The 57,671-nt window shown below is 39.3% G+C and carries 47 protein-coding genes and 1 pseudogene (2 of these 48 cut by a window edge); 30 read left to right on the forward strand and 18 right to left on the reverse strand.

Annotated features, from left to right (window positions below; all coding sequences use genetic code 11):
- Positions 1–236, forward strand: the 3' end of a protein-coding gene (locus tag C509_RS0116010; protein ID WP_018707944.1) for a LysR family transcriptional regulator. The gene continues 661 nt to the left of window position 1, outside the view; only the last 236 of its 897 coding nucleotides appear in the window; its start codon lies beyond the left edge, outside the window; it ends in the stop codon at positions 234–236.
- Between the two features lie 879 nt (positions 237–1,115).
- On the opposite strand, the gene C509_RS0116015 is transcribed toward C509_RS0116010, so the two are convergent.
- A complete protein-coding gene (locus tag C509_RS0116015; RefSeq protein ID WP_026319906.1) occupies positions 1,116–2,495 on the reverse strand; it encodes a sensor histidine kinase in 1,380 nt (459 codons plus the stop codon).
- A gap of 9 nt (positions 2,496–2,504) precedes the next feature.
- Positions 2,505–3,215, reverse strand: coding sequence for a response regulator transcription factor (locus C509_RS0116020; RefSeq protein WP_018707946.1), 711 nt, complete (start codon positions 3,213–3,215; stop codon positions 2,505–2,507).
- Between the two features lie 166 nt (positions 3,216–3,381).
- Here C509_RS0116020 and C509_RS0116025 point away from each other — a divergent pair, with 166 nt between their 5' ends.
- From C509_RS0116025 to C509_RS0116055, 6 genes are all read left to right on the forward strand, one after another.
- A complete protein-coding gene (locus C509_RS0116025) occupies positions 3,382–4,149 on the forward strand; it encodes an ABC transporter ATP-binding protein (RefSeq protein WP_018707947.1) in 768 nt (255 codons plus the stop codon).
- On the forward strand, positions 4,136–5,971 hold the full coding sequence (locus C509_RS0116030; RefSeq protein WP_018707948.1) for an FtsX-like permease family protein: 1,836 nt from the start codon (positions 4,136–4,138) through the stop codon (positions 5,969–5,971). Before C509_RS0116025 ends, C509_RS0116030 begins: the two co-directional genes overlap by 14 nt.
- 22 nt (positions 5,972–5,993) lie before the next feature.
- Positions 5,994–6,347, forward strand: a complete 354-nt coding sequence (locus C509_RS0116035) for a YxeA family protein (RefSeq protein ID WP_018707949.1) — start codon at positions 5,994–5,996, stop codon at positions 6,345–6,347.
- 546 nt (positions 6,348–6,893) lie between these two features.
- Complete coding sequence (locus C509_RS0116045) at positions 6,894–8,234, forward strand: cyclic 2,3-diphosphoglycerate synthase (RefSeq protein WP_018707951.1); 1,341 nt, start codon at positions 6,894–6,896, stop codon at positions 8,232–8,234.
- A gap of 704 nt (positions 8,235–8,938) precedes the next feature.
- A complete protein-coding gene (locus C509_RS0116050; protein ID WP_018707952.1) occupies positions 8,939–9,433 on the forward strand; it encodes an RNA polymerase sigma factor in 495 nt (164 codons plus the stop codon).
- The gene (locus C509_RS0116055; RefSeq protein WP_026319907.1) at positions 9,420–10,079 is read left to right on the forward strand and encodes a zf-HC2 domain-containing protein; all 660 of its coding nucleotides are present in this window, start codon (positions 9,420–9,422) and stop codon (positions 10,077–10,079) included. Before C509_RS0116050 ends, C509_RS0116055 begins: the two co-directional genes overlap by 14 nt.
- A gap of 237 nt (positions 10,080–10,316) precedes the next feature.
- On the opposite strand, the gene C509_RS0116060 is transcribed toward C509_RS0116055, so the two are convergent.
- Complete coding sequence (locus C509_RS0116060; protein ID WP_018707954.1) at positions 10,317–10,781, reverse strand: hypothetical protein; 465 nt, start codon at positions 10,779–10,781, stop codon at positions 10,317–10,319.
- 20 nt (positions 10,782–10,801) lie between these two features.
- Complete coding sequence (locus C509_RS0116065; RefSeq protein WP_018707955.1) at positions 10,802–11,287, reverse strand: GyrI-like domain-containing protein; 486 nt, start codon at positions 11,285–11,287, stop codon at positions 10,802–10,804.
- Between the two features lie 108 nt (positions 11,288–11,395).
- On the opposite strand from C509_RS0116065, the gene C509_RS0116070 reads away from it, so the two are divergent.
- The 4 genes from C509_RS0116070 to C509_RS0116085 all read left to right on the forward strand — a co-directional run bounded on the left by C509_RS0116070 (position 11,396) and on the right by C509_RS0116085 (position 16,147).
- The gene (locus tag C509_RS0116070; RefSeq protein WP_018707956.1) at positions 11,396–12,358 is read left to right on the forward strand and encodes a helix-turn-helix transcriptional regulator; all 963 of its coding nucleotides are present in this window, start codon (positions 11,396–11,398) and stop codon (positions 12,356–12,358) included.
- Between the two features lie 256 nt (positions 12,359–12,614).
- On the forward strand, positions 12,615–13,886 hold the full coding sequence (locus tag C509_RS0116075; protein WP_018707957.1) for a sensor histidine kinase: 1,272 nt from the start codon (positions 12,615–12,617) through the stop codon (positions 13,884–13,886).
- Positions 13,887–13,930: 44 nt separating this feature from the next.
- Positions 13,931–14,761 carry a response regulator gene (locus C509_RS0116080; RefSeq protein ID WP_018707958.1) on the forward strand — a complete coding sequence of 277 codons (831 nt, stop codon included), beginning with the start codon at positions 13,931–13,933 and terminating at the stop codon, positions 14,759–14,761.
- A 99-nt stretch (positions 14,762–14,860) separates the two neighbouring features.
- Entirely contained in the window at positions 14,861–16,147 is a 1,287-nt protein-coding gene (locus C509_RS0116085) for a cation:dicarboxylate symporter family transporter (RefSeq protein WP_018707959.1), read from the forward strand.
- 219 nt (positions 16,148–16,366) lie between these two features.
- Here C509_RS0116085 and C509_RS0116090 read toward each other — a convergent pair whose 3' ends face one another.
- Positions 16,367–17,860 (reverse strand): glycine betaine uptake BCCT transporter, encoded by a 1,494-nt coding sequence (locus tag C509_RS0116090; protein WP_018707960.1) that lies wholly within the window; start codon positions 17,858–17,860, stop codon positions 16,367–16,369.
- A 437-nt stretch (positions 17,861–18,297) separates the two neighbouring features.
- Here C509_RS0116090 and C509_RS0116095 point away from each other — a divergent pair, with 437 nt between their 5' ends.
- The 4 genes from C509_RS0116095 to C509_RS0116110 all read left to right on the forward strand — a co-directional run bounded on the left by C509_RS0116095 (position 18,298) and on the right by C509_RS0116110 (position 23,453).
- Positions 18,298–18,936 (forward strand): TetR/AcrR family transcriptional regulator, encoded by a 639-nt coding sequence (locus C509_RS0116095; RefSeq protein WP_018707961.1) that lies wholly within the window; start codon positions 18,298–18,300, stop codon positions 18,934–18,936.
- Positions 18,933–19,847, forward strand: coding sequence for an ABC transporter ATP-binding protein (locus C509_RS0116100; protein ID WP_018707962.1), 915 nt, complete (start codon positions 18,933–18,935; stop codon positions 19,845–19,847). The genes C509_RS0116095 and C509_RS0116100 overlap by 4 nt, the downstream gene beginning before the upstream one ends.
- The gene (locus tag C509_RS0116105; RefSeq protein ID WP_018707963.1) at positions 19,847–21,448 is read left to right on the forward strand and encodes an ABC transporter permease; all 1,602 of its coding nucleotides are present in this window, start codon (positions 19,847–19,849) and stop codon (positions 21,446–21,448) included. The genes C509_RS0116100 and C509_RS0116105 overlap by 1 nt, the downstream gene beginning before the upstream one ends.
- 469 nt (positions 21,449–21,917) lie before the next feature.
- Positions 21,918–23,453, forward strand: a complete 1,536-nt coding sequence (locus tag C509_RS0116110; RefSeq protein WP_281168083.1) for a malate:quinone oxidoreductase — start codon at positions 21,918–21,920, stop codon at positions 23,451–23,453.
- A 63-nt stretch (positions 23,454–23,516) separates the two neighbouring features.
- Here C509_RS0116110 and C509_RS0116115 read toward each other — a convergent pair whose 3' ends face one another.
- Positions 23,517–24,950, reverse strand: a complete 1,434-nt coding sequence (locus tag C509_RS0116115) for a L,D-transpeptidase family protein (protein ID WP_018707965.1) — start codon at positions 24,948–24,950, stop codon at positions 23,517–23,519.
- 367 nt (positions 24,951–25,317) lie between these two features.
- On the opposite strand from C509_RS0116115, the gene C509_RS0116120 reads away from it, so the two are divergent.
- Complete coding sequence (locus tag C509_RS0116120; RefSeq protein WP_018707966.1) at positions 25,318–26,262, forward strand: hypothetical protein; 945 nt, start codon at positions 25,318–25,320, stop codon at positions 26,260–26,262.
- A 278-nt stretch (positions 26,263–26,540) separates the two neighbouring features.
- Here the strand turns inward: C509_RS0116120 and C509_RS0116130 are convergent, their stop codons facing one another.
- Positions 26,541–27,080: an ECF transporter S component gene (locus tag C509_RS0116130; protein WP_018707968.1), complete on the reverse strand. Its 540-nt coding sequence runs from the start codon at positions 27,078–27,080 to the stop codon at positions 26,541–26,543.
- Positions 27,081–27,363: 283 nt separating this feature from the next.
- Here C509_RS0116130 and C509_RS0116135 point away from each other — a divergent pair, with 283 nt between their 5' ends.
- Entirely contained in the window at positions 27,364–28,389 is a 1,026-nt protein-coding gene (locus C509_RS0116135) for an NADP-dependent oxidoreductase (RefSeq protein WP_018707969.1), read from the forward strand.
- Positions 28,390–28,571: 182 nt separating this feature from the next.
- Here C509_RS0116135 and ahpF read toward each other — a convergent pair whose 3' ends face one another.
- The 4 genes from ahpF to C509_RS25675 all read right to left on the reverse strand — a co-directional run bounded on the left by ahpF (position 28,572) and on the right by C509_RS25675 (position 32,025).
- Complete coding sequence (ahpF, locus tag C509_RS0116140; RefSeq protein ID WP_018707970.1) at positions 28,572–30,101, reverse strand: alkyl hydroperoxide reductase subunit F; 1,530 nt, start codon at positions 30,099–30,101, stop codon at positions 28,572–28,574.
- 12 nt (positions 30,102–30,113) lie between these two features.
- Positions 30,114–30,677 (reverse strand): alkyl hydroperoxide reductase subunit C, encoded by a 564-nt coding sequence (ahpC, locus tag C509_RS0116145; protein ID WP_018707971.1) that lies wholly within the window; start codon positions 30,675–30,677, stop codon positions 30,114–30,116.
- Between the two features lie 708 nt (positions 30,678–31,385).
- A complete protein-coding gene (locus C509_RS0116150) occupies positions 31,386–31,799 on the reverse strand; it encodes a hypothetical protein (protein WP_018707972.1) in 414 nt (137 codons plus the stop codon).
- A 61-nt stretch (positions 31,800–31,860) separates the two neighbouring features.
- On the reverse strand, positions 31,861–32,025 hold the full coding sequence (locus C509_RS25675; protein WP_018707973.1) for a hypothetical protein: 165 nt from the start codon (positions 32,023–32,025) through the stop codon (positions 31,861–31,863).
- Positions 32,026–32,222: 197 nt separating this feature from the next.
- On the opposite strand from C509_RS25675, the gene C509_RS0116160 reads away from it, so the two are divergent.
- Together C509_RS0116160 and C509_RS0116165 are read left to right on the forward strand one after the other, a co-directional pair.
- Positions 32,223–33,383 carry a M20 family metallopeptidase gene (locus C509_RS0116160; protein WP_033370248.1) on the forward strand — a complete coding sequence of 387 codons (1,161 nt, stop codon included), beginning with the start codon at positions 32,223–32,225 and terminating at the stop codon, positions 33,381–33,383.
- 248 nt (positions 33,384–33,631) lie between these two features.
- Positions 33,632–34,807 (forward strand): DUF4317 domain-containing protein, encoded by a 1,176-nt coding sequence (locus C509_RS0116165; protein ID WP_018707975.1) that lies wholly within the window; start codon positions 33,632–33,634, stop codon positions 34,805–34,807.
- Between the two features lie 756 nt (positions 34,808–35,563).
- Here the strand turns inward: C509_RS0116165 and C509_RS0116170 are convergent.
- Positions 35,564–36,253 carry a hypothetical protein gene (locus tag C509_RS0116170; protein ID WP_018707976.1) on the reverse strand — a complete coding sequence of 230 codons (690 nt, stop codon included), beginning with the start codon at positions 36,251–36,253 and terminating at the stop codon, positions 35,564–35,566.
- A gap of 494 nt (positions 36,254–36,747) precedes the next feature.
- On the opposite strand from C509_RS0116170, the pseudogene C509_RS27630 reads away from it, so the two are divergent.
- Positions 36,748–36,885, forward strand: a pseudogene (locus C509_RS27630) (DUF4317 family protein); the annotation flags it as partial.
- A 214-nt stretch (positions 36,886–37,099) separates the two neighbouring features.
- Here the strand turns inward: C509_RS27630 and C509_RS0116175 are convergent.
- Genes C509_RS0116175 through C509_RS0116185 form a run of 3 tightly spaced genes read right to left on the reverse strand, consistent with a single transcriptional unit; the run spans position 37,100 to position 40,161 of the window.
- The gene (locus tag C509_RS0116175; RefSeq protein WP_018707977.1) at positions 37,100–39,298 is read right to left on the reverse strand and encodes a carboxypeptidase-like regulatory domain-containing protein; all 2,199 of its coding nucleotides are present in this window, start codon (positions 39,296–39,298) and stop codon (positions 37,100–37,102) included.
- On the reverse strand, positions 39,288–39,620 hold the full coding sequence (locus tag C509_RS0116180) for a hypothetical protein (protein ID WP_018707978.1): 333 nt from the start codon (positions 39,618–39,620) through the stop codon (positions 39,288–39,290). Before C509_RS0116180 ends, C509_RS0116175 begins: the two co-directional genes overlap by 11 nt.
- Positions 39,580–40,161, reverse strand: coding sequence for a sigma-70 family RNA polymerase sigma factor (locus C509_RS0116185; RefSeq protein WP_018707979.1), 582 nt, complete (start codon positions 40,159–40,161; stop codon positions 39,580–39,582). Before C509_RS0116185 ends, C509_RS0116180 begins: the two co-directional genes overlap by 41 nt.
- A 470-nt stretch (positions 40,162–40,631) precedes the next feature.
- Between C509_RS0116185 and C509_RS0116190 the strand changes: the two genes are divergently transcribed.
- The 5 genes from C509_RS0116190 to C509_RS0116210 all read left to right on the forward strand — a co-directional run bounded on the left by C509_RS0116190 (position 40,632) and on the right by C509_RS0116210 (position 48,303).
- Complete coding sequence (locus tag C509_RS0116190; RefSeq protein WP_018707980.1) at positions 40,632–41,207, forward strand: TetR/AcrR family transcriptional regulator; 576 nt, start codon at positions 40,632–40,634, stop codon at positions 41,205–41,207.
- A 112-nt stretch (positions 41,208–41,319) separates the two neighbouring features.
- On the forward strand, positions 41,320–43,782 hold the full coding sequence (locus tag C509_RS0116195) for a YhgE/Pip domain-containing protein (RefSeq protein ID WP_033370264.1): 2,463 nt from the start codon (positions 41,320–41,322) through the stop codon (positions 43,780–43,782).
- Positions 43,783–43,995: 213 nt separating this feature from the next.
- On the forward strand, positions 43,996–45,315 hold the full coding sequence (gabT, locus tag C509_RS0116200) for a 4-aminobutyrate--2-oxoglutarate transaminase (RefSeq protein WP_018707982.1): 1,320 nt from the start codon (positions 43,996–43,998) through the stop codon (positions 45,313–45,315).
- Between the two features lie 45 nt (positions 45,316–45,360).
- Positions 45,361–47,019 carry a thiamine pyrophosphate-dependent enzyme gene (locus C509_RS0116205; protein ID WP_018707983.1) on the forward strand — a complete coding sequence of 553 codons (1,659 nt, stop codon included), beginning with the start codon at positions 45,361–45,363 and terminating at the stop codon, positions 47,017–47,019.
- Positions 47,020–47,544: 525 nt separating this feature from the next.
- Positions 47,545–48,303: an IclR family transcriptional regulator gene (locus tag C509_RS0116210; protein WP_018707984.1), complete on the forward strand. Its 759-nt coding sequence runs from the start codon at positions 47,545–47,547 to the stop codon at positions 48,301–48,303.
- Between the two features lie 555 nt (positions 48,304–48,858).
- Here the strand turns inward: C509_RS0116210 and C509_RS0116215 are convergent.
- The gene (locus tag C509_RS0116215) at positions 48,859–49,263 is read right to left on the reverse strand and encodes an ectoine synthase (protein WP_018707985.1); all 405 of its coding nucleotides are present in this window, start codon (positions 49,261–49,263) and stop codon (positions 48,859–48,861) included.
- A gap of 131 nt (positions 49,264–49,394) precedes the next feature.
- Here C509_RS0116215 and C509_RS0116220 point away from each other — a divergent pair, with 131 nt between their 5' ends.
- Complete coding sequence (locus C509_RS0116220; RefSeq protein WP_018707986.1) at positions 49,395–50,861, forward strand: sodium/proline symporter; 1,467 nt, start codon at positions 49,395–49,397, stop codon at positions 50,859–50,861.
- Between the two features lie 26 nt (positions 50,862–50,887).
- Entirely contained in the window at positions 50,888–52,276 is a 1,389-nt protein-coding gene (locus C509_RS24100; RefSeq protein ID WP_018707987.1) for an amidase, read from the forward strand.
- Between the two features lie 71 nt (positions 52,277–52,347).
- On the opposite strand, the gene C509_RS0116230 is transcribed toward C509_RS24100, so the two are convergent.
- Positions 52,348–53,136, reverse strand: coding sequence for an HAD family hydrolase (locus C509_RS0116230; RefSeq protein ID WP_018707988.1), 789 nt, complete (start codon positions 53,134–53,136; stop codon positions 52,348–52,350).
- A 489-nt stretch (positions 53,137–53,625) separates the two neighbouring features.
- On the opposite strand from C509_RS0116230, the gene C509_RS0116235 reads away from it, so the two are divergent.
- Together C509_RS0116235 and C509_RS0116240 are read left to right on the forward strand one after the other, a co-directional pair.
- A complete protein-coding gene (locus C509_RS0116235; RefSeq protein ID WP_018707989.1) occupies positions 53,626–54,294 on the forward strand; it encodes an aspartate/glutamate racemase family protein in 669 nt (222 codons plus the stop codon).
- Between the two features lie 119 nt (positions 54,295–54,413).
- On the forward strand, positions 54,414–55,766 hold the full coding sequence (locus tag C509_RS0116240) for a TRAP transporter large permease subunit (protein WP_018707990.1): 1,353 nt from the start codon (positions 54,414–54,416) through the stop codon (positions 55,764–55,766).
- A 194-nt stretch (positions 55,767–55,960) separates the two neighbouring features.
- Here C509_RS0116240 and C509_RS0116245 read toward each other — a convergent pair whose 3' ends face one another.
- On the reverse strand, positions 55,961–57,082 hold the full coding sequence (locus tag C509_RS0116245) for a class II histone deacetylase (RefSeq protein ID WP_018707991.1): 1,122 nt from the start codon (positions 57,080–57,082) through the stop codon (positions 55,961–55,963).
- A gap of 142 nt (positions 57,083–57,224) precedes the next feature.
- Between C509_RS0116245 and C509_RS0116250 the strand changes: the two genes are divergently transcribed.
- Positions 57,225–57,671 carry the 5' portion of a helix-turn-helix transcriptional regulator gene (locus tag C509_RS0116250; protein WP_018707992.1) on the forward strand. Its footprint extends 264 nt past the window's final position, so only the first 447 of its 711 coding nucleotides appear in the window; the start codon lies at positions 57,225–57,227; its stop codon lies off the right edge, out of view.

Here is a 57,671-nt window from a genome sequence, read left to right on the forward strand (position 1 = left end):
AGTTAGGTTCACATGAACTTTTATTAGAATTTGCAAAGATTAATCTTGGCGTTGCTTGCGTTACAAAAGAATTCTCTGAACAGTTTTTGAAAAAAGGCTTGCTTCATGAAGTGATCTTAAAAGAGCCTATACCTAAAAGAAGTATCGGCATTTGTTATATAAAAAATGTTCCTTTAAATAGAGCTGCGGAAAGGTTTGTTGATATTATTGAAAAAAACATACGAAATTTCTTTTAGCAGTAATTGTACTATTAGTTTAGTTAAATTTAGAAGCCAAAAAAATAATATGATTCATCTTGAAAATATCTTAAAAACCACGGACTGAAAGCCGGCGAAAGAATTCTCATTTAGATGCATGACGGTGAACCGTATATTACAAGGTGTCATTTTATGGAATGTTTAGAAGAAATAGCTAGTTTTTAATGGTTGGGAATCAAATAGAAAGTATACAGCAACTCCTGCCAGCTCGTAAACTTAATCCTGAATCCGTGATATAGGTTGTTAAAACAATAGAAATACGCTACTGCCCCATGCTCTTTGAATTTCTTTCTGATAAATGAATGCGAGAACATTAAAAACAGGATACTTCATTTGTTTTCAGCTTTTTAAAATGCTTTTGAAGGGCTATTAGGGCGGGTAAAAACCAAGAAAGCCAAGTAGGCTAACTTATGATGAAACAGCCATTCCGGCGTTCTAAATATCTTTAAAAAAGCTATTCAAGCTGCGTTTGCAGCCATGAATAGCTATTTTTTGGCTATAGATGAATAGCTATTTATAATAAAGCGGACTGAATCAAATAGAATCCTTCCGGAGATGTGACAATGGTGAGACGCCGCAGCAAGATTGTCTCGCCTATCACACGCTCACAAGCGAAGTGTATTCGCCTGCTGATAAATTAGCTGCAAATAGAGCCTTTTAACTTCATTCAGCAGAAATCTCCCACTTCTGTAAGTGGTGAGATGAATGCATATTGGTATTCCATACAGTGGGGGTTCAAACCCTGGCTGAATAAAGTCAAAGCCTCCGGCGGATGCCACAGATTTTCAGGGGAAATTTATCGAGCGGAGCTCGATAAAATCCGGGCGCAAATACGCCAAGGCGCATTTGATGAGAAGGTTATTCATTCAACCGAATCTCCACAGTTGTCCCAATGCCAACCTTGCTTGTTAAGCTTACTTTCCCGCCATGTGCCTCGATAATATCTCTTGAAATGGCCATGCCGAGACCTGTGCCGCGAATGCTGCCGGTATTTGTACCCCGATAGTAGCGTTCGAAGATTTGTTCCAGGTCATCTGCTGGTATGCCTTTTCCGTTATCTTCAATCGTTAGGCTGTCTGTATTGATGCGAATCGTTACGGCAATGTTTTCGTCATTATGGATAAGCGCATTGTATACGAAATTTAAAATCGCGCGTTTCATGAGATGACGGTCGATATTCCACTTTAAATTCGGTGAATCACTAATGAAGGATATCTCGTATTGCCCAAATTGCGGATCATTTAATAAATCAATGACAATTTCGCGCACAAAGCTTTCCAGTCGTGTTTCCTGCAGGGTGAGGGGCATTTCCTGATTGCGGAGACGCATCGTTAAATTAAAATCATCAAGCAGGTCTTTCATATAAATCGATTGACGTTCAATGACTTCGGAATACTCTAAACGTTCCAATTGCGATACATCTTGATCACGAAGCAATTCTGCATATCCTCGTATGGAAGCGAGCGGTGTTTTTAAATCATGAGAGACATTGCTGATCCATTCTTCACGCATCTTTTCCAGTTTTAGACGTTCTTCTTCATGTGCCTGCAGTGTTTGTGATACATCATTTAAATTTGAAAAAACAGGCTTGTAAATACCGGGTTTTTTCGTTTCTTGTACGGTAAAATTCCGTTTTTTGAGCTGCGAAATCCGGTCAATGATATTGGAGACAGGTTTTGTTAGAACGGTACTAAATAATAAACCAACGAGCATCGCAATGAATAAATCGACGATTACAATTGCCAACAAAAACTTGGTCGCATAGGAAAAAACAGTTTTAGGATCCATCATGAATACGAAGCGTTCTTCTTTCGAATGAGGGACACCAATCAAATAGCTGTACGATTTAAATTCTCCAATGAAATAAGTATTTAATTCATCGTCCATATATTTATATTTGTGGATGAGTTCAATTGGGCTATAGTGTGTTGAAAGATTTTCGGGTGCAAGATAAGAAGATTGAACCTGTCCGTTCTGATCTAAAATCTGTATCCATCCCCCGAATACCCGTAGTGCTTCAATGCCTTCTTTGGAAACAACAGGCTCTCCATTTTCAAGCGATATATATTTGTTAAATCCGCGTGTAAAGGTTTCGCCTGAGTTCTCGGTCACTTCATCGATTCCGTGTTTCTGCTGATAAAAAAGCATTCCCATTAAAATAAATGTATTAAGGAAAATAACGATAAAGACAATGCTTAGCACCGAAATCAAGTAGCGGATTGTTAATTTCCATTTCACCTCAATCACCTATTCCACGATAAATCTATAGCCAAGCCCCTTGACTGTTGTGATGAAGGCTGGCTTTGAGGGGTTCTCTTCAATTTTTTCACGGAGCCTTCTAATATGAACCATCAATGTATTGTCTGCCCCATAAAAATCCTCTCCCCAAACTCTTTCAAACAGTGTTTCTTTACTGATGATCCGGTTTGGATTGTGCAAAAAGCACGCCAATAAGCCGACCTCTTTTGCCGTTAGTTCAAGAAGCTCGCCATTTTTCATTACTTCCGTTTCGTCATGATTGATAGTAAACGGACCGACTGTCATCGCTTTGTTCGCATTTGTCTGCCCAGACATTTCCATTGTATATACGCCTGCGCGCCTAAGCTGAGCCTTTACACGAAAAGCCACCTCTTTTGGACTGAATGGTTTTGTTATATAATCGTCGCCGCCAATCGCCAGTCCCAAAATTTTATCGATTTCATCTGATTTAGCAGATAAAAATAACACAGGAATTCGTGAAACCTCGCGGATTTTATTGCATAAATCATAGCCCTCGCCATCTGGCAGCATGATATCTAATATGGCGATATCCGGGTTGAACGAATTAAATTTCTCCCAGCCCTCTTGAACAGAACCCGCCATTTCCACCTCTGAAAATCCTTCCTTCGCAAGCGCCGTTTTTATTAAATGACATAAGTCGCTCTCATCATCCACGATCAAAATACGCGGCTTTTCCAATACTGGCACGTCCTTCCTTTAAAAAATAGAGCCTGTCTATCTTTTTACAGTATAGCAATTTGAGCTAATGAAGCTATTTTAGCATTTAAGGATTTTGTAAGGTAGCCGTGAATTTAGTGTAAGGTTTGCCCGGTATAGTTAAGACATAAGAAAGAGGTGCATATGGATGGAACCATTATTAGTAGTGCGAAGTGTAGAAAAAATTTACGGAAATAGTGCAAATACCTTTAAGGCGCTTGAAAATATATCATTTGAGATTGACCATGGAGAATTTGTAGGTGTCATGGGGCCTTCAGGAGCAGGTAAATCAACATTGCTTAATGTGCTTGCAACAATCGATTCACCGACAAATGGAGATATTTTAATCAGTAATGACAATATTGCCAAGATGAAGGAAGAGGCGCTTGCAGATTTTCGCCGGGATCACCTTGGATTTATATTCCAGGATTATAACCTGCTGGATTCATTAACTGTACGTGAAAATATTCTTCTTCCGCTAGCAATTGCAAAGAAACCGGCTGCTGAAATTCAAGAGCGTGTAGACACAATTGCCCATACATTCGGCATTTCAAATTTACTCGACAAATACCCATACCAGATCTCTGGCGGTCAAAAGCAGCGTACAGCTGCGAGCCGTGCGCTCGTCTCTGATCCAAAGCTTATTTTTGCTGATGAACCTACAGGAGCCTTGGATTCGAAATCAGCCACTGACTTGCTGGAGAGTCTAAGCAAATTGAATGTTGAGCATGAAACAACAATTATGATGGTGACGCATGATGCATACGCTGCAAGCTTCTGCCGGCGAATTTTATTTATAAAGGATGGCCAATTGTCGAAGGAAATATTCCGTGGAACAAACACGCGCAAGGAATTTTTCCAAATGATATTAGATGAACTGGCACAAATAGGCGGTGACGTACATGACGTTATTTGATTTAGCTCTGAAGAATATTCGCCGCAACATGAAAAGCTATTCACTTTATATCGGTTCGACCATTTTTTCAATTGTTATTTACTTCACTTTCGTGACTTTGAAATATAGTGAGGACATTGATGCATTAGCAGAAACATCAAAAAAGATCAGCGGCATCATGAGCGCTTCCTCCTTCGTATTAATGATATTTGTGGCGATTTTCATTGCTTATTCCAATTCTTTCTTTATGAAAAAAAGGAAAAAGGAAGTCGCACTTTATTCGCTTCTAGGTGTGCGCAAACGTTCGATCGGCTTTATGCTGTTTTTTGAAAACATGGTCATCGGGCTACTTTCACTAGTAGTTGGTGTTGCGCTTGGCTTTTTATTGTCGCGTGCATTGCTGACTATTTTAGTGAAATTGATGGGGCTGGATATCGCGATAGGATTCGCATTTTCAATGGATGCGGTTATCAATACATTGATTGTATTTTTCATCATTTTCTTATTTACCTCAATGCAAGGATACCGTGTTATTTATCGATTTAAGCTAATCGATTTATTTCATGCTGAGAAAAAAGGAGAGGAATTGCCAAAGGCACGCATCATTTCAGCTATATTAGGTGTGGTCACTTTGGCAGCGGCTTACTGGCTGGCATTGCAGGATTTAACGACTTCATCCATTTGGCGCATGCTCGGTGCGGCGATGCCAATCGTCATTATTGCCTTAACAGTCATTGGCTCTGCACTCATATTTAATAGCGTGCTTGTCTATGTGTTATCAGTCATGAAAAAAAATAAGCGCTGGGCTTGGAAAGGCCTTAACTTAATGACTTCCTCGCAACTGCTGTATCGCATTAGGGGCAATACGAAAACTTTAACGATCATTGCCACTTTGAGTGCGACAACCATTACAGCAGGCGGATCCGTATTTGGGCTTTACTATAATGCAGATAAAAATGTACAAGCCTATACACCATATACATTTATGTGGGAAGGAGCTCCGCAGGAAATTGATCCAAATATAGTAGAGCACGCTGAAACTGTCCATAGCAAGACGGTTCGGATTGAACAAGGCACGAATGAAATGGAATATGCAGTCATTAATCAATCAACATTTGAAAAACTGGCGAGAAACCTGGATTGGTCAAATATACATGTAGCAAAAGAAGGGGAAGTGTTGTTGATTGATGCATTTTATGATGAACGCTGGTCGCCAAAAGTAGACTCAGTCATGATTGATGGCGCGGAATACGCGGTGGTGAAATTATATGACAAAGCTGTATTCAATACATTCACGGTTGGTGCAAATGCCCTCGTTGTCACAGATCAGCTGTACAGTGAAATCACTGCAGATGAAAAAACATACCAAGCTGTACAAGTAAAGGATTATAAGAACCAATTGGCCTTATCAAAGGAATTAGCAGCTAAAACTGAAAATTTCTCGAGTGCAACAGAAGACTATAAGGCTTCAATTGAAGCATCAGGTGCAATGTTATTCGTCGGCAGCTTTTTAGGACTCGTTTTTCTCGTAGCAACCGGCAGCATCATTTTCTTTAAAATGATGACAGAAGCAGAAGAAGATAAAGGCAAATACGCCGTGCTATATAAAATTGGCGTATCAACACGAGAAATGAAGCGGACAATCCGCAGTCAAGTAGGGATGATATTTGCGGCGCCGCTAGGATTGGGCCTTCTTCACGGAGCGGTGGCATTAACAGCCTTCTCCAATTTATTGATGATGAATTTGCTCATGCCGGTGCTTATATGGATGCTTGCTTATACTTTAATTTACACCATTTATTATTTCATCACAGTACGAAGCTTTAACAAAACAGTTCATTAAGATATGACATGGAGGGTTAAATATGAAAAAAGCTTTAGGAATACTAGGCGTGTTATTAGTGGGTGCCATTGTTATTATTGCAACAGTGGATTTTAACAGATTTGGGAAAGATAAAGCGTATGTGCAAATTACGGACGCAGCTTCAGTGGAAGAAACAAAAATAGATTCTGGCGAAATTATGAAGCGGTACTGGTATAAGCTGCCTGCATATAAAGAAAATGGCGATAGGATAGAAGTTGAATTTTCTGGAGCAAAAGAACTTCGCAAAGATGCATATTTAATGCTGTATATAAAGGACGGAAATGAAGTTACTTCTTATGATGAAGTGCAGCTAAATGATATCCCGCAAAAAGCAAAAGAGAAGTTAGAAGGATAAGCGAAAAGCCCCTGAGCAGCCATTCGTGCGCAAAGGGGCTTATATGCTATCGGAAAGCTAAATAAAAGAAATTTATAAAGTTTTAACTTCATTTAGCAGAAATCTCCACTTCTGTAAGTGGTGAGATGAATGCATATTGGTATTCCATTCAGTGGGGGTTCAAACCCCGGCCGACTAAAGTTAAAGCCTCCGGCAGATACCACAGATTTTCTGAGGAAATTTATCGAGCGGAGTTCGATAAAATCTGTGCGCAAATACGCCAAGGCGAATTTGATTTTGAGAGCAAGTAAAAGAACGCCCGCCTTACGTCATATGAAAGAAGTATAGGCGTTTTTTTATCTATTTATAACGCAGGGACCTCATGTAGATATATCACGGAGAGCCGTTTCACAAATAGATTAAAGTACGCAAAGGGCACCTATCAAATATTTTTTTGAGGGTGCCATTCTTATTTTTTTATTTCTAAATGTTTGAAAGCTCCATTGTATTATTATACATTAAAAGCTATAATTATAATAATTCATTGTACGTATAGGAGAGAGTTCTATGGAAAGAAAAAATATTATTATTATAGGTGCGGCAGGAAGAGATTTTCACAATTTTAATACGTATTATCGCGATAATGAGGCATATAAAGTTGTTGCTTTTACAGCGACACAAATTCCGGATATCGATGGAAGGAAGTATCCAAGTGAATTAGCGGGTGAACTTTACCCAAATGGTATTCCCATTTATTCACAAGATCAATTACCAGAGTTGATTAAAGAATTACAGGTGGATGAATGTGTTTTTGCGTATAGTGATATTAGTTACGAGGATGTTATGCGCGTAGGTGCGATCGTAAATGCAGCGGGTGCTAATTTCACATTGCTAGGTTCAAGCAGCACGATGTTAAAAAGTAATAAGCCGGTCATTTCGGTTTGCGCTGTGCGAACTGGAACCGGAAAAAGTCAAACGTCGCGAAAAATTATTGAAACGCTGTTGGAGCATGATTTAAAAGTCATTGCAGTGAGACACCCGATGCCGTACGGCGATTTAAATGCACAACGTGTTCAGCGCTTTGCGACAGTAGAGGACTTAAAGAAACACAATTGTACCATCGAAGAAATGGAAGAATATGAACCACATGTGGCACGAGGAAATGTTGTGTATGCTGGCGTTGATTATGCAGATATTTTGGCAGCAGCTGAAAATGATCCAGATGGCTGTGACGTTATTTTATGGGATGGGGGAAATAATGACTTCTCTTTCTTTGAGCCTGATTTAGCTGTTACTGTCTTGGACCCGCATCGCCCAGGTCATGAGCTGAAATACTATCCTGGCGAAGTGTGTTTAAGAACAACCGACGTGGCCATCATTAACAAAGTGGATAGTGCATCAGACGAAGCCATTCAAACCGTAGAAAATAATATTAAATTTGCAAGTCCAAATAGCACGATTATTAAAGCTGAATCAAAGATTACCGTCGATCATCCGGAGAGTATTATTGGAAAACGCGTGTTAGTCGTTGAAGATGGTCCGACGTTGACACATGGAGAAATGAAACTAGGTGCAGGTACAGTCGCAGCTGCACGTTTGGGAGCGAAGGAAATCATTGACCCGCGCCCATTTGCTGTAGGTACATTAACCGAAACGTTTAATAAATACAAACATATTGAAAACGTCCTTCCAGCGATGGGATACGGCGAACAGCAATTAAAAGATCTTGAAGAAACGATTAATAAGGCTGACTGTGATGCAGTCATCATTGGGACACCAATCGATTTGACTCGCGTTATTTCAATTAATAAACCATGTACACGTGTACATTATGATTTAGATGAAATTAGTAGTCCGAATTTAAAAGATATCTTAAAAGGTTTTATCCAAGAACATAAACTTGTATGATAAACATCCTGTGACTATCAAATATTCTAAAAAGGCTAGCGATCACATCATTGCTAGTCTTTTTAGATGTGAGCAAAAAAGAAAGCAAATATTGAAAAAGCCAATTCGACTCGGTTTCGTAACCTTATTTAGATATGTCATGGAGAACCTTACCACAAGTAAGCACAAAGTTATTTTTAGTAGAAGCGTCAAAGAACAACTCAATGTCCTTGACGCTTCTTTCCTCAGTGGAGTTACCTGCATATTGTGTGAGTAAGGTCCATTTGCTTTTCTGGTTCAACATGAAGGAGAACAAAATGGCACTAATCAAAAACAGCTTTGTATACCGTTGGGATAAGTACATATAAGAACCATTTTATAAATAATGAACATAAAAATAGTGATATAGCCATCCCTATTAGAATATTCAACGTATGAAACGTAAGAAAATCGTCCCAAACGTATGAACATCCACAAAAAAATACTAGAGAATATTAACAGTTACCGAAAACATAGACTTAAAACGAATCAAACCAAAAAGTCCTCATTATAGAGGATTTTTTTGTGACTATTATTAAGTTCATATAAGTTAAGATTAAGTCGACCCTGAATCATTTGGGATTGACAATAATAAAAAAATTTAATACTCATCGAGTAAAATATTTAAATATCTTTGTAACGAAATGAAATTCTAGGAGTTATATAAGTGAAAGGGGTGAAAAGAGATGGACTTTGAGGAAATCTATCGAGAATACTTTAAGGAAGTTTATTTGTTTATCAAATCATTAAGTCACGATGAGAGTATTGCCGAAGACATTACGCAAGAAGCATTTTTTAAGGCGTTAAAAGCAATTGAGAAATTCGATGGCTCTAAAGATATTCGAGCGTGGCTTTTTACAATAGCAAAAAATACATATTTCTCTCACTACAAAAAAAATAAACGAGAAATAGATTTAGATGTAGTAGAAGAATCAAGTATGGGAGTGCAAATTGTAAATCATTTGATGAATGAGGAACATGCCTTCATAGTTCATCAGTTCCTTCACTCGATGAATGAGCCATATAAGGAGGTCTTTTCACTACGTACGTTTGGTGAATTATCATTTGAGAAAATAGGGCGTCTTTTTGGAAAAAGTGCAGGATGGGCAAGGGTGACCTATTACAGAGCGAGGAAACAAATTATCGAGTATATGGAGGAGATGAATGATGAAAGAGATTAAATGCACAATTATTCAAGATGTATTACCTCTTTATATTGATGAGGTAGTTAGTCAAGATACAAAAGAAATGGTAGACCAGCATTTACAGTATTGTGAAAAATGCCAAAAGGAATACGAAACAATGAAAAGTAAACTGTATATTCCAGCAGAAAATAAAGCCCCTATGATTAAAAAGATTAATAAAAAATGGCGTAAGAAAAAAGTGACAATTTCAATTGTTTCCGTTTTTGCTACGGCTATCATTTTACTTGGGGCGTTTGCATATGTTTTATATTATGAAAAGGTTATTCCATATTCGAAAAACCTAATTAAAATTGAAATGCAAAATGATAATCAATTGGTTTCTCATTATTACGGTAAAAGTTATGCAAGTGTTAATGAGACGCATCCTACGCCACTTGAAATTGATGGAGAGAAAAAGAATGTGAGTTTTATTTATTATACAAAAACTATTGCCGATTCACCTTCAAGAAACCTTATTAATAATGAAAAAAGGCAAAATGAAGAAGAATATATCTTTCCACTTGCCGAAAGTGAAAAAATTGATGCTGTATATTATGTAGATTTTGATGTAGAAAAAATTACTGCTGGAAAAGATTCTTGGGATTCAATTTTAAAACGTGCTGTATTAATTTGGGAGAAATAACAATTATCTTTTGTATGCAACAAACGGATAGCTTTAATTTAAGAACAGGACTGTCAATAGACGGTCTTTTTTGTATTTAAGTATTGAATCTTTATGACCTTGATAGAGTTAATAAAGAGCTCACTACAATGAATTTCATTTTTTCGTTCAATCAGGATTTTCTTCATTTGATAAGAAAATCCTGATTGAACAAATACAAAAAATGGCTGAATTCCTCCACTTGTACTTTTGCTTATTTTAATATTCTCCTTTTATTACAAAAAACGAGCCCCGAATGGTTCCAGCTAGTTTGGACTTTTGCCTGGCAAACTTAAACTTCCCTTCCAGCTCTTGTGGTATCTCCATACCCTCAGAAAGCTTAAAACCAACGGCCCGCTTTTTAGGATCATCAACCGTATACATCACGTTAACCCCAAGACCATCCTCATAAAAGACGTAGGCCATTTTGATATTCTCCACTTGAAAACGCGAAGTTTCTAAAGGTTTGGCCACAAACTCAATATCACGTTCTTCTTTTAATATTCGGTTCACATATTCAAGGGTCTCCCGGCTTTCGCTAGCTGGTACAACCGTAAATTCATGCTTGTATTTGTTCATAAAGTAACGTGCTTCATTAGCACGTAAACCAGCAAGCGCTTCTGCTACAGGTGAAGACTCCAAACCAACCGTAGATACATTTTTAAAATCTACAATAGAGGACATTCCTATTCCACCTTTTTCCTTTAATTTCTAACAACTGGAATCCACATTTCACCATTTAATAGACCGTTTCGCTGCCCCATCACAACTGCTGTATTTGGCCCGCCAACATAGGAAATATTATTTGCTTCTGGTAAAGCTTGACCAAAAGCAATGCCAGTAACTGTATTACTCAATTCATCAACCGTCTTACCTTCCCCTTTAACAACTAGGTATTCTCCCTTAGGAAATTGGATCACTCGAGATTCTCCTAGTTCTGGTACCGTAGCCTCAGTCATAACACCAACATAATGCATCATCTTGTTATTCACTGCTTCATTTACGATAAAAATGTAATCGTTTGTGGCTATGGCTTTTAAAGTTTCGAGTATCCCATCTTGGTTAACGGACTGCCAAAAATCTGCCTTTTCCCTGTTTATCCCTACAAAGTCTGTATAATCGCTCTTAAGTTCGATACCAACACCAAAAACGGTAAAACTGTCTTTTTCTTCTAAAGTATAATCTGCCATATTCAAAATCCTCCTCTTTTAATTTATCAAATGATTTGTTTTTCCACTTGATGAGTCTATAATAGCGTTAAATCATGTCAAAAAATGATACTGTTTTTGGAGGTCCCGATGAAAAAAGTTGAACGGATTAATATCATCATGCGGTATATCAACAACCGTGCCCACTTTACAATTTCTGAAATCATGCGAGAATTTAACATTTCTCGTTCAACAGCTATTAGAGATATCAGAGAAATTGAGGCCATGGGGATGCCACTCGTTTCTGAAGTTGGAAGGGACGGGGGTTATTTTGTCATGAACAACTCTGTTCTGCCTACTGTTCGCTTTACCGATAATGAGATTAAAGCTCTCTTTATTGCCTTTATGGCTACAAAAAATAAACAACTTCCTTATCTAAAGAGTCGTCAGTCTTTAGCTGAAAAATTACTGGGGCTCATTTCAGAAAACCAGCAAGATGACCTTGTCCTTTTAAATCAAACCCTGTTGTTTGAAGGGACCAATCCTAATAACCCCGATCTGCTTGATTTGTCAGACCTCCCTCATCCTATGTTGGAAAAACTTATTCAAACCCTCCTTTTGGATAGCTATTTATTGATTACCATCGAAGAAGAGAGGGCTATAAAGTCTTACTCTATTTATCTCTTGCACCTTTATCATGAAAAAAGCCTATGGCTAATTGAAGGTTTTGACTTAAAGGAAGAAAAGAGGCGGATTGTTCCTGTCGACAATCTCACCGATGTAAAACCATATCCTACGAAAAAAAGAATTAGTAAGAAAAAAATTTTAGAAAAACTAAGTAAGCAGGAAGAAGTAATCAATCTTGTCCTTGAATTAGGTCCAAAGGCGATTGTCCAGTTCAAAAAATACCATCCGTTAAAGGTTTCAATTTCTTATACGAATCCTTATCAAACCACAGCCATTCTAAAGACTTTTATCAATGTTAAAAATGCAGAAGAATTAACCGAGATTACAAATTGGCTACTTTTTCTAGGTGAGGATATCAAGGTCAGAGAAATGCCAGAAGAAGTCCTAGAAGGGTTACAAGAGAGATTATCCTTATACTGTCCATAAACAGTGCCGGTTAAAACGTAAGTAATCTTGAGCTTGGTTAGCTGCCAGCTCTCTTTTAGTAAAAAGGTTAAACCTTATTTAGATACATCACGGAGAACCATACCACAAGTAAATGGGTTTTCTGTGAATGCCACGAAACTGATTTCTTATAAAGGGATCAGTTTTTTTACTGTGGTCTGCAAGTCATGCAATAATATAAGTTGTATTCTCATGCTAGAAGAAACCGCGTTTATCTTTCTAACATAAGGTGATTTCCATGTTCTCTAATAACAAATTTACCATTAGAAATACTGATAGAATAGCCCTTGTACTGACCGCACTTTTAACAGCGGTTATTAGTGAAATTAAAGTAATTCCCTTCGGCGGGGAGGTTTTCCGTTTTGGATTGGGAAGTATTACATTTTTTCTGCTTATACTGATTTGGCACCCAGCATCACTTATACGAACGGGTTTTGTTACGGGGATAGTCGTCATATGTTTTCGCATAGTAGAGGATATCTTTCTATATGACGTTCTTGACTGGACAAGCTTAAAAAGTCACTTGCCCGCTTTTTTATATTATTTTGTATTTGCACTGGGCTTACATGTTATTAAAGTGAAAAGGTACAAGACATTTCCACTTATTTTAGGTGCTTGGGCTGTTTTATTTGAATTTATCGGTAATGTTGCCGAACATTTTACCCGACAATGGCTTATGGGCGATGTAGAATTAAACTTGCAGACTGTGGCCTTATTGGGAGGGGTGGCCATTATCCGCAGCTATTTTGTGGTAGGATTATATAGCTCCATTACCGTTTCGGAACAAAAGAAACGTATGCAGGAAATGCTTGAAGTCGGCTCTGAATTATATGCTGAATCTCTCTACCTCGAGAAATCAATGAATCATATAGAACAAATTACTGCTTCAAGCCACGATTTATATAGGCATTTAAAAAAGAAGGGCCTCCGTCAATTAAGCTTTCAAGCACTGCATATTGCTCAAGAAATTCATGAAGTAAAAAAAGATTCGCAGCGAGTTTTATCAGGGATTACGAAAATAACTAAGCGAAAAAGAGCTAATATTCTTCTACTGTCGGATGTGCTTAACCTCATTGTCTCTGCAAATCAGAAATATAGTGAATTGTTAAAGAAAAATATTGTGTTTCATGTAATTAGTTCAGTTGACTTTGAAACGGACCAGCAAATGCCGCTTCTTGCCCTATTGAATAATCTTACTTCCAATTCCGTCGAGGCTATTGCAAGTAAGGGTGAAATTAGCATTAAAATATTCGAGGAATCAGCGTATACTTGTTTCGTTATAAAAGATTCCGGCAAAGGTGTTCCAAAAGAAGATGCATCTACAATCTTTGAAACAGGATATACTACAAAATATTCCGATCAAGGTGTTGCTGCGACTGGGATTGGTTTATCTCATGTAAAAGAGATTATTCATGCGCTTGAGGGGCAAATTGAATTAGAGTTCCCGGAGAAGGGTGCTATTTTTAGAATCCTTATCCCGACTAAAAATATCCGAAAGCGAGTTGAATAAAACTGCGTTATTTTATTGTAGATGATGATAAAGCAAGTAGGGCAATGTTGAAAAACATTATAACTGAAGGTGATCTTGGCATTGTAATAGGTGAGGCGGAAAGTGGGTCCGATTGTCTATCCTCCATCCTTGCAGTGCATCCTGACATTGTCTTAATTGACTTATTAATGCCTGAACTGGACGGAATTGAAGTGATTGAACAGTTGAGAATAAAGGGATTCCAGGGACAATTTATTATGATCTCTCAAATCGTAAACAAGGAAATGGTTGGGGAAGCTTATGAAAAAGGGGTGGAATTTTTTATTCATAAGCCTATTAATCGAATAGAAGTACGAAGTATTTTAAAAAGAATAACAGATCAAATTCAATTAAAAAATTCATTGCGTGTGATTAAGGAATCTTTGGATCATAGCGAGTCGGCAAAAACGAGACAGCAAAGCGTAAAAGAGATCGTTTTATCGATATTAAATGATATGGGAATCATCGGAGAGTCAGGCAGTGATGATATCATATTGATGATAGAAATCTTGATATATGAAAGTGATGGAGTAATCCAATTGCCGCCATTAAAAAGTTTATATGAGTCCATGGCTGCTAAGACGGGTAATCATAACATGAGCGGCAAAGCAATTGAACAGCGGATTCGCAGAACCATTTTAACAGCAGTCAATAATTTGGCTGCTATGGGGGCGATTGATTATACAAATCCTGTGTTTGAATACTATGCTCCCCGTTATTTCGACTTTCAAGTAGTCAGAGATCAAATGATATCTATTCAGGAAGGCCAAAATGAGTCGAAAAAGGTCAAAGTAAATATAAAGAAATTTCTTCAAGCGCTGTATCATGACACAATAGAAAAATACAACGATAAATAATGTAGGATTTCCTAGGATTCGACAGGTCACTCGTAAAATAGTTACAAAGCTATCTTATTGAAAGCGATTGCTATTTCGAGAAAGGGTGACTTTATATAGATGAAGAGAAAGTTTAAATTTACTTTGGCATCTCAAATTCTTGTCGGATTAATTCTGGGTATTATTGTCGGAGCCATATTTTATGGAAATCCTGCCGTAGAAACGTACTTGCAGCCAATTGGTACTATTTTCATAAACATGATAAAAATGATCGTAGTACCGATTATTATTTCTACTTTAATTCTAGGTGTTGCCGGAACAGGCGATCTAAAAAAATTAGGCAAACTTGGCGGGAAAACACTGATTTATTTTGAAGTTGTAACAACGATTGCGATTATCGTTGGTCTATTATCTGCCAATCTCTTCAAACCGGGCGAAGGTTTGGATATGTCGGCACTTTCCAAAGGCAATATCGATCAATATATCCAGACGACGGAAGAGGTGCAGAGTGAAGGCCATGGTATTTTGGACATTATTGTAAACATTGTTCCAAGTAATGTGATCCAATCGATGGCTGAAGGAGATATGCTTCCCATTATCTTCTTTTCCGTCTTATTTGGTTTAGGAATTGCAGCGATTGGCGAAAAAGGAAAACCTGTGCTTGCCTTCTTTGAAGGCGTAGCAGATGCTATGTTTTGGGTGACAAATTTTATTATGAAGTTTGCCCCATTCGGTGTATTTGCTTTAATTGGTGTATCGGTTTCAAAATTCGGTTTAGAATCATTAATTCCACTTGGAAAACTAATGATTCTTGTCTATGCAACGATGCTCTTTTTTATTGTTGTTGTACTTGGAGGTATTGCGAAGCTTGCTGGAACAAGTGTTTTCCACATCATAAAGTTATTGAAAGATGAGTTGCTTCTGGCTTATTCAACTTCTAGCTCTGAAACAGTATTGCCAAAGGTGATGCAGAAAATGGAAAAGTTCGGATGTCCAAAAGATATTGTTTCTTTTGTAGTTCCGACCGGTTATTCCTTTAACTTGGATGGCTCTACATTGTATCAAGCTCTTGCAGCGCTTTTTATTGCTCAAATTTATGGGATTGATTTAAGTATTTCGGAACAAATTACGCTTGTATTGGTATTGATGGTAACATCCAAAGGAATTGCCGGGGTGCCGGGAGTTTCATTCGTAGTATTACTTGCAACTTTAGGAACGGTAGGAATTCCACTTGAAGGGCTCGCATTTATTGCAGGGATCGATAGACTTCTTGATATGGCGCGTACGGTTGTAAACGTAGTAGGCAATGCATTGGCTACAGTTGTGATGTCTAAGTGGGAAGGTCGATTCGGCAATATAAAGGAAGAGACAAACTACTCATCTATTAAGGAACTTGCGGAAAATTAAAATAGTGATAGAAAAAAGGGCTCATTTTTCAGATACCCCCAAACTAAAGCCTCAACCTTTGTATGCAGCTTGGTTGAGGCTTTGGTTAGAATGAAAGAAGTGCCAGGCTCCTGAATATATATGGCTTCAGGAACCTGGCACCGTTTTTCTTTTCTGTGAGGCAAATGGCAGTGACAGACTTTATTGAAAGCACTTTTTCCTCAAGAAGGAAATGGTACATTATCTTTTTTGTATCAAGCGGGATTCCGACCTTATTCCCTTCATAAAGGATATGCCCATTAAAATAATGACAATGGCAAAAGGGAGCGCTGCAATGATGAGCATATTTTGTAAACCTTGTGTTCCGCCAAAGTAAACGACGACAGCTGCTATCGTTGATTGAATGAGCCCCCATATGATTTTGATGGAGTTTCCGGGATTTAGCAGGCCGTTTGTACTCAGCATGCCAAGTACGAAAGTGGCGGAATCCGCGGAAGTGACAAAGAAAATAACGATAACGAAGATAGTCAAGATAGACAAGAATTTGCCGAGTGGATACTCAGCCAGCACTCCAAACGTTGACGTCTCCAGTGTAAAATCGGAAATGGCTGAAATGCCAAGCTGCTCCACTTGCAATGCGGAAACGCCGAATACCGCAAAAAAGATGAAGCAGACAAGTGATGGCAGCAACAAAACGCCAAACAGGAATTCCTTCACTGTCCGTCCCTTTGAAATCCTAGCAATAAAAATCCCAACGAAAGGAGCCCAAGAGATCCACCATGCCCAATAGAAAATCGTCCAGCTGTTGATCCAACCTCGGTTCTTTTCATCGAGAGGAGCCAGTCTGAGACTCATTTCAAAGAAATCCGAAATATAGGTACCCAGCGTATTGGTAAACATATTAAGGATATACATGGATGGTCCCACAGTAAACAGGAGAATAAGCAGGAATACGGCTAATCCCATATTGAGATTACTCAAGTACTTGATTCCTTTCCCAATTCCAGACCAAGCTGACCAGATAAACAGGACCGTTGCAACTGCGAGCACAATCAGTTGGATAGTAAAACTATTCGGCATCCCAAACAAAAAGGACAGCCCGCCTGTAATCTGTGCAGATCCGAAGCCGAGCGTAGCAGCAACACCTACGATCGTCGCAAACACAGCCAGCACATCAATCCACTTGCCAAGTGGTCCTCTCATGAGTTTCTCTCCGAACAAAGGCGTCAAAGTTGCGCTAATAAGGCCAGGGGCCCCACGGTTGAATTTGAAGTAGGCCAGAACCAATCCGACAATCCCGTAGACTGCCCAAGCGTGTATACCCCAGTGGAAAAAAGAGTATTTCAGGGAATCTTTTATAGCTTCATTAGTCCCTTCTTCACTTAAAGGACTGCTGATAAATGCGTGAGATATCGGTTCAGCGGTCGTCCAAAAGACCAATCCCATCCCCATGCCTGCGCTGAAGAGCATCGCAAACCATGAAGATCGGCTGAACTCAGGCTCGTCATCCTTCTTTCCCAGTTTCATATTACCGTAGCGGGAAAACGCCAAGAAAACACAAAAAAGAAGAATGGCGATAACAAGCAGTAAATAAAACCAGCCAAAATCCATGTAAATTCGATTAGTCAGAGCGGTTGTAAATGAATTTAGGTTTTCTGGAGCAACCGCTCCCCAAATCACAACTATTAATGAAATAGCTATGGAATACCAGAATACCTGTGTTGCTTTTTTCATGCGTCACCTCTTTAAAAATAATACTGTTAAATTTTTTCAACCTATTCATCGTAACATAAATCTGGTTGGTGCTTCCATGAACGTCAAAAATCATTACGTAATTGGGTAAAGGGAAACAATAAAAAGGAGGTAAGCCGGATAGGACAAAAAAGCTCTGGGCATGTCTTTTAAGAGGTCTTATCCAACGGAAATGCAGTTATAACGATATTCAGATCGTACACACATTACCCGCCAATTGATTACCTCACATTGAAACGATGACGATATCAGCCACTTAACAGAAAATCCCCTCAAATCGAGATACACATCATTTTTTCCCAATAAAATAGGCGCTTGCCGCTCTTGACCACACTGGTCTATCTTTGGTAAATTAAAAGCGACCAGTGTGGTCTAATTGGTTAAAAAGAATTATATATTTTACAAAGGGGGAATTGGACATGAATCAATCATTTCATAACCTCAATTCAGATAAACAAAAAAGAATTATCAATGCAGCGTGCAAGGAATTTGCAGAGAATGGTTTTGAAAAAGCATCCACAAATCAAATTGTAAAAAATGCAAGAATTGGGAAGGGGATGCTCTTTTACTATTTCAAAAATAAAGAAGAGCTTTACCATTATTTAATTGATTACTGTTTGAACCATACCATCGAGGAATATCTTCAAAAAATTGGTACGAGTGAACCTGATTTCATTGAGAGGCTTAAGCAGGCAGCACGACTTAAAACTGAATATCATCTAAACAATCCTGATATGGTCAAATTTTTGGCAACTTTATTCCTGAAAGATGAAAATGAAATGCCAGAGAGATTCAGAAAACGTTATAAGGAAATTATGATACTGGCTAATTCAAAGTTGTACGACAATATTGATATAACATTATTCCGAAATGATATTGATACAGAAAAGGCCTTCAAACTGATTCGATGGTCAATAGAAGGATACCAGCAAGAATTAATCAATCAACTTAAAAATCAAAATCTCACTACTTTAAATGTGGATCCATATTGGGATGAGTTTTATGAATATTTGGATGTGCTGAAAACAAGTTTTTACAAAGAGGAGGGGAAAAAATGAGTGTTGTAACCGTTACTGATTTAACGAAAAAATTTGGCAGATTTACGGCGTTAGATGGAGTGAATTTGGAAGTGAATGAAGGAGAAATCTTTGGTTTTATCGGTCCCAACGGTGCAGGGAAGTCGACAACGATCCGTGTGCTGCTTGGTATTTTAAAGGCAACCAAAGGAGAAGCCAAAATCTTTGGCAAGGATGCATGGTCAGATGCAGTGGACATTCATAAGCGGATCGCCTATGTACCGGGAGACGTTAATTTATGGCCTAACCTCACTGGTGGGGAAGTCATTGATTTATTCGTTAAGTTGCGCGGCGGCAATCATAGCAGCAGACGTGAGGAATTGATAAAGCGGTTTAACTTGGATCCATCCAAAAAATGCCGGACCTATTCTAAAGGAAACCGGCAGAAAGTGGCCCTTATTGTTGCATTTTCTTCAGATGCGGATCTGTATATACTGGATGAACCAACTTCTGGTCTCGATCCATTAATGGAACAGGTATTTCAACAGTGTGTCATGGAAGCAAAGCAGGCAGGAAAAAGTGTACTGCTGTCCAGCCATATTTTATCCGAAGTGGAGAGGTTATGTGACCGAGTCGGGATTATTCGTCAAGGTAAAATAATTGAAACGGGTTCTTTAAGCGGGTTGCGTCATTTGACCCGTACAAATTTGCTTGTAGAAACGAAGGAACCAATAACCGCCATCCATGAATTAAAAGGTGTCCATGAGATAGAAAACAAAGATGGAGCACTGTCTTTCCAAGTAGATACAGAGGAATTGGATGCTGTCATTAAACATATAAGTCAATTTGGAATTGTTAAATTGGAGAGTGCACCGCCAACATTGGAAGATTTATTTATGCGTCATTATGAGGGGAAAGAGGAAACAGAGATAGGAGCAGGAGGGAGTTCCTAATGGCTGATACGATTTTCAAACGAACTGGCAGCCTTTTAAAATTCATGATTAGACGCGACAGGATTCGTATTCCATTATGGTTAGTTGGAATCTGTTTCTTTACATTTGTTGTACCCTTAGCCTTTGACGGACTGTATGGTTCACAGCAAGAAAGGGATGTTATGGCAGAAACAATGGAAAATCCTGCGATGACAGCAATGGTGGGGCCAGCTGATTTGAGCAACTATACGCTTGGTGTCATGACAGCCCACCAGATGTTACTTTTAACAGCTGTTGTTGTTGGGTTAATGAGCATTTTACTAGTGACACGCCATACACGTGGTGATGAGGAAAGCGGCCGAATTGAAATGATCCGGTCATTACCAGTGGGACGGTTATCGAATTTGAATGCAGCGTTAATAGTTTACACGATAACAAATGTAATGCTGGCTCTCTTCATAGGTCTCGGATTGTACGCATTAAAAATAGAAAGCATGGGCCTGGAAGGCTCTTTACTGTATGGCGTTACATTAGGGGCAACTGGCATTTTCTTTGCAGGTGTCACAGCATGTTTTGCACAGCTTTCAGATAGCTCTCGGGGGACCATAGGCTTATCAATAGCTTTTTTGCTTATTGCTTACCTTGTACGCGGGGTTGGAGATGTTGGTAACGGAGCGTTGAGTTGGATATCTCCACTCGGATGGGTGACCAAAACTCAAATTTATGGTGAAAATAATTGGTGGCCGATTCTATTAATGATCGGGATATCTATAATTCTATTTATGATTGCAAACTATTTAAATTCAATTCGGGATTTAGAGGCTGGTTTTTTTCCATCTAAACCCGGCAGAAAGTTTGCTTCAGCTTTTTTACAAGGTCCAATGGGTCTTGGGTTCAGACTGCAGCGTGCAGGAACTATAGCATGGGCAATTGGAATGGTTGTAATCGGTGCATCATATGGGTCCGTATTGGGGGATCTGGAATCCTTTTTTGAAGGTAACGAATTGATGGTGCAAATGCTTGCTGCCGAAGACGGGTTTTCTTATACTGACCAGTTTTTGTCGATGATAGTGATGGTCATGGCAATCATCGCTTTGATCCCGCCTTTGATGTCGATGAATAAACTGTACGGGGAGGAGAAAAAGGGCCGAATTGAGCATTTGTTGGGAAGAGCCGTTTCACGTACCAGACTGATGGCCAGTTTTTTACTTCTTTCTGTTGTCAACGGATTTGTGATGCTTTCGCTTGCTGCAATAGGGTTGTGGACAGCAGGTACATCCGTAATGGAAGGCGGCTTAGAATTCAGAACCATTTATGGAGCAGCTTTAGCATACTACCCGGCCATTATTGTAATGATAAGTGTGGCGGCTCTATTGATTGCATACTTTCCCAAGCTGACCAGCCTAATTTGGCTGTATGTAATCTATTCCTTTTTTGTTCTTTATTTGGGATCATTATTCCAATTATCAGATTGGGCCAATCGGATTACGCCACTTGGACATATTCCTAAGCTGCCAGTTGAGGAAATAGCATGGATGCCGTTGGCCATATTGATAATCATAGCAGTTGCGGTCACAATCATCGGTTTTATTGGATATAATAAAAGGGATATTGAGACCTAAGATTTATTATAGACCTTAAGTTCAATCATAGTTGAACAAGAGGTCTTTTCTTATCGAGGATCAACAAAAAATGATGATACCAAGGCGCTTTGTCATTACCATTACCTTCTTCCAACGATTCATTGCCAGTACAAAGATCCTTATGATCATCAATAGTAAACCAAAATGATGTATTAGAATGCCGGGATTTTAAGCAGACAGGATCGGTTGTTCACTTGTAAGGGTCAACCAATCCCTTTTTTGCAGGAAACGGACCAAGGCTTTGTTTTATGTGGGTCTCAATGTCTCCTATGGGCAAACTTCCCTCTTTTTTATTAGCTTTAAATAGGATATAATTATTATAGAATAGTAGTGATTTTAACCGATAAATCATTTTAGTAGACAAAGGTATGGGGTATAATTAAGTATAGAAAAGGTGTGTTCCTATGGAGGCGCCTTGTTTTTTGTGACAACTACTCTTTTTGCAAATATAGGGATAAGGAAGGTTGTAATGGGCAAGATACATGAAAAAACAGACGTTATCTTAATTGGCGCCGGAACCATGAGTGCGACTTTGGGATCTCTGCTAAAAGAATTAGCACCAGATTGGGAAATAAAAGTGTTTGAGAAACTCGGAAAAGCTGGAGAAGAAAGCTCCAACGAATGGAACAATGCAGGTACGGGCCATTCGGCGCTTTGCGAGCTTAACTACACACCCCAGAGGCCAGACGGATCCGTAGACATTAGTAAAGCGATAAAGGTGAATGAACAATTCCAGCTGTCAAGACAGTTTTGGTCTTATCTTGTTAAGAGCGATCTGATCAGCAATCCGCATGATTTCATCATGCCGATCCCTCATATGAGTTTAGTAGAGGGGGAAGAGAACGTTACGTTTTTGAAAAAACGTTTTGAGGCGTTGTCAAGCAACCCTTTGTTCCAAGGAATGGAATTTTCCGATGATCCCGAAAAGCTGAAGGAATGGATTCCGCTTATCATGGAAGGTCGCTCTTCGAACGAACCCATAGCGGCCACAAAAATCGACTCAGGTACGGATGTCAACTTCGGTGCTTTAACACGTATGATGTTTGATCACTTAAAGACTAAAAACGTCGAAATCAATTATAAGCACAGTGTTGAAGATATCAAGCGCACAAGTGACGGCTTGTGGGGAGTGAAAGTCCACAATATCGAAAACAATATATGCGAATACCATGCTGCAAAGTTCGTTTTTATCGGCGGTGGGGGCGGAAGTCTGCCTTTGCTCCAAAAAACTGGTATCCCTGAGTCCAAGCATATTGGGGGCTTCCCGGTAAGTGGGCTATTCTTGGTGTGCAACAATCCGGAAATAGCGGAAAAACACCATGCAAAAGTATATGGGAAAGCGAAGGTCGGGGCTCCTCCAATGTCGGTTCCACATCTAGATACAAGGTATATCGACAACAAGAAAACTTTACTGTTTGGACCGTTCGCCGGCTTTTCACCAAAGTTCTTAAAAACAGGTTCAAACCTTGATCTGATTGGTTCCGTAAAGCCGAATAATGTCCTTACAATGTTGGCTGCAGGCGTAAAAGAGATGGCATTGACCAAATACCTGATCCAGCAGGTCATGTTATCAAACGAAAAACGCATGGAAGAATTGCGTGAGTTTATCCCAAGCGCCAAAAGCGAGGATTGGGAGGTCGTAACAGCCGGTCAGCGCGTGCAAGTTATCAAAGATACAGAGGCCGGTAAAGGAACACTTCAATTTGGTACGGAAGTCGTCAGTGCATCTGATGGATCGATTGCTGCACTGCTTGGTGCTTCTCCTGGTGCTTCTACTGCAGTTCACGTTATGTTGGAAGTATTGGAAAAATGCTTCCCGCAGCATATAAAAGAGTGGGAGCCTAAGATAAAAGAAATGATACCTTCTTATGGAGTGTCATTAGTGGAAAACCCAGAGCTTTTCCAAGAGATTCTTACTTCTACATCAGAAACGCTTGGACTGAACGAGAACTTACCGTTGCATAAGAGTCAGAGCGTATCATAAATACATGTAAAAAAAGGACGGCTCTTGTACTTCCTGCTTAGGAATACAAGAGCCGTCCTTCCTTTAATAGACCACAACCGGATCGTATGTGTTGAGATTATCATAAACGGTTTTCATAACGTCGGGAGGTGTGTTGACGCAGCCTGCCGAACCTTGTTTTAGATACGCATTTCCAGCCCAATTTTTCCGCCAATCGGCATCGTGGAAGCCTTGCCCGTCATTTGTGAATGGAACCCAGTATTTTACATCCACGGAGTAGTTGGGATTGCCTACTGCACTTCCTCTAAGTGTATATGGAGAGGCTTTATAAAGAACGTACCAAACTCCGGGTGATGTTCCTTCATTGGTGCTCATTTTCCCCGTCACTACATGCGTTGTAACAACCAATTTTCCGTTTTTATAGATCCAAATTCTCTGGTCTGCAATGGATACTTCAGCATACGTGTCGCCAATGCCGTTGTTCGCTGTTGTTTCATACCCAATGCCTTCATTATTCCAGCCAAGTCCGTAGATATTGGAAGCAGAGGTCGATTTCTTTCCTTTTTCAAAAGCTTTCTGAAGCATCTCCGTTTCTTTCTCAGCATTTATTGCCCAGCCATAGCCCCCTGCTTTTACCGTAATAACCTTTCCTGAATGAGTCTTGAATTTGAAATCTTTATTTAAGGTGGATTGGGCATTATTGATTTCTTCCACTTTTTTTTGAATGTCACTGTCAATGATAGATATTTTCCCGTCATTTGAGATGGAAGCTTTTTTTATCAATTCATTCGCTTTTAAGGTGTACACTTTGTCCTGTACCTTATAATCGATAGTTCGCTGTATAAAACCCTGCAGCCTTTTCTCATTTTCTTTTATAATCGGGCTGTCCGATTTAATTGGCTGTATGAAAACAGGTTCCAAATGGATATCACTCGTGTAGATTTGTTTGTCATAATCTTTTAACAGAGCGTTAATATCATACTGTTCTCCATCTTTACTTTCCGATATGACAATTTTGCCCTGATCCCATTTCACCTGAGCATCTTGGGGTGCTTGCAAATTCTTATTCAAGGCTACAAGTTTATCTTCTGTTAGCTTTTTCATTGTTTGGCTTCGGAATTGATCGGTTTTTTCAGGTGCGAGTGAATAATCTTTTGACTTTGTAGAAGGAAAGAACGTCCACTGTTTTTTCAATAGTTTTTTAACTTCAGGCAAATCCTGATCCGTAAATGCCATCTGTGTGTCTTTTTCATCTAAAATCAGTTCTTTTCCAATATAGACCCTGTTTTTTAGTTTAGATGTTTTTAATTTATTCATTACCTGATCAGAAGTCATTCCACCGACTTTGATGCCGTTAATTGTAATGTTCGGATTGAAGCGGGTTGCCTGATAATAGCTCAATCCTGCAAAAATTAAAGCGATAATGATGATGGTTCCAATGACAATGAAATTGCGCTTTCCGGGTTTTTTTGATCGATTGCCCCTCTCTACATCAATTGGTTCATTTACCGCACTCATAAACATTCCCTCCGTTACTGGGTGATCAGTAATTGGTTATATTACAAATCTATTACAATTATACTACAATATGTTTAATGAGGAATTTGTCATATTTTGTAACGTGTGAAATATTATAAAACTTTTAATCAGTTTGTTCTTTTAAATCTCTTGTTTTTCTCATTCAACCTTTAGTTACGTAGTAGGTGATCGGAATTTAATTCAGGAACGAACTTTTTCCAGGAAGTATAAGGAACAGGGATCTGCAAAAGCCGCAGGAAAGCAAAATATTAGCTGTCGTGTTTGGAAGCATGGTGAATACCAGGACAGACTTGAGTAAAGGAAATAGACAGATCTTTATAAGAGAATTTAGAAATATACGTTTAAAATGGTATTGGATCTAATGGAAAAGATACTTTATATGCTTATGTTGAAAGGAGAACAATATGAACAATCTTGGAAAGTATCACAAATGCCGCCGACAGTTGAAAAATTAAAAAAATTAGAGATGGATCTTGAAAAAGAAGGGTATTCTTTAGATAGGGATTTAGGCTTTATCTTACAGTCCGATTTCTTTGCATATGATGCTACTCCTTATGATGTCATTACGTTTGCAAGTGCCGGTTGCGATGGAATACATTTCGGCTTGCTAACTGACTTTGGAACAGTATCTGATTTAGAGATTGCTTTTGTTGTATGCATAAGTCCAATGGATTTTGGTTCACAAATAAAGATTGTTGCGAGGAATTTAAGGGAGTTTATCAGCCTAATTTGTACATTGAAAGATGCAGCAAGTGTTTCTAACTTTAATTGTTTTAACGAAGAGGAAGAATATCTGCGTCTGCTCAAAGAACTAAAACAAGAGGAAAGTGAAAATGAGGAATATGCAGAAAGGGCTAACTATGTAGTGGAAAAGATAAAAGCCACTCTTGACTGCGAAATCATTGAGGATATCTATCAGTATGTAGAAAGAAAAGTAATACCAGAAAGAGAGCAACAAATAATTTTACCAACCCTTGATGGTATAGGAATAATAGCCATGGAAAACGTCAATAGCAAGCACACTATTTACAAACTTGAAGAGGATATAAACATTAATCTGAGTGAAGTGAAATCCTTTTTTAATCATGAATCTACAGAAAGCAAACTGGCTTTCATACGGGATGCCCAATTTACTTTCTTGATATCAAATGGGATAGAGCTAAAAGAATTAGTCATGAATGAAATGACTAAATTAGGATTAAATGATGAAGTAGATAGATTAAGGAATATAGATCAGATTGATACCCTTGAAAGTGAAAGTTTTTCTACGAGTGCTTTTTTGGAATTATAAATGTATTCTTTTCCGACATACGTGAACTTCGCCATAAGTGATGGCAAAAAATCGGTGGATTATGTCATTGTCCCTTTTTCCTGGATTTTTATATTCTTCGCGATGTTCCAAAATGAATCAATGTTATTTGGGGAAGGAAACTTGGAAAGAACTGCAAACCAGCCTTATGCAACCTCTGATAAGAATTGAGCGGAAAGGTTGAAAAAATCAGCTATAACCATTCTATGAGTTAAGGTTATAGCTGATTTTATATGTCATAATAAAAACATTATCCGCCATTATTTAAAAGCAGGAATTTTTTTCAATACGATACAGACCGGAATGGCGACAGCGATACCGATGACACTTTGCAAGATATCTCCGGGAATGGAGGTCAATGGTACAATCCAATTGCCATATATGATGCTTTCCCAAAGATAGTAGCCGGCGATCATAGGAGGTACGGAAAGGATAATTCCTATTAGGTTGTATACAATGTTGTTTCCTTTTCGACCTTTGGACCAGGCGATTTTCCCAACGATATAGCCCTGTAAGGCGCGTGTTAAAAAAGTGATGGGCGCCCACAATGCCCAACCTGATACCAGGTCAAACAATCCCATGCCGACAGCCCCGGCGAACGCTCCCTTTTTAGGACCAAATACAATGGCTGAAATGAAGAGCATGGCCGAGCCGAGGTGAACCAGGCCACCATTTATCGAAATAGGCAGTTTAATATTTAAAAGCATGGTGGCCACGAAGACGAGTGCCGTTAGCATGGCCGTCAGAATAAGATCAAATGTTTTAGTTTTGGAGCTGGAGTAGCTTGCAGTTCTTTCCATCTTGCAGACCTTCTTTCTTGATAGACAACGCTCCTGGTTGTCTGTTTCTTTGGATTTATTGATACTTTAGCAAATGAGTGGTCTCTTTAAAAGTGTCACTTTCTTAAAAATTAAAGGGGTCAGAATTGAGGTTAGTCATGGAAGGACTACCAGGAACAAAATAAAGGCCTTGTTTTTCATTTTAACCAGAATAATCACAGTAAAATATTGTCATGTATGTTTCTCTGGAAAAAACTAAGAATCTTTACTAACATGTTAGGAAATCGTAAGAGGAGTGATTTATGTGACGATTCTCAATCAGCAAATCATTCTAGCTGAAAGGCCTAAGGGAATGCCGGACACCCGTACTTTTAAAATCGTAGAAAAAAATGTAGAAGAGCTGGAAAAAGGCCAAGTATTAATTAAAACCCTATTGGTTTCTGTTGACCCATACATGAGAGGCAGGATGCAGGATGAGGAATCTTACATTGAGCCTTATGAAGTCGGCCAAGTAATTGAAGGCGGAGCCATCGGAGAAGTCATTGAGTCCAAATCAGACCAATTCAAACAAGGCGATGTGGTGATCGGCATGTTCGGCTGGCAGAAATATTATGCTGCCAATGAAAAGGAAATACGTAAGATTGATCCGTCACTTGCTCCGATATCAACACATTTAGGAATATTGGGATTGACCGGGTTGACGGCATACTTTGGTTTGCTCGACATTGGCAAGCCTAAAAAAGGTGAAACGGTGGTCATCTCTGGAGCAGCAGGGGCTGTCGGATCCTCCGTTGGACAAATAGCAAAAATCAAAGGCGCACGGGTTGTGGGGATTGCAGGTTCCGATGAAAAAATCAGTTATTTGAAAAAGGAATTGGGTTTTGACGAAGGAATCAACTATCGAACGGTAAAAGATATGGCAAGTGAAATCAGACTCAAGTGTCCGGATGGTGTGGACGTATATTTTGATAATGTTGGAGGAGAAATCTCTGATGCTGTTTTAACCCAGTTAAATCGATTTGCACGGATCCCGGTTTGCGGAGCCATTTCTTCCTACAATCTGGAAGAAGCGGATATCGGGCCGCGGGTACAGGGAACGCTTATTAAGAAAAGTGCATTGATGCAAGGGTTTACGGCAGGAAATTATTCAGATCGTTTCCCTGAGGGAGCGAAGCAGCTCGCCCAATGGCTGCAAGAGGGGAAACTTAAATATCGTGAAACCATTAAGGCAGGTTTTGAAAATATTCCGAGTGCCTTCTTGGATTTGTTCAAAGGAAATAATATTGGCAAGCTACTCGTAAAAGTTTCTGAGCGCCAATATGAAGATTAAGACCACATTCAAGATACTCCGCTGATAAATAAGGAAAAAAAATCACTATCCAGCCTAGGCAGGATAGTGATTTTCTAAAATGATTTATATCAAATAAGCAAACGTACCTTGGTGTATGATGGTAGGTTGATTTTTTGTGTTGAGGGATTTCTTGACAATAGGTACGCAGCTTATGTGATCGTTTAATTTCGGACGAGATAATCAAAAGCACCTAAGGCAGCAGTCGCTCCCGATCCCATTGAAATGATGATTTGCTTATAGGCGCTGTCAGTACAGTCGCCTGCTGCAAACACACCGGGAATGTTAGTGGCGCCTTTTTTGTCTACTACAATTTCACCCATTCTTGTGCGTTCAACTGTATCGTCCAGCCAATCGGTATTTGGTACAAGCCCAATTTGTACAAAGACACCTTGCAATTCTACATGGTGTTCTTCTCCAGACTCACGGTCGACGTAGGTGATGCCATTGACTTTATCTGTGCCGGTAATTTCCTTAGTTTGTGCGTTTTTGATCACTTTTACATTTGGAAGGCTGTGCAGGCGGTCCTGCAAGACAGAGTCAGCTTTTAACTCCGGAGCAAATTCAAGGACCGTTACATGCTTCACAATTCCAGCCAGATCAATGGCCGCTTCAATACCGGAATTACCTCCGCCAATGACGGCTACGTGTTTTCCTTCAAACAATGGTCCGTCACAGTGAGGGCAGTAGGCGACCCCTTTGTTCTTGAATTCAGCTTCGCCAGGGACGCCGACATTGCGCCAGCGGGCACCTGTAGAAAGGATCACTGTTTTGCTCTTAAGAACAGCCCCGTTTTCCAATTCAACTTCAATGAGATCCTTCTTCTCCAAACCTTTCGCACGCTGTGAACTCATAATATCCACATTGTACTGTTTCACGTGTTCTTCAAGGCTTGCTGCAAGCTTGGGACCTTCTGTATGCTTCACACTGATAAAGTTCTCAATGCCTAGGGTATCCATAATCTGGCCGCCAAAGCGTTCAGCTACAACGCCTGTCCGAATGCCTTTCCGAGCGGCATAGACCGCTGCACTCGCTCCGGCGGGACCGCCCCCAACCACTAAGACATCAAATGGGTCTTTGGCGGAGAGCTCGGCGGGATCCACTGTACTGCCCAACTTTGCAAGGATCTCTTCGAGTGACATACGGCCGCTGCCGAAGGCTTCACCATTCAAGAGAACGGTTGGCACAGCCATGACGCCTTTGCTTTCCACTTCATCTTTAAAAGCCGCCCCGTCAATCATCGTGTGGGTGATGCCGGGATTGAGAACGCTCATCACGTTAAGTGCTTGGACAACATCAGGACAGTTGTTGCAGCTGAGGCTCACGTATGTTTCAAAGTGATAGTCGCCTTGCAGGCTCTTCACCTGGTCGATGATCTTCTGCTCAACTTTTGGAGCACGCCCGCTCACTTGAAGTAAAGCCAAAACAAAGGAGGTAAATTCGTGACCGAGAGGGATACCGGCAAATGTGATCCCGGTATCTTCTCCCATACGATTGACACTGAAGCTTGGTGTTCTTTCCAATGTTGCTTTCTCTACTTTTATTTTGGATGACATGGCTGTCAGTTCATCCATCAAAGCCAGCATGTCCTTTGAAAAATCATCGGTTCCTACACTGACTTTTAACAGTACATCGTTTTCCATCAGTTGTAGATATTGTCTGAGTTGTTCCTTAATATCAGCATCCAGTATCATTTATAGCACTCCTTAAATTTTACCTACAAGATCAAGGCTTGGCTTAAGAGTTTCGGAGCCTTCTTTCCATTTTGCAGGGCAAACTTCGCCAGGATTGTTGCGAACATATTGTGCGGCTTTAATTTTGTCAATGAGGACACTTGCATCACGGCCAATGCCATCTGCATTGATTTCAACCGCTTGGACGACACCGTCCGGGTCGATGATAAACGTACCGCGGTCTGCACGGCCTTCCTCTTCAACAAATACATCAAACATGCGGGAAAGCTTGTGTGCAGGGTCACCGATCATTGTATAAGTAATTTTACCGATAGCTTCGGATGTATCGTGCCATGCTTTATGTGTAAAATGAGAATCTCTTGATACTGAGAAAACTTCTACCCCAAGGTCCTGAAGAGCAGGATATTGGTCTTGCAGGTCTTCAAGTTCGGTCGGGCAGACGAAAGTGAAGTCCGCAGGATAGAAACAAACGACACTCCAGTGACCTTTGAAATCTTCATCGGTAACATCGATGAACTCGCCGTTTCTGTATGCTTGTGCTGTGAATGGTTCTACTTCTTTTCCAATGAGAGACATAACTAAAATTCCTCCTAAATACTTTTATAGATAGCTTACTTCTTAGGCACCACTATCTATATAAATTGTTAATTTATAATTGTTATTATATAGGATGAGTTATCAATGTCAAGAGATAAATTAAAATTATTTTAAATAGATTATGATTGTTCCCAGTTTTGTAAGGGTATCCATATTAGTTGATATACATGGATTCATATAAGTAAAGGGTATAATTAAAAACAGAATAAAGAGATATATTAATGAGATTATTCCTACTCAATTGATAATTGAGCCTAATGACTGTCTGAACCAAATATACTCTTTTAGTTAAAACTAGTCAGCGATTCATTTTCATTCTATATGAATCTGTTGTTATCAGAAGACTTGGAATTTCAAGTTATATATTGTGTTATTATGAACTTATAAAACTGAGTTAACTATTTAAGTAGGGGGCCCAAGGGGGAGCAGGCGGGGATGAAATTTAAAGACATGGGTATCTAAAACGTGCATATTGATATCGACGATTCTTTGGATAAAGTAATGAATTTATTCTTCGGCAGCAACCGGCTCTGGCTTCCGGTAACAACGGGTAGCGAACTTCTGAGCATTTTATCTTTGGAAAAGTGTCTAAAATAGATGGACATTTTACTGAGGAAGTCGACAGGGATATTAAAACGGCAGATATTGATGATGAAATTATGCAATATATTAATGCTGAACAGCCCATCATACCGTTGCACAGAAAAAATGAATTTGTCGGTTTTGTTGATATGCACTATGTACAGAGTTACTTTCAGACTTTTGAATCCTATAAACAGAAACCCCAGACTTATACATAATATCCGATTTACCATTGATTTCAAACTGTACAAAAAAAGCCAGTGCGACAATTGCAAAAAATGTAATTGCTTTCAACAAACCTACCAAATAACTCCTGCAGTCTATCTGAACCGAATCAAGTTCATGTAAGTCATGAACTCCCTCCATGTCTATTTCCTGATTTACGCTTGGACTGTTCAATATGACATTCTCTTTTACATGAGCTTCCGCTTTCAAAAATCTCATCTCCTTCATTGTACCGTCTGGCAACTTCAGTGAAGAACGTTCCCATTCCTTATATGGGAGCATCCTTCTAAACAACAACACGTCCTGCTCGGTCCGCTTCTAAGGAGAGTTTTTTATTCTGCCTCGAGGACTTGCATTAAGATCGGGTCACCTTCCCTCCGTTGACTGGTGCCATATCTTGTGAACAGGTTGAACAAGCGACTATCAGTTCATCCAATGCTTTCAAACGGATATAATCAACAGGATTGGATAATGGTTCTTCAATGATGTAATCACCTTCCGCATTCAGTACATTGTTCATAAACCAGTTGATGGGGTCAGGGACGGGGCGATTTCCCAATCTATATTTGGCCAGTGCCCTTTAGAAAAACACTATCATAGCGGTTTTTATTAATTAAAAGGCAAAAATGCCTTGGATGCATTTTTGCCTGGTCATATTGATAAAATTTTAACACCTGCTAATATTGTAAATAGTGAAATGACTGGCAGAGAAAGGTGATGGATATCGTGGTAAACGAAGAAAGAGCTATCAAGTTTCTACAGGATCTTATCCAAATAGAGAGTGTCAACCCTCCGGGAAATGAACTTGGGGTAGCCGAAGCTATAGCTGGACATGTTAAAAATCCAGGGTTATCTTGTGAAATTAAACCTTTTTCCGAAAATAGAGCAAATATGATTGTTCGTTTAGAGGGAAAAGATTCAAGTCGGCCTCCGCTCATTTTCAACGGTCATCTTGATACAGTGCCAATTGGAGACAATTTATGGGAACATCCTCCTTTTTCCGGAAATATGGTGGACGGAAAAATATATGGACGGGGCGCTTGCGATATGAAAGGTGGCGTTGCTGCACTGATAGAAGCCATGATCTGTTTAAAGGAAGCAGGGGAAGAACTTGAACACGATGTAATTTTTATCGGAACCGCCGGAGAAGAAGTTGATTGCGTTGGTGCCAAAATGATGGTTGAGGAAGACATACTTAAAAAAGCAGGGGCAATGGTAATTGCGGAGCCTAGTAATGGAAGGGTTTTCACAGCTCATAAAGGTGTATTGTGGCTTGAAATAAAACTTTTTGGAAAAACGGCCCACGCTTCCATGCCTGACCAGGGAATAAATGCGATTATCCATATGAGTGAATTGATTGAGAGACTGAAGAAGTTTACTTTTTATGCTGAAGAGCATGGGTTGTTAGGAAAACCATCACTTACTGTAAGTACGATAGAAGGTGGTGTAAAAACAAACGTAGTTCCCGACCAGTGTAGAATAACATTGGATATACGGACAGTTCCGGGGATGAAGCATGAAAAAATCATCCATCAAATCAGCGAATTACTGGAGGAACTCAAAGCTGAAATTAAAAACTTCCAACCTGAATTAAATGTTCTGAATAATTTGCCGGCACTTGAAAATATGAAAAACGATTCCTTTGTTCGCCTGTGCCTGGAAGTGAATCAGGAATTATATAACATGAAGCCGGAAGAAAAAGGCGCCAATTATTATACGGATGCCTCCATTTTCTTCCCGCAGCTAAAACTTCCAACAGTTATATACGGTCCGGGCAACGAGAAGCTTGCCCATCAACCAAATGAATATGTTGAAGTAAAAAAATACATTCAAGCTATAGAGTACTATGTGGAACTTGCTAGAAGATATAGCTCTTAGGGGTAAAATAAATATTGTGTTGAAATTCTAAACGTCGAAAGCAGGCTGAAATTATGTGATGTGGCCTGTTTTTTGTTGTGAAAAAACCAGATATATAGATGTAATCTTAAATATTACTCTCCAAAGTGGAATATTAATCAAGTTAGTTTTTAAACTTGTTGTTATAATAAGGGGTGTCCCAGCTAAGAAAGTAAATTGTCAATTAGACAAGAAGCTGGCAGCAGATTACCAAGGAGTTGCACATTCAAATGAACCAAAAAGATATAGCCAACATTCGGAAACAATTCAAACTTGATAATGATTTATTACAGATCACCGATATTTTTAATGTTTACATAAGAAAAGAAAGCAGTGACATTTATCATCAAGAGAGCCAGCCTTTTTCCATGCTGGAGCGGGAGCAGCAGGAGCTGTTCATGAATAATTTCAAAAAGGTACTGACAGGTCAATTGGACGTGAAGTTATTTGAAGTGAAATTTCAGGATCAGGCGGAAGATCATACCCGGCATATTCTTCATGATGGTCTTCAAGCTGATGATGTGGAAGATTGGAAGGAACAGATGCTTCTTATCGTTGAAAAAATGTTTAAGGATGTTCAGTATGAAAAGGACATGGTCGTCACTTTCATTCGCGGCGAATATTTTAAACCGACAAAAAGAAGCAGTGAGGAAGCGGAAGTGAGTGACCGGGATGAGGTGTATACAAACTCTTTTATCCTCTGCAGCATCAATCAAACGGAGCAGCCGAAAAGAACATTGGTGTTTGATTATATTGAAAAGGAATTTAAGTCAAGCGTTGTGGTCGACTCCATTATCAATCTGGCATCTCCAAAAGCAGGATTTTTATTTCCAAGCTTCACAGACAATTCGGCTGATATAAACCGCGTACTATACTCGGCGGGAAAAGCGAATAAACCTGATGAGCACTTTATCGAGGATGTGTTGAACGGAGAAGAGATCATGACTGCCCAGGAAGACAAAGCTGTATTTGAATTTGTCGTAAATGAAGTGGTAGGTGGTCAGGTGGATACTCATACGCTTTCCAATGTATATGAAGAAATAAACCGGATGATGGATGAAGACGAAGAGGAGGAGGAAGTCACTCCTACATTGGATTATAAAGACGTGGAACGTGTTTTAAAGGTGAGCGGAGTGGAAGACGTCAATGCGGATAAAGTTGAAATGGCCTTTCAGAAAGTTGTTGATGACGAAAAGTACGAGCTTAAGGCTAGCAGCATTGTCCCAAAATATACATCGAAATCTATCAAAATCGAAACCAAGGTCGCAAATATTTCGATCAGCCCGAAAGACCTGAAATATGTGAGACAAGTCAACTTCAACGGCAAGCGCTGCTTAATGATTGAGGTTGATGAAGACACCATGATCGAAGGTTTTAAATTGATCCCGGAGGCATCGTTGGGATAAAGGCCATGAAAAACAGGGTGGTAATAATGGTTTTTAAGAACAAAAAGGGAAGGATATAAAATCAACATAACTAATTTTTAAGGGGTTTTCCCTCTCTTTCTAGAAATCCATTATAACTGTATATTGCATTATAACCATATAAAAATTTGCAACTTGACATGGGGTCTCATTCGGCATAATTTACGGGGGCATAGAGCCAGATATTTAAAGGGACTAGCTCAGCCGTGAATGGCTATTATGCCCTCTTCCCCATGTCAAATAGTAGATTATTATCTTGTGTACTTTTTCTTAGCAATTTTATGCATTCCAGATTGCAAAGTTATGTATTTTTAATTTGCAAAACACAATAACCATGACAAAAGTGAGGAAAAAGGTCCAATTGTTGAATAACATGACTGACGTTTTTATAACAGCATTGTTTTTTCAAATGTCTTTATTTCCAATTAACACTAAGACATAAAAAAACCTATCATTCAAGTGGAATGATAGAAAAAGTCTTTAATTTGATAAGTCGTAAAATATTGTACACAATATACGGAAGGTCCATTAAAAAATTCTACATTTTTTCATAAATCGCAACTGCTATAGTTGTTAACCCCACAATGATAGCGAATGGCATAGACATTGCTGAATGAAACTCAGGGATATATCCTTTTTGATATACTATTATTAAACATATGATCGAACTAACCAAAATACTAATCAATAACCATCTAACCCAATTAAACTGCATTTTATTATTCATGTACAGGTTGCCTACTTTCTATCAACTGAATAATATTTAATAGCTGGTTTACCTACCTCGCCATAATAAGTTTTTTTCCATAGTACTCCGTCCCAATTCGATCTGTGCTCACGAATAATTTTAACCTTATGAGTGTGTCTGCCCTTTTTATAATAAAAATCTCTACTAGAATAACCCTTACCTGGTCCAGATAAAGTTACCTTTACTGTTACTTTTTTGGAACCGCTTGAAGTAAGTCCAAATGATTTGTTCACAGAAGGTTTGGAAGCACTTGGAATTCCACTGCTGTATGTAGCTGAGATGGTTGCTGAAACTTCTGTAGTCTTTTCATACGTCATCCCTCTTGCTACACTTCTAATAAAATAAGGGTTAGACAAATAAGACCAGTGTTTTACTATTCCTTGGTCATACACATACCATCTATCGTATTCATAATAAGCACGTTGGGGAGTAATTGAGCCATTGCTACTAGGTGCTTGATTCACAGAATCATAATAACCTAATAAGACTTCCTGGCTTCCGTTTCTATCTATTTTCACTGGCTCATCATATTCAATATAGTTATACCCTTCAAGAGCATCACCTGTAAGAGTTTCAATTTCCGCAATTGGGAATTCACCGGATCCTTCAACCTCTTCCGCTTGAGCGTTTGGAATACATAAAAACATAATAACGAATAATGCTGTAATAAGCTTTTTCATTATTTTACCCCCCTACTCAAATTGAATTGGTCAAACGTCTTTCTCACTGTTTGGCTGTCGAAAAAATGTTAACAATTTACAGAATTTCCACTCGATTTAGAATCCAACTCCTCATACAATTTATTAATACTGTTTTTCTCGGAGATTTACTTTATAAGGTTAGTTCCAAAGGGACGATCTTTAAAAATCTCACCCTTTGAACCGTAAAATATTACAATCTCAATAACCTCTCTATATGGTACTAAGAATTGCCGAACGCCTTTTTTAGTGAGAACCTATATAATTATTAATTATGACTTCCAATATTTCGGAATTTTTAATATTGTACAATTTTATTTGTTTGTACACAAGCCTAAACTAGAATTTCTATATAATCACAACGAACTATTTTTTTTATTATATGCTCCCATCCGATTTTTATTTAACTAAAGTTTCGGATATGATAAATAAACTTCAATATTTGGCATTACAGGGATAGTGCACAAGCTACACCAAACATTTCTACCAGTCTCAAAGACTTAGAGTACGTCATCCAAGTCAACTTCAACGGCAAGCGCTGCTTAATGATTGAGGTTGATGAAGACACCATGATCGAAGGCTTTAAATTGATCCCGGAGGCATCGTTGGGATAAAGGCAATGAAGATTAAGCGAAATTCATAAATAATGTGGAACAGCTGAACCAATTGGGATTAATGTTGAAAGCTTTACTATCAAGATCAGCATAGAATCTATCAGTTAAACCCGAAAAATGGATAGTCAGTCATTTTTAACGGAATCTGTTTACAACCATTGTTAAGTATGGAATAGAGTATATAAAAATAGGGAATCCCGCTGGCAGGGGTTCCCTAATTCACATCCTTCACCGCCTCGATAAATTTCTTCATCGCTGGTTTATCAGTTGTTTTCATCCAAATGGACAGGTCTTTATCTCTGTTTTTAAAATATAAATCGAGTGTTTCTTTTAGTTCCTGACGATAGAGGGGATCTGTTTCACTTTCCTCTTCAAGTGCTTGAACCATGTAAAACCAATCCCTATTTTCGTCGGCAAAAGGCCGTTCCGGATACTCCTTTGCCATGGCCATGGCATGTTCGAATGTCTTTCCTTCATATAATTCCACCGCCAGCCAGCTTCCAATAAAACGATGGCTTTTATCCCGGTTCATTACTTGTTTAAAACGTTCGCTTGCTTCCTTTAATTTTCCTTGCTTCATTAGTGCACTGGCGTAAATGGCTTGATCGTAGTCATCAAGGCGGCCATCAACCGCTGCAGCATACTTATCAAACCATTTGTTGAAGGAATCCCATTTCTGTTTCTCATAATAATATTCAACAAGCCTGAATATGGCTTGTGGAGAGTTTGCTTTTTCGGCATATGCTTGTAAATAAGGAATACCTTTTTCATTCTCGGTTGCATGCTTGTCGGATGATTCAGCACCCATCAGCCGAACAATCATACGTAAACTATGAATGTCATTCGGATTCTTTTCATAATTAGATTGATAGGCTGCCAGTGCTTTTTTTAATTTTTTATCAAGCAATAGTCGGTCTGCTTTCGTCATGTTTCGTTCCTTTAAATAAAAGAAAGGTATTTTTCCAACCGTATCTTCATTCAGCCGGTAACCGTCACTGCGTGAAATCAGCTCACCATCATCGCTATAGGCCTCAACAGACCAATAAAACCGGTTATTCGTATTTGTAAATGCCAACAGTGATTCTGGGCTTACCGTAGACAGATCATCACCAGGGAATATTACTCCAAGCGGATGATTATATACCTCTTCCACCGGCACTTTGATTTGATTGTCTGCAATGTATGATTTAAATCCCGTACTGACCGAGCCGGAATCAATATCTGCTCCCAAGCTTAGCTGGTAATAGTCTGCGCCCTCCACCTTTTCCCAGGAAAAGAGAATCTGTTTATCAGTTATTTTTTGTTGATTGACTGGAGAGTTGAGTTTGATCAATTTTTGCAAGGTGATGTTATAAGTGATTGTTTTCTTTTCTCCAACATCAAGCCATTCATCCATATCAACCGGCCATGTCCAGCCGTCAATTTGATCAAAGCTTAATCCTAAAGCGACTTGATAGCTTCCTGGCAATACCCCTGAAATTTCGAAATATCCATCCGCGTCTGTTGTGACTTGATATGCTTCCTCCGGTCCAACACTTCTGGAGACTTTTTCTTCTGACCGTAAAAAGACCCCTGCATTCGCTACGGGCGTACCATCACTGTAAACAATTCTTCCTTTGACCGTATTATTTATATGGCTTTGTTGTGTTAAGGCAGTTTGTATATTTTTTTTCATAGATAAAAGTTCTTCATAACCAGCGGGTGTTTCATCTGCCATCATTTCTTCATACTTCGTTAATGCTTTGTTAACTTCCTTGTAAGCATCCAGTACATGACCTTGGCGGAGTTTGATTTTCGCTTTCTGCTGGGCTATTTTTGCTTGGACATATTCATTTTCCGGGTCATTGCTACTCATTTCTTGTAAAAGTTGCTTGGCTGCCGAATAATCGGACTGTTCAATAAAGATTTCCGATTGTTCTAATTGAAACTCCTGACCTGTCCATGAATCGTTACCAGCTGTGCGTTTGCTGGCTTTTTGCAGGATGTCCTGTGCTTTGTCAACTTGGCCAATAGTCTTATAATGAACCGCAAGCTGTTTTGCCGCAAAAGCAAAATACTCATCTATCGGGCCTTTTTTTACATACATGTTCAAATATGGAAGCATTTCATCCCAAGTAAAAGTTATGGCATGATCAGGATGGCTGAATTGGGAAAACGCTGGCCCGACGTATACATCAAATTGGTTGGCCGTGTAATCGTTCAGAATATAGTCCTGGATGATTCTCCATTTTTGCGAGTCCAAAATCGTTTTGCTGTCAAGGGATTCCAACAGCTTTGTCTTGGCTGCAGGATTGGTATTCCCCGCTTGCTTTTTCGCTATATATAGTTGAATTTGAGGGCTTATGAAAAAAACTATCAATAGGATACTAATTAAAATAAAGACAATATGCTTCACTTTCATTTTAATCTTCATACCGCATCACCGTCTTTTCCAAGTCTTCTTTCCAATATACATAGTCCTCTATCTCAATAAGTTCGCCGGCTTTCTTTTCCGTGGAATCTGGAATGCTATCATAGTTGTTGATATATTTAACTCCGAGAGATAAACATATCAACATGCAAATCCCAGTCAATGGAAGAAGGGGGAGTTCTATTTCTTTATTCCAAATCAACCGGGCTTTTTGCTTGAATGTGATTGGACGGAGAGAGTCCATGACTTCCTGCTGTTTGGAAAACGTAATATGATTCATCTCGTTATCTAGCTGTTTTTTTAGGGCTTTCCGCTGGCTTTTCAATGGAAACCTCTCCTTTTGTTAATAGATTTTTCAATAGGAGCCGACCACGTTTGAGTCTTGATTTTACTGTGTTTTCATTCGTTTTGGTTTGTGATGCAATTTCTGAGATCTTCAATTCATTAAAATAATACAATGTAATCGCTTCGCGGTATTTATAGTCCAATTGTTGAATGGCTGTACTTATATTATGATTTAAGGCCATATCAAAGATCGCTTCTTCGGGGCTTTGAACGGTTTCGTCACCTTTGATACGGTCCACCATGTCAAAATGAAATGATATATTTTTCCAATGCCATTTCCGCATTCGGGAGCGGCATTGATTAAGGACAATGGTGGTAAGCCAGCTCTTTATTTTTTCGGGATTCTCCAGCTGATGAATTTTTTCAAAAGCGGTAATAAAAGTATCTTGAACAGCTTCTTCGGCTGTTTGATAATCTTTAACAAGTAAATAAGCGGTGCGCAATAAGTAGTCCCCGTATTGATGCATTACCTGCATTAAGGCGTGTTCATCTTTTTCTTTGAGTTTATCGATATAATCCAAAACGGCCGGCCCCCTTTCTGAACGGGTATAATATATAGATGCAATGGGTGGTGAAATAGTTGCAAAAAGTGAAAAACTGTCTCAGTTATAACTATACAGGGATGTACCATATGACGAGACATTTTGTTATCCGTATATATTGCAACAATTCATGTCATTTAGGTTATACTGTTTGACATACAGTCAGAAGGAAGAATGTAATTGTTCCCGAGTGTAATGAAGGTGAAAAATCGGTAGGGGACGGGACGGAATACACAAGTTGGCTTTTAGAGGGTGTTCAAAAAAACATGAAATGATAAGCGGAATCTCTTCGGTGACTGGTTTAAACTTGAAAACTTTTGGAACATGGCATTTTAAATGAAATCTATTGTTGCGTCCTTTACATCCTTGTGTTAGGATGATTATTGTACATATGACCAAAACGTTCAAATGGTCATTTTATAGAATGCCCGGAATGAAGGTGAAAATAAATGGCCATTGACCGGAAACAGCAAATTATACAGGCTGCAACAAATTCTTTTTCCTTATTCGGCTACAAAGCTACAACAATGGATCAAATAGCTAAATTAGCCAACGTTGGCAAGGGGACGATTTACACATTTTACAAAAATAAAGAAGAGTTATTTCATGAAATCATCTCTTCCTTAATTCATGAAATGAAAGTATCTGTAGAAAGAACCGTAAGTGAAGATTCATCTTTTTACGAGAAGGTGGATAGCGCGCTTTTTACGTTATTGGAATTCCGGACAGAACATCAACTGATGATCAAACTCATCCAGGAAGAAAAAGATATGGGGACTCCTGCAGTTAAAGAAGTGATCCAAAAGATAGAAAATACGATTGTCCAGTACGTGGGAAAAATCGTCCAAAAAGCGGTAGAAAAAAAAGAAATTAAACCATGCAATCCCGAGATTACTGCTTTTGTTATCTTAAAACTTTATATTGCCCTCATATTTGATTGGGAGAAAGTCCATAAGCCGCTGGAGAAAGACGAAATATCAAAACTGTTTAAATTGTATTTGTTAAATGGGTTATCCATAAGATAATCCTTATTTTTAGCTCATATTTGACTAAATGAACAAAACGGTCAAAAATTTTTTGGTGGTAAATGACCAAATGAATATTTTAGTCAATAATTTGGAAGGGAGAGACATGTTTATGGAGAAATCGAATTTTTTAGCGGAATGGAAACAAATCTTTACGAATAAAAAGGTACTTATTCCGATTATTGCTGTTGTGTTTGTTCCATTATTATATGCAGGGATGTTCCTGTGGGCTTTCTGGGATCCGTATGACTACTTAAAGGATTTGCCTGTTGCTGTGGTAAATGAAGATGCTGGGGCTGACTACGATGGGGAGAAATTGGAATTAGGAAAGGAATTGACCGATAAGCTAAAGGATAATGATGAATTTGAATTTCATTTCGTTCCTAAAAAAGATGGTTACCGGGATCTAGAAAATAGAAAATATTATATGTTGATTGAAATACCGAAGGATTTTTCGGAAAATGCAACTACCCTAATGAATGAAAAGCCGAAGAAATTAGAACTGAAATATGTACCGAATGAGGCTTATAACTTCCTTTCCTCCCAAATTGGGGAAACAGCAGCGAAGGAAATCAGGGCTGAAGTAGCCAAGGCTGTCACGTCTACATACGCCGAAACAATGTTTGATAAGGTTGGAGAAGTTGCTAAAGGTCTTGAAAAAGCCAGTGATGGCAGCGGGAAATTGGATGATGGGGCAAAAGACCTTGCAGATGGCTCCAAAGAGCTTAAAGATAATTTAGGAGTTTTAGCATCAAGTTCTATTGAATTTGAAAATGGAGTGACAAAAGCACGTTCCGGAACTGATGAGCTGGCCAATGGTTCACAAAATTTGGCCAGTGGAATGGATCAATTAACAGATGCCAGCGATAAGCTTACCAGTGCATCCAAAGACGTTGAGAAAGGCTCTAAGGCTTTAAATGGCGGTATTTCGAAGGTTCAAAACGGTCTGCAAGAAGTAGATGGGAAAATCCCGGATTTAGTAGCAGGGACAGGTCAGGTTCAGGATGGATTGAAACAGCTTCAAACACAATTGCCTAAACAGATGGCCGATACCATTAGTACAAAGATTGAGGCAAGCGGGCAGGAAATGAACCAAGGATTGGATCAATTAAATAAGGGGATTACTGGCAAGCTGGAAAATGACTTGGCAAATGGACTGTCGGGGCAGCTTTCAGCAGGTATAGCAAAGGGAGTCGCCAATAATATTGAAAACATGCAAAATGAACAGATGAATAAATTGTCTCAAGCTTTGTTGGAAAATGGGATTCCTCAAGAAGCGGTTCAAGGAATCATTTCTCAAGTAAATGCTTCCTCCCCTTCAAAAGAACAAATTGAGCAATCAATGGTGAATCAACTTCAGCCGCAGGTAGAAGCAGGCGTTAAGCAAGGAATGAGTCAAGCCACTGCCGGTATCGATGGTGCATTCAACTTATATAAGAGTGAAGTAAATAAAAAGCTCGGCACTTCTACTGCCGGCTTGGACGAAGAGATCCAAAAAGCTGTTGATCCGGTATTTAATCAATTGACAAATGGCCTCGGATCCATTCAATCCGGCCAGGCTGCACTTCAGGAAGGTGTCCATCAGCTATCAAATGGGGCAAAAGAGCTCAGCGATGGATCTTCCAAGTTAAGCAGCGGCCAACAAGAGTATGTTAAAAACATGGAAGCATTCAAACAAAAAATGAAAGAAGCAAATTCAGGGACTCACCAATTATCAGATGGTGCCAATGAGTTGAGCAATGGAATGGGGCAGCTGGCAGACGGCTCATCCAAAATCAAAGACGGTTCGCAAAAACTGGCTGATGGTTCCGAAAAGCTTTCAGACGGAACAACTGAACTGAAGGATGGAACTGCAGAGTTACATGAGAAGTTGAGTGATGCTGCAGATGAAGCAGGCTCAGTTAAGGCCAATGATGATACGTACGATATGATGGGAAGCCCCGTCAAAGTGGAAAAGGAAGAAGTGAACCCGGTTCCTAACTACGGTACAGGTTTTGCACCATATTTTATTTCATTGGGATTATTTGTAGGTGCTTTATTGATGACCATTGTCTTTAACTTAAAGGAGCCTGCTGTAAAACCACGCAATGGCATTACCTGGTTCCTTGGGAAATTCGGGGTTGTAGCTATCACGGGAGTAATCCAGGCGTTATTGGTAGATGCTGTCTTACTATTCGGATTGGGAATTGAAGTGAGGAGCGTTCCACTGTTCATTTTTGTATCAATCATTACAAGTATAACTTTTATGGCAATGATACAACTGCTTGTCACAACATTGGGAGATCCGGGCCGTTTCATAGCGATTGTCATTCTTATTATGCAACTGACAACAAGTGCAGGTACATTCCCGCTGGAGTTAATTCCAAAGATGATCCAGCCATTTAATGACTTATTGCCAATGACTTATACTGTTCAGGCATTTAAAGCGGTCATTTCCAGCGGAGATTACTCATTCATGTGGCATAACATCGGAATTCTGGCACTATATACACTTGGCTGTGCCGCGTTGACAATCACATACTTTATTATCAAAAATAAAAAATCTAATCAGCAGCAGGGAGAAACTGCAGCATAAGATCAAAGCCAGGTATATGAGATGGTTCATATACCTGGCTTTTTAGTTGTTATCTCCCAAAAAGAGAACAATAGGTTTAGCGAGGTAAGAAACCAAATCAACAGTTGATGCTTCAAAGGAATGCTTGAATTTTTCAAATTAACTTGTTATAATTATTCACAATAAATGAAATGGCATTTTAAATAATGAAACAAGAAATGGGGGGTCTTTGCTTTGAGTTTTATTGAATTAAAAACAGCCATTCCTGGCCCAAAATCGTTGGACCTGTTAAAGCAACGTCAAGATGCTGTCCCAAATGGTATCTCTACAAACATACCGATAGGAGTCTTAAGTGCTTCTGGAGCTTTAATACGAGATGTTGACGGGAACCGTTTGATAGATTTAGCCGGAGGGATCGGCACAATAAACGTTGGACACTCGCCATCTGATATTGTCGAAGCCTTGAAAGAGCAGTTAGATCACTTTATTCATCCTGTTTTTCCTGTCACTATGTACGAAACTTACATTAAGCTGGCCGAAAAGCTAAATGATCTCGTTCCAGGGAAGTTTCCTAAAAAAACTATATTCTTTAACAGTGGTGCCGAGGGAGTTGAAAACGCAATCAAAATCGCTCGGCGGCATACAGGACGACCTGGTGTTATTTCATTTGAAAGGGGTTTTCATGGAAGAACCTTTATGACCATGTCACTGACAGGCAAAGTTAAAGACTTTAAACAAGGCTTTGGCCCAATGGCTACGGATGTATACAGGGTCCCGTACCCTTACAGTTACCGTGATGAGCAAACCGATGAAGAACTGCTTAATCATTTCCAACGGTTATTCCAGGTGAGCGTAGATCCACAGGACATTGCAGCTATTATCATGGAGCCTGTCCAAGGAGAAGGCGGACTTGTTGTTCCATCCTCTGAATTTGTTAAGGGAGTAAGGGAACTATGCAATGATCATGGGATTGTTTTGATAGCTGACGAGGTTCAAACAGGCTTCGCGCGTACAGGGAAATTGTTTGCTATGGAGCATTTTGGTGTTGAAGCGGATATTACGGTAATGTCAAAATCAATCGCAGCCGGAATTCCTTTAGCAGCAGTGACTGGGAAGACTGACATAATGGATTCCCCTAAACTGAAAGAATTGGGGACAACTTTGGGTGGAAGTCCACTGGGATGTGTAGCAGCCCTTAAAGTGTTGGAAATCATAGAAAAAGAGAATCTGGCCAACAGAGCGGAACGGATTGGCAGGCAGATCAAAAATCGATTGGAACATTCGTCGCCGTTCATTGGGGAAATAAGGGGACTCGGTGCCATGATAGGGATTGAAATGGTTAAAGATCAAGAGACCATGGCGCCATATCCTGAAATAGTGAAACAAATGGTGAAGAAATGTTACGAAAACGGTGTGATCATTCTTACATCTGGTGCTTATGGAAACGTGATTCGGCTGTTGCCTCCGCTCGTCATCACTGATGAACAGCTGTCAGAAGCTTTGGATGTATTGGAGAATGTATTGTCTGAATTGGAAAACAAAACGACTGTTTGAATTGTTAAGCTAAGCATGCGCTGAAGAAAGGGAGAGATTTTTATCATGGGTAAAAGAATGACTGTGGCTGATGCCATCGTAAAATGTATGGAGTTGGAGGGAGTATCGAAAGCGTTTTGCGTACCCGGAGAAAGTTATTTGCCGTTAATGGACAGCATCTACGACTCTGAAGAGATTGATTTAATATCCGCTCGCCATGAGGGTGGGGCAGCTTTTATGGCTGAGGCATTTGGTAAAGCGACAAGGAAACCTGCTGTAGCAATGGCTACCAGGGGTGTAGGTGGGGCAAATTTGGCTATAGGAATACACACAGCCTACCAGGACTCAACGCCGATGGTTGTCTTTTTGGGGCAGGTTCACAGCAAATTTCGTGGGAGAGAAGGATTTCAGGAAGTGGAGCTAGACCAATTCTTCAGCCATATCGCGAAGTGGACAGTTGAGTTAAGGGATGCCGAGCGTACACCTGAATTAATACAACGGGCTTTTAGGATAGCGCAAACGGGTCGTCCGGGACCGGTCATCGTATCGCTTCCAGAGGATGTATTAGTGGAAGAAGCGGAAATGAATTTTGGCTCCCCAGTGATTATTCCTGCTCCGTGTCCGGCATTAGAAGAGATCAATCAGGTGAAAGAATTGTTAGCGTCAGCTCAATATCCTGTCATTTTGGCAGGGGGAGGAGTTATTGCTTCACATGCAGAACAACTTTTAGTTCAATTTGCGGAGAAATATGACATTCCGGTAGTGGCATCTTTTCGGCGCCATGATGCGTTTCCAAATAACCATAGACTGTACACGGGCCATGCAGGATTAGGCACGTTTCCTTCGGTCTTAAATACACTGCGGGAAGCGGATCTGGTTTTAGCCATTGGAACGCGTCTTTCCGAAGTGACGACACAGGATTACAGTATTATTTCTGACCGGCAGAAACTCATTCACATTGATATTGACTACAATACGATTGGCAAGGTATATAACCCTGATATCGGAATCGTATCTGATGCAAAGACAGCCCTGAAAGAACTTTTAACTGTAGATATGGACAGACAATGGACGGAATGGAGCACGAAGAGAAGGGCTGATTATGTACAAGACTTGATGGTTGATACGAATGAAGATGAGCAATGGATTAATATCAAACAGGTTATTCAAACGATGCAAGAAAACCTTCAGGAAGATGCCATTATAACAAATGATGCTGGAAATTTTGCTGGCTGGCTACACAGCTTTTACTCATTTAACCAACCCAAAACGTATATTGGGCCGACCTCAGGTGCAATGGGTTATGGTCTTCCTGCAGCCATCGGTGCCAAAATGGCCCATCCGCAAAAAACTGTTGTTTCGTTATCTGGTGATGGAGGGTTCATGATGACGGTTCAGGAGCTGGAGACAGCCTCAAGGTATGGAGTTCCTGTCATTGCACTGGTCTTTAATAACAGCTTGTATGGAACAATCAGGATGCATCAGGAAATTCACTATCCAGAAAGAGTGATTGGTACTGAGCTGAATCATGTAGATTTTGCAAAAATGGGGGAATCCCTCGGGGTAAAAGCAGTAAAAGTAAGAACGAATAAAGAGTTTGATCAAGTGTTTAAGGAGGCTTTATCCTCTGAAAAGCCTATGGTTATTGAAATTGCTACCAATCCGGAAAAAATATCAATTAGCGAAACAATTAGCTCTATTAGAGAAAAAAGCACCAGCGTTTAATGGCAAATGACCAAATTATATTAAGATATTTATGTATAGAGGCCATGCTGGTTTCTCTTGCTAAATCCTTACCTATTTTGGAATATGTGAAAAACTCCCTCAACTGTTTGAGGGAGTTTCTCTTTAAAATGGTCTATAATATCTTTGATACTGTATTTATTATAGAAATTTTATAAAATAAGTTCTTCTTGAGGGAGAATAGCTTTATAGATTAACGGTTGTTCAATTTTAATGTTAGCCGTCTCAGATGTGGGCATAGGTGAGTTGTATCGTATCGCTGGAAGGCAAATGTCAGTAGATTTATCCCAGCCTTTTTACCATTTTCTTATCTTGCTGTATAAACTGGGACATTTCTCTAATTTTTGCAACTAACTAGAATAACCACTATATTAAGACATATGTAGTAAAAAATTGATTCAAAATCAAAACTATAAATTAGTGTTATGAAAAATGAAAAAAGCAGTTATTTAAATGCTCATGAACTGCTAAATTTATAATCCTATAATATAGGGGGTTGGAATTGAGATGAACCAAAGTGTTGTTAAAGCATTAAAATTGTTGGATTTTTTTACAGAAGATGAACCGGAATTGTCACTCAAAGAAATTGCTAATAGATCTAATTTGCCAAAGCCAACTGCTTATCGTCTTCTTTCTGCTTTGGAAAATCAAAACTTCTTGTACAAAATAAAAGAATCTAACCATGATAGCCGTTATCGATTAGGTTTAAAATTACTTGAATTGGGCCAGTTAGTTTCCGATCAATTGGAGTTGAGAGAAATTGCCCGCCCGCTAATGGAAGAATTGGCTAAAGAAATAAACGAAGCTGTCCACTTAGTTATTATCAATAATAATCAGGCTACATATATAGAAAAAGTAGAAAGTTCCCGTGCACTTAGACTATATACGAGAATAGGAAAAACTTCCCCTCTATATATAGGTTCAGGCCCGAAGTTGTTATTAGCTTACTTACCGAGGGAAAGACAAGAGAGCATTCTTTCAAGCCTTGACTTTCCGATAGGAAATACGAAATCTATTAATAGGGAACAACTGTTGCAGGAACTGGAGTGTATTCGTGCAAAAGGCTACTCTTATAGCGAAGGCGAGCAGGACGCAGATACCATTGGAATATCGTATCCCATTTACGATCATACGAATGAAGTAGTTGCAGCTTTAACTGTAAGTGGGTTAGCAAGATACTTTGAAGGAGATAATAAAAAAATTATCATAGAAAACACAGCACAAGTGGCAAAAGAGATTTCTAATAAAATGGGCTATCAAGTTTAATATAATAATATGCCCGGAGGAAAATAGGCCATCCGCAGAAAGCAGCATCTTCGAAATGGGGCGGTTAATGGATCCTTTCGGAATAGGTTCTGCAAAAAGTCGTTGTCTAAGTATAATTGCAGGAAACATTTAGGAACGGCTACCCGGAAATTAATAACAACCCAGATAGCATCAAACTAATGAATCCGCTGAAAGATCCGAACTCTCCGAAGCCTTCCTCTATAGCGTTTATCAATGCTGCGTATGTTCATGTTTTCCCAGTTACCAGTGAGATATCATCCATTCCACCTAGATTAAGAGCCCCGTTCCTGGTAATCTACTTCGGGACAATTCCTTTCGGTCAACAGTCTAAATATGCATTATAACAAAGGCGTGGTCTCTTTACGCCGATTCATCAAGTCCTTTAAATTCTTAAAACGATAATGAATTGAAAACATCAGGCAAATACCTTGTGTAAAGGTATATGCCTGTGTATGTTGAAAAGATGAAAAAATGGAAAAATTTTGATGTCTTCCCTCTCAAGTTGCTCCTTGAAGAGCTGTTTTGCTGGCGTTTTTATTCAGCGATTGCAGGATATGTCCCTTCCTCATCGTGGATTTCTTCCCCAGTTAACGGAGGATTAAATGTACAAACCAGACGCATATCGGAGCTTGTGGCTCTTAAATAATGTTTGTCATGTTTATCTAACGCATAGAGGATGCCTGGATAGATTTTGTAAATTTCCCCAGTCTTATTACCATCTTTATCAGCTATTTCGACTTCACCTTCCCCTTCAATACAATAACAAGCTTCAAAATGATTTTTATACCATATGTAGGTTTCTGTTCCCTTCTTAATGATTGTTTCTGTCATGGAAAATCCCATACCATCTTTATGAAGTAATAACCTTCTACTGCTCCAATTCTCTCCGGAAACATCATATTTACTATTTATGATTTCTTTAATATTTCTGACTATCATATCTCTATACCTCCAGTTGGAATTTTAATAATATTTACTATAGACAAATAGTACTACAGTATTCTATAATATTCAATAAGTTATTTGAAAAAATGAAACAATGTTTCATTTAATGAAACAGGGGAGGCCTAATGGAAAATATTATCGCAGTAGAACTCATACTCTATTTTGTACTTGTTTTTGGAGTGGGATATTATTTTAGCCGTAGAAAGATGACCCATTCTGATTTTTTACTTGGAGGAAAGCAGTTGCCTGGATGGGCACTTGCCTTTTCGGAAAGGGCAACTGGTGAATCTTCCTGGTTATTGTTAGGGTTTACAGGTTTTGTATTTGTGAATGGCTTGTCATCAATTTGGGTCATAAGCGGTATGGGCCTTGGTATTATTGTATCTTGGCTATTTCTGGCGAAGAAATTTATGGAAGAAAGAGATAAGTATGATGTTTTGACACTTCCTGATTATTTGGCAACCCGATTTCCATCCCACGGAAAGTTAATCCGTTATTTTGTGACTATTTTGATTTTAGTGTTTTTCACTTTCTATCTTGGGGCTCAAATAGCCGGGGCGGGGAAAACCCTGTTGACCACTTTTAATTTAAATCCAATTATCGGGCTTCTTTTATGTACGGCAGCAGTCATTGTACTTGCCTTTCTTGGAGGCTTTGTGTCTGTCGTTTGGACAGATATGATTCAGAGTATGATGATGTTGCTTACTCTTACCATACTTCCGATTTTAGCTTTTATTCAGATTTATACCAATGATATTTCTCTGACGGCAGCCTTGGATAATGCAGGAAACGGTGTGAATTCTTGGACTGGCGGCTTAACAGGCTTTGCTTTTGGCGCTTTGTTTTTCAATAACTTCACATGGTTTTTCGGATACTTGGGAGGGCAGCCGCAACTCAGTTCCCGTTTCATGGCATTAAAAAATCCAAAAGAAGTAAAAGTAGCGAGTATAACGGGTATTGTATGGATGGTTTTGGCGTTTTTGGGAGCTTTTTTGATAGGTATCACGGCTATAGCCCTCTATAATTCTGGTGAATTTACAGATGTTGAAACGATCCTGCCAACGATGATTTTAGATTTGACACCACCATGGATTAGCGGTATTTTACTGGCGGGTATTCTAGCAGCGATTATTACTACTGCTGACTCTCAAATCATGGTCGTCACTAGTTCGGTTACAGAAGATATCATGAATAAAAGTTTAAAGATGAAATTAAGCGATAAAAAGTGGATTTTTGTCTCAAGAATAGTCATCATCGCTTCGGGTATGTTAGGCTTAATTATCGCTTTAATGTCTAAATCACTTGTTTACGCTGTTGTAAGTTGGGCATGGACCGGAGTAGGGGCTACTCTTTCACCAGCGATATTGCTCACTTTCTTCTGGAAACGGTATTCTGGTGTCGGGGCGCTGGCAACAGTAGCTTCAGGGCTCATCTGCACACTTATATGGATCAATTCACCACTTGAGGAAATATTAAGTTCCCGTTTTACAACATTTTTTATCGCATCCTTGTTTGGAATCGTTTTCAGTTTGATCTATCCCGATAAAGCGGAAAAATCTATTCACCATGAAAAACAGGTTATTGAATCTTAATTTTTCAAAACTAAGGAGAAAGTAAATTGTTAAACTTTGATATTACCACTCTCCATAATGAGTATAAAAATAGAACTATTTCTCCGGTCGAAGTACTGGAATGGCTATATGCCAGAATTGATCGTTTTTCCGGTTTAAATGCTTATGTAACCGTTTGTAAAGAGGAAGCTTTGCAACAGGCTAAGAAAGCGGAAGAGCTGTTTAAAAAAGAAACTGATCATAATATTTTACTGGGGATTCCAATCGGGCTTAAGGACCTCATTCATACAAAAGGGATTAGAACAACAATGGGTTCTGGTGCGTATAAGGATTTTATTCCGACAGAAGACGCAGAAGTTGTGAAAAAAATAAAAGCAACAGGATCAGTGCTTGTCGGAAAGCAGAATACACATGAACTTGCTTACGGTACAACGGGGGATGATTCTTTTTTTGGGCCGATGAAAAATCCCTATAATACTAATAAAATTGCAGGGGGCTCCAGTGGCGGTTCGGCCTCTGCAACAGCGGCAAACTTATGCTGGGCATCTTTAGGGACTGATACGAGCGGATCGGTTCGAATTCCATCTGCTTTATGTGGTGTTGTGGGAATGAAGCCTACACAAGGAAAAATAAACAATTCCGGTATTCAGCCTCTTAGTTGGTCAATGGATACTGTTGGTCCCATTACAAGAACTGTTTTGGATAATGCAATCATTTTTGATGCAATTAGTGGTTTATTAGGCTCCTCCCAATCCGTTTCCAGAAAATTAAAAGAATATCCGCTGCGAAGTTTAAATGATAAAAAGTTAGGGATACCAACTTCATACTTTTATGAGAATGTGGACGTAGAGGTCAAAAGAAAGGTGATGGATGCAATAAAAGTATTCGAAAGCCTTGGAGCCACAATTCTAGAGGTAGACCTCGATATTCCGGAAATGGATCAAGCAATGGAGATTAGCAGTGCAATAGACCGGGCCGAAGCGTATCTTATTCATCAATCAATCGCCAATGATTATAACAATCTGTTAGGAAATGAAACCCGACGCCGTATTTTACATGGAGCGGAATATCGTGCCTATGAGTATATCCTTGCCAAGCAATTAAAAAGTAAATTAACTGCAAAGTATAAACAAGCGTTTGACACTGTTGACGCTATTATTACGCCAACAGTTCCAATTCTTTCTACTGATGTTGGAGCGGATACAGTCATCATTGATGGAAGTACTCAAAGTGTGCGTTCAGCACTTATGCGTTTTACTTTTTTTGCAAATTATATCGGTATACCAGGAATGACGATGCCTTGTGGAAAAGCGGAGAATGGACTGCCAATCGGTGTTCAATTATTGGGTCATTGGGACCATGAAGAGGTACTTTATTTAATTGCATATGAATTAGAAACGGCTCTTCATTTATCCAAGGAACTTTCAATTGTTTAGACAAGAATAGCTGCGGCCTTACAGGTATCGTTTAACCTCAGCACGAAAAAGACTGACAAGCACTTTACTTGTCAGTCTTTTATTTCCTCCAAAACCTCATAAAGATCGGTCAATTGGCTGATTTCATAGGAGGGTTCTACCTCGTTCCGCTCTTTTTGCTCTCTGTTGATCCAGACAGATTTGATTCCGGCACGATTGGCTCCCAGGATATCAGTATTTAAGTTGTCACCGACCATGACTGCCTCCTCTTTTTGTAGAGACATTAATGACAAGGCATGCTCAAATATTCCTCTATCAGGCTTTCCTTTTCCGTAACCGCCAGAGATGACGATATGGTCAAAGTATGGGGCCAGCTCCGGAGTGATGGCCAGCTTTGTATTTTGCAAGTCTGGTGATCCATTTGTAATGAGCACTAGGCGATAATCTTTTTTTAATGTATCCAATACCTGGAATGTGTCGTCATAAACAAAAGGAACCTTTCGGCGGTTCTTCGGGAAGAGTTCGCCCAGTTCGGCGCCAAACGCCAGGTCATCTATGCCCAACTGCTTTAATCCCAATGTCCATGCATTTTTGCGATATTCCGGAACAATGTTGCTCAGTTTCCGAAAATCCTCTGTTTCATCCTTGAACTCTCCCCACAATCCTTCAAAAGGGTTAATCCCAATCATTTGGGTAAATGGAAAAGTTTCATAGGAAGAATAGAGCTCCCTGGCATTCTCGCGTACCGCTTCTTCCAACCGGTCCGGGTCTATTCCGAATCTTTCTTCAGCAAATTTGCATGTCGCGGCAAAAGCCTCTTTTACACTTTTTTGATCCCATAAAAGTGTATCGTCTAAGTCGAAAAAAATTGCCTTAATCATCATATTCCCCACTTTGATTTATTCATTGGTTACTAGTCTTATTCTAACCATAGAACGGTATAAATTCTAGCCTTTGCTATTCAGTCGTTATTCTTCATCTTTCATTTCATATTATATAATTTAAAATTATTTTTTTGATAATTTTATTAGATAAGTAACTGTTTATGGCGTGTTTTGTGTCATCTTTTATGATTCGCTCTTGGCGTGATTTTTGCATATATAAAATAAAGATTCATAAGAATGTAACCGTTTTCCAATAAAATATTGTGATGAAGTCATTGTCTGTCCAGCATAAAAATAAAATGATTAGAAAGGAGAACGCGAGGTGAATGGGTTTAAATATTTGAAAGTATTCATTTAAAATAAAACAATAATGTATGCCCATTATGATGACGTTGCAGTAAACATAGCAGGAGGTGAAAACTATACCACCCAGCATAAATCAAACTTATTGTATTGGATCCGTTTGGTTGCGTGGTTTTTTATACGATGGATAATGCAAAAATAGGAATATTAATGTTGGATACACAGTTCCATAGACCAGTAGGGGATGTTGGGAATAAAGATACTTTTGCGTATCCTGTCGAATATAAAAAAGTGAATGGAGCGAGTATATCCCGGGTTGTAAGAGAAGGCGATGCTGCATTGATCAAGCCATTTGTACAGGCGGCAAAGGAACTTGAGGATAGAGGGATCAAAGCCATTACTACGAGTTGTGGATTTTTGGCTTTGTATCAAAAAGAAATCCAACAACAGTTGGGTGTTCCTTTTTTTTCCTCCAGTTTATTGCAGATACCGCTGGCGGGCATCATCGCTGGTGAGCCCATCGGTGTGGTGACAGCATCGAAATCAAGCTTGACAGAATCCCATTTAAAAGGAGTGGATGCTCATCAGCATCATGTCATTATTAAGGGGATGGACGAGATGCCGGCATTTTCCGGCGCTATCATAAAGGAAGAACTCGAGTTGGATGAAACGGCTATTGCGGAAGAAATGAAACAAGTGACTGCCGAACTTGTTACCGAGCATCCAGAATTAAAAGCGATTGTTTTGGAATGTACAAATATGCCGCCATATAAAGAAGCGATTAGAAATATAACTAATTTACCAATATTTGATATTACTACATTGATAAATTATATACAGCTGACTATATAGTCTATCTATAAATGTTCCAAATGTGTGAGGTGCACTCCAATAGAGTAAATTTGCAATTTTTAGAACGATTGTATTACAAAAAGAACTGGGATCGTTCCTATTAAAAAGGGGATAGTCATATGCTTGAGATCGTAATACCGCTCTTATTGTTATTTATTATTGCTTTGGGAAAGCAAATACCGAAAATCGGCGGAAATATAAAAATAGCCCTGCTTGTAGCGGCAGTTTCATCAGCAATTATATCAGGGCTAGGGCCGACTGAAACATTGCTGGCGTTTGTAGACGGAGTTGACAGGCTGTCTTGGGTAATCATGCTGTCTATATTTGGATCGTTGTACGCCGAGTCCCAAGTAAAACTCGGTGCAATGGATACGACATTAAATAGTCTCCGGGCTATATTTGGGAACTCGCCAAAAGGATTGATTGCAGCTATCTTCATTACGTTAATTATTGCTGGCTCCCTCCTCGGTGATGCTATTGCAGCTGCAACAGTTATCGGGTTCTTGGTTATTAATTCCTTACATGAGTTAAAAGTGAAGCCGGAACAGATCGGGATGATCATTTTGGTTGGTGCATCCATAGGATCCATCATGCCGCCTATCACCCAAGGAGTTTTTCTTTCTTCATCTTTAGTCGGCATTGACCCAAGCCCCGTCATAAACATTGCTTATATAACCGTAGGGATCGGTGGAGTGTTGGCCATTTTAGAATCATTCAGGTTTGTCCGTGGGAAAAAGATGCCGGACCATTTAAAGGAGAAACAATCTGTTTTTGGCATTTTAAAAGAAAAATGGACAACGTTAGTGCCGCTCGCTGTTCTGGTTGCTATCGTCATTGCAAATACACTGTTTGAGTACAATATTTTTGAAAAATGGTTTTTCTTTGCAGCTATCCTGGAACCATTGAAAGAAATACCGATTTTACAAGGGGTAACCTTTCAAGTTGTGTCAGCGATCATTATTGCCATTATCGTAAGTTTTTTGTTCCCGTCTGTCTGGAAAGAGTCAAAAGGAATCTTCAAAGGCGGATTGTCAAAAGTGAGCCAAACTGTACAAATCCAACTTTGTGCCGGAATTATGGTAGGTGTGTTTTACGCTTCTGGGCTAATTGAAAAGGTTGCCCAGATGACCGAAGGCCTGGCTGCATCTATGGTTAAAGTGGGAGGAGCCTTATCCATTGTTGTTGTTGGAATGTTGACAGGATCCCAGACGACTGCCCAATCGGTCAACGTTACGTTTCTGGCTCCGATTTTGAAAAACATGGACGTTGATCCAACATTAATAGCGCTAGGTGCCTCTCATATTGCTGCCGCCGGACAAAACATGCCTCCGGTCGGATTAACCGCATTCGTTGTTTGCGGGTTGATCGGCGGAATTTTAAACAAAGAGGTGGACCCGATCAAAGTAATGGGCCTTGCCCTGCCTAACTCTTTTTACTTTTTGATTGTCGGGTTAATTGCGTGGTTTATTTGATGGTGTGTGAGGCTTAAGTGAATATACTACGACTAATCATAGATCGGAATATATGATAGGCTTGAACTGCTGAATAGAGGATAACGTTTCTTTATTCAGCATTCCTGAATGCAAATAGAATAGGCCTCTATCATCCGAATAGTAGCACATACCATGGATGTGTATGTGCTACTATTTTCAGTACTGACTATATTTTAGGCCTTAATGGAGAGATTCCAATATTCTGATTGAATATCCTTGACCTTGTCAACGAATTCTTTTTGAATGTCATATAACTCCTCGACTGGCAGATCTTTAAAACCTTCAACAAATGGATCCTCGACATCCGTTCGGTGTCCGGACATCTCTTCAACAATAGCAAGGGAGCAGAATGGAACATATGGAGCACTATACCCTCCCTCGTGACAGGCAACGAGTTTTCCATCACAATATTTTTCAGCTATATTCATCATGAAGCGGGCCATTTTCCTAAACCCTTCCATATTTATCATCATCCTCGCAAGCGGATCGAACATTCCCGGGTCCTGGCCAGCAGAAATTAATATTAATTCGGGCTTAAATTGTTCGGTTATCGGGCCTACGATTTCTTCCAAAGCATACATATATCCGGCATTGCCCGTCCCGGCAGGAAGAGGGATGTTCACATTCATGCCGACACCTTCCCCTCTTCCAGTATCCTCAGCTTTGCCGCGACCAGCGGGATACAAACGCTCTTGATGGAGGGAGATAAACAAAACATTAGGATCATCATAAAAAGCGGACTCTGTCCCGTTTCCATGATGCACATCCCAGTCCAGGATCATCACTTTTTTCAGTCCAAGCACATTTCGGGCATATTTCGCTGCAATGGCGATATTGTTGAACAGACAGAAGCCCATTCCTAATTCCGCTTCAGCATGATGACCTGGAGGTCTTGTTAACGCATAGGCATTATCAACCTTTCCCTCGACTACTGATTCAACCGCCGTAATAGCTCCTCCCGCGGAAAGTAGAGCGATTTCATAGGAACCCTTCCCTACTAATGCCAGCTCACCTGCATCCCCGAAACCGATCGCACTTAATTCTTTTACTTTATTAATGTATGATTCACTATGGTAGAATTTGACCTCTTCAAGGGTAGCGGAACGAGGAGAGATTTGTGTTAATTTTTGCATTAAACCGCTGCGCTCAAGAAGATTTTTAAACCTTCTTTTCGTCGCTGGATTTTCAGAATGGATGTCCGTTTCGATGTAACCTCCTGGCGGCATAAACAACGCACCATTTCCGGTATCATGCCAAAAATAGCTTTCATCACTAATAAAGCCTGTTTTCTTCAATAGTATCCCCTCCAAATCTTTTGATTACTATTAAAGTACAGTAATGGAATGAAAACTATTACCCATTAGTACCATTTTTTGAAATGTTTACAACATTCATATAAAATGAGGTAAAATTGGTGATCCATGAGGAGGAATAGCAATGAATGCAGTTCTATCGTCATTGGAGTTTGAGCAAATGTTCCATTTTTCAGCTCAAATTGCCCGTCCAATAGGGAATATTCGGGCAAATATTCAAGAACATCTTGCTAACTATTTTGGATATGATGAAACTATATTTTGGTTTGCAGATGATAATGGAAATTTAAGAGACCCTATCAATTATCGGCTCAGTGATCAAGTTCTTTTCGAGTATTTAGATGAATACCATCATCATGATTTTTTACATCCTCGAAAAAATGTGGATTTGTTTCGAAGGAAAAAAGCGATTCGTTTAGCCGATATTGTGAATGATGCACAATTCAAGGAGTCTCCTTTTTACAGCTTTATGGAAGCATACGGGTATTTTGATGAAATGGTGGTCGCGCTGATTTACGAAGATTCTTTTGTAGGAGTTCTTGGAATCGCCCAAAAAAAAGAAAGACATCCA

It is taken from the genome of Siminovitchia fordii DSM 16014 = CIP 108821 (genome assembly GCF_000374565.1).
GTDB classification, from domain to species: Bacteria; Bacillota; Bacilli; order Bacillales; family Bacillaceae_C; genus Siminovitchia; species Siminovitchia fordii.

Excerpts from the sequence above, each read along its gene's own strand:
- C509_RS0116160 (WP_033370248.1), top strand. The coding sequence starts at position 32,223 with ATGGATATCGTGGTAAACGAAGAAAGAGCTATCAAGTTTCTACAGGAT.
- C509_RS0116090 (WP_018707960.1), bottom strand. The coding sequence starts at position 17,860 with ATGAAAAAAGCAACACAGGTATTCTGGTATTCCATAGCTATTTCATTA.
- C509_RS0116075 (WP_018707957.1), top strand. The coding sequence starts at position 12,615 with ATGTTCTCTAATAACAAATTTACCATTAGAAATACTGATAGAATAGCC.
- C509_RS0116085 (WP_018707959.1), top strand. The coding sequence starts at position 14,861 with ATGAAGAGAAAGTTTAAATTTACTTTGGCATCTCAAATTCTTGTCGGA.
- C509_RS0116035 (WP_018707949.1), top strand. The coding sequence starts at position 5,994 with ATGAAAAAAGCTTTAGGAATACTAGGCGTGTTATTAGTGGGTGCCATT.
- C509_RS0116105 (WP_018707963.1), top strand. The coding sequence starts at position 19,847 with ATGGCTGATACGATTTTCAAACGAACTGGCAGCCTTTTAAAATTCATG.
- C509_RS0116080 (WP_018707958.1), top strand. The coding sequence starts at position 13,931 with ATGTTGAAAAACATTATAACTGAAGGTGATCTTGGCATTGTAATAGGT.
- C509_RS0116055 (WP_026319907.1), top strand. The coding sequence starts at position 9,420 with ATGAAAGAGATTAAATGCACAATTATTCAAGATGTATTACCTCTTTAT.
- C509_RS0116220 (WP_018707986.1), top strand. The coding sequence starts at position 49,395 with ATGGAAAATATTATCGCAGTAGAACTCATACTCTATTTTGTACTTGTT.
- C509_RS0116050 (WP_018707952.1), top strand. The coding sequence starts at position 8,939 with ATGGACTTTGAGGAAATCTATCGAGAATACTTTAAGGAAGTTTATTTG.
- C509_RS0116065 (WP_018707955.1), bottom strand. The coding sequence starts at position 11,287 with ATGGCAGATTATACTTTAGAAGAAAAAGACAGTTTTACCGTTTTTGGT.
- C509_RS0116165 (WP_018707975.1), top strand. The coding sequence starts at position 33,632 with ATGAACCAAAAAGATATAGCCAACATTCGGAAACAATTCAAACTTGAT.
- C509_RS0116240 (WP_018707990.1), top strand. The coding sequence starts at position 54,414 with ATGCTTGAGATCGTAATACCGCTCTTATTGTTATTTATTATTGCTTTG.
- C509_RS0116070 (WP_018707956.1), top strand. The coding sequence starts at position 11,396 with ATGAAAAAAGTTGAACGGATTAATATCATCATGCGGTATATCAACAAC.
- C509_RS0116025 (WP_018707947.1), top strand. The coding sequence starts at position 3,382 with ATGGAACCATTATTAGTAGTGCGAAGTGTAGAAAAAATTTACGGAAAT.
- C509_RS0116205 (WP_018707983.1), top strand. The coding sequence starts at position 45,361 with ATGGGTAAAAGAATGACTGTGGCTGATGCCATCGTAAAATGTATGGAG.
- C509_RS0116235 (WP_018707989.1), top strand. The coding sequence starts at position 53,626 with ATGGATAATGCAAAAATAGGAATATTAATGTTGGATACACAGTTCCAT.
- C509_RS0116215 (WP_018707985.1), bottom strand. The coding sequence starts at position 49,263 with ATGATAGTCAGAAATATTAAAGAAATCATAAATAGTAAATATGATGTT.
- C509_RS0116175 (WP_018707977.1), bottom strand. The coding sequence starts at position 39,298 with ATGAAGATTAAAATGAAAGTGAAGCATATTGTCTTTATTTTAATTAGT.
- C509_RS0116100 (WP_018707962.1), top strand. The coding sequence starts at position 18,933 with ATGAGTGTTGTAACCGTTACTGATTTAACGAAAAAATTTGGCAGATTT.
- C509_RS0116115 (WP_018707965.1), bottom strand. The coding sequence starts at position 24,950 with ATGAGTGCGGTAAATGAACCAATTGATGTAGAGAGGGGCAATCGATCA.
- C509_RS0116120 (WP_018707966.1), top strand. The coding sequence starts at position 25,318 with ATGGTATTGGATCTAATGGAAAAGATACTTTATATGCTTATGTTGAAA.
- C509_RS25675 (WP_018707973.1), bottom strand. The coding sequence starts at position 32,025 with ATGAACAATGTACTGAATGCGGAAGGTGATTACATCATTGAAGAACCA.
- ahpF (WP_018707970.1), bottom strand. The coding sequence starts at position 30,101 with ATGATACTGGATGCTGATATTAAGGAACAACTCAGACAATATCTACAA.
- C509_RS0116095 (WP_018707961.1), top strand. The coding sequence starts at position 18,298 with ATGAATCAATCATTTCATAACCTCAATTCAGATAAACAAAAAAGAATT.
- C509_RS0116170 (WP_018707976.1), bottom strand. The coding sequence starts at position 36,253 with ATGAAAAAGCTTATTACAGCATTATTCGTTATTATGTTTTTATGTATT.
- C509_RS0116045 (WP_018707951.1), top strand. The coding sequence starts at position 6,894 with ATGGAAAGAAAAAATATTATTATTATAGGTGCGGCAGGAAGAGATTTT.
- C509_RS0116210 (WP_018707984.1), top strand. The coding sequence starts at position 47,545 with ATGAACCAAAGTGTTGTTAAAGCATTAAAATTGTTGGATTTTTTTACA.
- C509_RS0116060 (WP_018707954.1), bottom strand. The coding sequence starts at position 10,781 with ATGTCCTCTATTGTAGATTTTAAAAATGTATCTACGGTTGGTTTGGAG.
- C509_RS0116030 (WP_018707948.1), top strand. The coding sequence starts at position 4,136 with ATGACGTTATTTGATTTAGCTCTGAAGAATATTCGCCGCAACATGAAA.
- C509_RS0116130 (WP_018707968.1), bottom strand. The coding sequence starts at position 27,080 with ATGGAAAGAACTGCAAGCTACTCCAGCTCCAAAACTAAAACATTTGAT.
- C509_RS0116195 (WP_033370264.1), top strand. The coding sequence starts at position 41,320 with ATGGAGAAATCGAATTTTTTAGCGGAATGGAAACAAATCTTTACGAAT.
- ahpC (WP_018707971.1), bottom strand. The coding sequence starts at position 30,677 with ATGTCTCTCATTGGAAAAGAAGTAGAACCATTCACAGCACAAGCATAC.
- C509_RS0116230 (WP_018707988.1), bottom strand. The coding sequence starts at position 53,136 with ATGATTAAGGCAATTTTTTTCGACTTAGACGATACACTTTTATGGGAT.
- C509_RS0116190 (WP_018707980.1), top strand. The coding sequence starts at position 40,632 with ATGGCCATTGACCGGAAACAGCAAATTATACAGGCTGCAACAAATTCT.